A 55,982-nucleotide genomic window follows, 5' to 3' on the forward strand; every position below is an offset into this window, starting at 1 on the left:
GAAATACGTGCCTGTAGAAGCCGTCTCTATCAGTTTTCTCACTCGACACGAGAAGCAATCAAAAAAGACTGAAAGATACACGAAAACGAATGCGCACTCAACGTTATCTCTAGTAATTATCTTGACTGAAGCAATCAAAAAAGACTGAAAGTCATCCACTCCACGAGAGAGTACTTGATATCAGCGTGCGTGGTCTACGCGAAGCAATCAAAAAAGACTGAAAGAGTAGAGAAGTACGGATAGTTTCAGCGTCGAAGACGTACAGATCTGTCTTCGAAGCAATCAAAAAAGACTGAAAGTTCTACATTGCTGGCGTTGACTTCGACGTACTTGGCGTCAATGCACACCTCTGAAGCAATCAAAAAAGACTGAAAGCTGCTTGAGCGAACACAGCGGATAACACCTCTATCCAAGCCTCCTCTACGCGGTCTGAAGCAATCAAAAAAGACTGAAAGTTCGGTTTTACTAGAGAGGAGGAAAGGCATGAGGATTGTTTAAAAAATGTGAAGCAATCAAAAAAGACTGAAAGCCTGAACTATACAAATTCACCGACCTCTACCTCACTCCAAAGGGGTTCATGACCGTGAAGCAATCAAAAAAGACTGAAAGCTGATCCTGTGTGGCGATAGCTCTACTCCAGCATATGTTTTTGTGTACCGAAGCAATCAAAAAAGACTGAAAGGTGTCGTAACCGTCGAATACTCTTACTACAATGAGATCAAGGTGATTCGGTGAAGCAATCAAAAAAGACTGAAAGTGGAAAATATCATATATATCCACTATTAATCGTTAAATACAAGAACATGTGAAGCAATCAAAAAAGACTGAAAGGTTGTGAGAATAGTGATTGCTAGTGGTTCAATGTCTGCTGGCGCATTGACGGCGAAGCAATCAAAAAAGACTGAAAGTCCATGCTACTTTGCGCATCATCTTGGGTAAGAGCAGACCGTGTCTCTTGGCGTGAAGCAATCAAAAAAGACTGAAAGTCATACCTGCGACGGTCTCAGTAGCTCGAAGAAGCAATTAAAAAAGGCTGAAAGGTAAGATTACTATTTTATCACCGAGACGAGTATATTGGTCCCGTGGAGGATATCGTGAGCTTCACGCGATCTCGTTGAGGTGAGTTATCGGCATACACTTGGGTGTTTATGAGGGGTGGCGCCGGGGGCGGGATTTGAACCCGCGCGGGGAGTGATATCCCCACTGGCTCTCAAGGCCAGCCCCTTAGGCCGCTCGGGCACCCCGGCACGTTTTCCCGGATTATGGTTTTAAGTACAGGAGGATATAACCTTTTTTACTCATAGCCTCCACGTAGCTGTATACTTTCTTTGCCCTTTCCGCGAGATACTTGCCTCCTTTAGCAATTACGAATTGTGCGAAACCATCTTTAGTGAGGTGTTCTTTTGCGCCAAGTACTATGTCTTCTACCACTTTCATACCGGCTGATAGCGGGGGGTTTGAGTATATTCCGTTGAAAAGTATACCTTTTACGGGGTCGTATCTGTCACCTTCGAGCACTGTAACCCTCTCACCAACATTATTTATTTTAGCGTTAAGCTTGGAAACCCTAACCGCGAGGGGATTTATGTCGGTCATGTACACCCTTAGTTTCGAATTAAGCCTCGCAATCGTGATACCTATAATGCCGTAACCGCAACCAACATCCAGGACTACTCCTTCCTCAGGCATCTTTATGTTTTCGAGTAGAAGTAGTGTTCCCTCATCCACCGATGAGCCGGAGAATAGGCTTGTGTAAGATACGAACTGTAGTGAAACGCCGTGTATAACTAGTGGAATTAAAACTCGCTTACCCGGCGTCTTCTTGAAGTAGTGCATTATGTGCCACTAGTTAGCGTTTTTAGTCTTCCAGGTTTTAGGGTACACATTACGCGGCATTATCACCCTAGTGGTCTTAGCGACGAGCCCCTTATCCATCTTAGCTATCTCCTCGGCGCTTCTAAGCGCCTTTCCAAGCGCTACGAGCTCTCCTTTAAGTGTATACATGGCGACGGTATTGTCCACTTCAACGTTCTTCGTTAGCATTGCAACTCCGGGCGCTGCCAAGTCTGCTCCGTGCGCAACAGCACCCACGGCCGTGTCTAGTATTATTATCTTGGGTAAGTGCGCTGTCGACACCTCAACGGGTAATACTATTTTCCTGAGGTACTTCTCGTTTCCCGAGGTCTTCCATAGGTAAACGGCCTCGCTCACCTCCTGGAGAGTCGTCAGTGTGTCGTCCTCCCTAAAGGGGCCTGTCCTGGTCCTCCTGAGCTCTCTCATATGTGCACCTATGCCCAATACCAATCCAATATCGTGTGCGAGCTTCCTCATGTACGTTCCCGGATCGCAGACAACCCTCAATAGCAAGTACTTGTCCTGCACGTCGACAATTTCAATATCGTAAATGGTCTTGGTTCTTATTACCCTCTTAACGCTCGACCTCACGGGGGGCTTCTGGTATATACGGCCCTTGAATAGTTCCACCACCTCTTCGATCCTGCTTCTTGGAACGTTCTCGTGTAGTTGCGCAACCATTACATACTCTTTAACGCTGTGTATGACACTGCTAATTACCTTGGTACTGTGGACGAGACCTACCGGTAGCACGCCGGTTACTTTGGGGTTTCCCCGCCCTTAGGACCTGGGCTCTAGGGTACCCCCATGCCCGGCTCTGGGTACATTGAATATTCTTTTAACCCATGCAACAACCTCGTGACTTGTAGGTCCAGGTGGTTTATCCAAGTTAATAACTCCGTGATTTATATGGTCTTCTATTTTCCTCTCGTACGGCAAAGTACCGTAGTCGGGGCTTGTTTCGGCTTCCCTTACCTTGACCCACTCGTTCATGTAACCGGCTTTTTCCGCAATCCTGTTCAAAAAAGCAATACCCCTGTCCTCGAGGCCCATAGGAGAACACCTGAATGGTGACCGGTTTCAAGGAAAAACCCGTGCATTGTATGCTCTATCTTAACGGCGAGAGCTTCGGCTTCACGACCTCCTTCATGAAGTCCACTAAGCCCGCTTCTTCGATCGCTTTCACCACTTCCTCGTCACTCACGCCTCTCGGTATCCTTATAACCTTGTCCGTCGGTTCAATGTGCTTTATGTTTACTCGCCGTCTTTTCACACCACTTAGCGCTTTAGGCCCTGTTATCAGTACGAAGTTTTCATCTACTATGTCCACAATTACGCACTTCCTGCCCGCTTCTCTACCCGCCACCTTTACGCATATCCTACCGATCTCCACTGCAGGCATGACGCACCCCCTGCGTGCTCTTATAGTCTATTTTCTAGGGCTTTTTTAATAATTTCGAATGTTTCTTTAATACCAATGCGCTTCGTGTTGATTACGAGGTCGAAAATTGATAAGTCATTCACGTCTATCCCGTAAAACTCCATGAACCTCCTCCTCTGAGTGTTCTCCCTAGTTACTGTTTCTTTTAGCGCTTTTTCCAAGGGGACGCCATCTCTGGACGCTATTCTGAGAACTCGTAGAATTAATGGGGCTGTAACGTATATTCTGAAGTCCACGATATCGTCCACGATCCACGCCGCCAAGTGACCGTCTATAACGACGTTGTCCTCCCTAGCAGCCTCGTAGGTTCTCCTATCGACCTCTAAGTCTATTGAAGGGTCATTTAAAGCCACGACGCTTAGCTCCTCGATCGTTAAACCTCTTTGTTTAGCCACTTCTCGGAATATTCTCCCCGCAGAGAAGTGCTTTAGGTGGTAGTGCTCTGCGATGATGTTCGCTTGCGTGGTCTTACCGCTCCCCGGGGGACCACTAATGACTATTCTAACCAAGTCAAGACCCCCTAGCAGAGGTTGTCTACGAAAAGTCTATTTAGTGGTTGAATGCTAGTGTTTCAATGAGGCCCTAACCGCCTCTCTGATCCCCCTTGCGAGGCAATTAGGGCAGATTACCCCCCCGTAGGGTCTTTCAGGCCTTTTCTCGGTTTTCGCTAGCTTGCCCATCTGATACGGTCTTAAGGCAGGTACTCCATGTAGTTCAGTAGCGCAAATTGCGCACTTTGCCTTACCGGCCTTTCTCTTTTCGTAGTGTAGCGTTAAGCTAGCTCCCGGTGTACGCTTCTTTATACGCCTCCAAGTCCTTGCCCTATGCATGGGGCGCGGCATGGCGAACACGCCGAGCTCAGTATTCCCGGTCTTACTGCTCTAATGATGTAAAACCTTTAAATACCTCCAGCTATGAAGGCCTCCCCACCTTCATTTCCTTGGATATGGGGTAGCTCACCAGCGCGAGGGCCAGTAATAATAGCGCGTGTACGTAAACCTGCACTTTCCCCTGCTCCTTGTCGTAAGCGCTGAAAAGAGGAATAGAAACTGGTGAGTCTATAGAGTATGTGGAAAGCGAGTTGATGATCGCGATCACCACCACGAGCATGCAGGCGTACGTGGCCATGAATATTGCCATGTTCAGCAACATTAGGGAAAACATTCTCCTCTTGAACATTTTGAGGTGGGGCTGGTACTTTTTAAGCCTCCTAACATCACCCTTGGTCTTGACCTTACTAGGAACTTTGAGGGCTTGCTCGTGTAATACCTCTATGTCCCGGTAAAAGCGGGTCCTCTTGATCAGTCTAAAAGTCGCGATGTAGAGGAAGGCAAACGCCACGACTATACCGACTATTAAAAGCGTTACCATAGGCTACTCTCCGATAATCCTCCTTAGTAGCGGGTAGGATTCTAGCGTCCTCTCATATGCTATTAATGCGTAGTACTGTTGCAGGATTCCTACAGCTAGTAAGAGCCCCGTACCACTGCCATAGGCGCCGAGGATGTCGGAGATTATTGCTATTAGCGCCACTATGATCGATGAAAGGACCGTTAAGGGGTATATGTACTTGGCGAGTATCTGTTCAAGTATCTTGGGGTTCTTTCTAAAGCCCGGGACCTCGAAGCCGCTTTCTATTAATTGCTGTGCTTGATTGGCAGGGTTTAAACCGGCCACCTCTACCCATAGCAAGCCGAAGATTATGGCGAGTACCAACACTAACACGCTGTATATGATCAGGTGCCTTGGATCCGAGAGTGCGTTGAGTAAGCCGTGTGGAGACGCCAGATAGTACGCTAATCCTCCCACCAGCCTGCCGTTCTCATCGTACACTGCTAGCATGTCAACGAGGCTACCTGGTACTATGCCGCTCAAGTAAGTCCTTATCATTGTTGCGAACACTATCATGTTAGAGTAGAGTATTCCAATGAAAAGTACTGGTATATTGGTTACGTAGAGGAATTGTAATGGTATCTTGCTCTTAATCGTGTACAGCCTCGGAGAGGTTATCGGTATTTCTATTCTAATGCTACTCAAGTAAACTAGTATGAAGGCTACTGCAAACGTGGCTATTAAGCCCACTAAGTCCCTTCCACCAGGTCTGACAACAATGTTAGATACGCCGCCATTATTTGCAATAACGTTTACTGCATAGGGTACGAAGCCTATGTACACGCCGTTGCTTTGCAAGGGGCTGAATATGTTCCAGAATACCGTTGTCGCGACGCCAGCCAAAATGAACAACGAAACCCCAGACCCCAGACCCCAACCCTTCTGGATCATCTCATCCAGCATTATTATGAAAATAGACGCAACAAATAGTTGCAACGCCACGATGACCCTCAAGTGCCACCCGGCTGTGCAGTACGTTATCGGGTTGCCCCTGAACGGCCAGTACCTGCATGCTAGGACGTACATTGCTGCTTGCACAGCTGCGAGGACCAGTGCGAGGGTTTTCTGGGCTCCCGTGAAGATCTTCCTGTCCTCCGGGTCCGTCAAGTCTAGGTCTATGAGCTTAGCTCCGGCGAGGATCTGCATAACTAAGCCCGCCGTGACGATCGGCCCGATCCCAAGCTCCATTAACGTGCCGCTGTGCGCGGCAAATACTACTTGTAGAATCATGAATTGTTCAGGCGCGGTCTGGCTGATGCCATAGAGCGGGGTGTGCGCCATCAACAAGTATGCTATTAATGCTAGAAGAGTCCATAGAAGCCTTTCGTGTAGTGGTACTCGCCGTGTGGGCCTTGGCGCGCTCGGGACGTACTTCGCCGCATCCGCCATGATTTTCAATAGTCCCATGCAATCACACCTGTGCGCAGATTTTTAGGGGTTCCCGCAGTACTAGCGGCTGAATTATTAGAATGTTTAAGAGGTTAATTAAGTCGCAGAATAAGGCATCAGTACGAGAATGGATTAAGCCTATTTACTCGGTTCTCCAGATGAGACCACGACGCCGCCGGCAGCTTCAACCTTTCGCTTAGCCGTTTCTGAAATCTCTTTGACGATCAGTTTCAGCGGCACTGTCACCCTACCCCTGCCCAGAACCTTATCGTAACCTAGCTCAATGGTGTTCATCACTACGAATCCTCCCTCTCTAATGGCAACATTTTTCGCAAGCATGTCTAGTGCAAGCTCATTTAATTCCCCAACGTTCACAGCTCTCGTTTTCCGCTTTAATTGCTGCACGCTTCGGAATCCGTGCTTGCCGTACCAGTTCGGGGCGTACTTGATCACCCATATCCATTTATGTTTGTGAAAACCAACAGCGCCAAACCCCCCTCTTGAACCGCTCTTCCTATGTTGGCTTACCCTACCCCAGCCCATTGTACGCGTTCTACCCCGTAATTTACGTGATTTCTTCTCTCTGCGTATGACCATGTAAACCACCTTAGAGCATGCGCTTAATTAGGTCATTTATTGCGATCCCCCTATATCCTGTTTCCCCGTTCTGCTCGTAGAGCCTCCTAACGGATCCCTTGAACCCCCGTCTCGGGGGGTGTAATCTGAATACTGGTTTCACGATGTTATCTATCTTGTGTAGCATTACCTTGCCATATAAAATCGCATCTGCAAGCGCTGGTATGCCCCCCCTTATTCCCAGGTGTCCTAGTTTTTCATCTACATACTCATCAGTCAGTTTTCTATTCCTAGATGCACGCCCTCTAGCGTACAGTAGTTGTATTAAGGTATCCCTATTAACTTCACCCCACGTAACCCAGTCCTTTACCTTTTTTAACATACCTTCAAGCCCCGGCATGCTTGCCGGGTATAGGACGCAGTGGTATTTCCTGTGTAGCCTCAGTAACTTTAGCGTGTACTCTACATCGTATGGACAGTTAACCTGACCGCGTATTCTCACTATTGCATATATAGGCGCTGCACTCACGGCGGGTCACCGACTCCAGTCGGCCGGAGTTACGAACCTATAAGTGTTATGAAGGGCTTCTATGACTGCTTTTGCAAAGTTGAGCGTAGTTCTCGTCTCACCAAATGTTTCGGACCACACATCTCTTATACCAGCTAAGCGTAAAACTACTTTAGCGATGTCACCAACTACTAGGCCCGTACCACGAGGTGCCGGTTTTAGTAATATCTTCACGCTACCAGACTTACCCATGACCATGAATGGGAGGGAATGCAGTTCACTACACCTGCATTCCCAGCTCCCGCAACCACGCCTTACGGGTGCGATGTTCAGCTTTGCATCTCTTACTGCCTTAGCCAGCGCTTCTGTGTACTGTTTCGCCTTACCTATACCTATACCTACAAAACCGTTTTCGTCACCTACTACCACGACAACCTGAAACTTAGACCTCCTACCAGCATCAGTCATTTTCTGCACGATTTTCGCGTCTATTCGAACATACTTGAGGCTTGGTAATAAGTAGTCGACGATCTCGGGCTCTAGTAGTGGCAGGTTCTTTTCAAACACATCACGTAGACTAGTCACCTTACCCTCTAAGACAAGCCTGCCGGTTTTCGTGCGTGGAACCCACTTTTCAAGTGCTTGTTTATCGATCGCGGGCATGGGCGAATAAGACATAAACCTCACCCACCATAAGCCTTAAGAATCGCGTTTTTTACTTCTTCAAAGTGTTCAGGTAGTTTCTCGGGGTCAAGGCCGCGTTTAAGGTATTCCGAAAATCTAGTCTCCAAGGCGCCTTTCTCCTTGAGCATGTGCGCGTACTCAGCTACGTGTTTACCACATATCCTGTCAGGTGAAGGGGTAACGTTCCCGTTAACCGGGACTTTAAGCCCCGCGTCGTTAGCTGCTTTTATTGCTGCAAACACCACCGAGCCTTTAACGGGCTTATGTAAACCGACATCCGGGACGGCGTATTTAATGCCTTTTTGAAGGGCTCTAAGAGCTGCAAGAAGACCCGTTAAGTAGGCTGCAGAAGTATTCGACGTCCCTCCTTTCCATGCGAACTTCGTGACAAGCTCCCTCGAGTGCGCGGCAGCCACCGTATGGTCTCCTTCGGGCCTGAATACCATTACCTGCACCCATATGTACTTGTTAGTTTTCCTTACTACGAACCTGGGATGGCCAGATAAAACCATCACGTACCTCTTATGGTAATTTGTTTTGCCTTCTCGTCTACGTCTTTTTGGAACCCTGTATCTAGGGCCTTTCGCCATTCACGGTCACCGGCTTTACTTCAAGTCTTTAACTATTCCATGCTCTTTGAGGTATAACTTTAGCGAAGTAAAGGAGCTGAAGTGCCCTCCCTTGGTGAGCGCGTAAAGCCTCCTATAGGTCTTCCCGTCAATGATATTCTTGTCACGCAGGTACTTCAAGAAGGTCCTCATCTTTCTAATTCTATTAATCCATGATCTCTTCGAGGACGCTCTGGCATCCTTACTCCCTTCGCGCTTGCCTTGACCCCGTCTATGCCCTCTTTTCCTCTTGAGGTGCCTAATTTTGGAGCTATACCCGGTTAAGCCGTGCTCTGGTTCAACCCATATAGCACCTTCTTCTATCAACCTCTCCACATCCCTTCTCGTAATTGCTTGAGCTACGTCGTTAACTCTCTCCGGGTCTATCCTGATCCTCGAAATGCCGACTCCCAGCAACTTAGCCGCTAATTTTTTCTGTAACGATACATCGGTCACCGTTAAGCACCCTTGACTAGTGGCTTGAATGGGTTAGCCACCCGAAATCCTCTTTCAGTAGCCACTTTATAGATTTCAAGTGCTTTTTTAATACCAACACTCCTACCGATGTATATGATGTGCTTTGCCGGATCGTATTTTGAGAGGTCGCTAACAGAGTTCACGACTACCGGCATCGCTCCCTGGGGGTGTAAACCACGTACTATCCTTGGTCCCCGATAGCCCACTTTCACTATTGGCGGATAACCTTTGAGTTGCAACCTCATCTTGTTATCTATACCTTTCGGTTTACGCCACTTGGGCTCGTTCTTAAACTTTGGTTTTTTCCACCAGAGGTGCCTCAAGAACTCTGGTCTTCTTCGCTTCATTTCTTCTCTTAGTTTCAAGTACCACTCGAAGTACTTATCCACCTGGGTGCTCATTCCGTGACACCCCGCTCGTATATGTATATCCCATCGGCAAAGATCCTCCTATCGAGGTCCTTTATCTTAGTAGCACGTTCAATTGAGGCAGCCGTTAAGCCCACCTCTTCGATGTCTATGCCTTCGACGACTACGTCGTTCCCCTCTACTCGTACGCTTACGTTACCGTGTATTCTGGCGATCCGGTCTGCCCTTTCCCCGAGGAAGTTCCTAATCCGCACTACCCTGTTCTTCTCGTCGACGATGATGGTGATTGGAAAGTGCGAGTACACGATTTTCAGCTTATACCTGAAGCCCTTTGTTACGCCAACAATCATGTTTTCTATGTGCGCAGCCGTCGTTCCGACCAAGGCTTTGAGCTTTCTATCCGCTCTATGAGCCTCAACGACGATCTCGTTATCTTCTCTAACCATAATTAGAATTCCTCTCGCGTGGCTAAAGTCTTTTTCAAGTTCTCCTTTAGGTCCCTTTACCTTAACATGTAAACCGTTCACCTCAACGCTTACTCCCGGAGGTATTTTAACGGTTTTACTAACGTGCAGAGCCTTGACCATGAACTACACCTGCTTAGTAACAGTACGCTAAGAGAATACCACCTATTTTCCTCTGAATAGCCTCTCTGTGGGATAGGACGCCTTGAGGAGTCGATATTATTAGGATTCCAATGTTGTAGGCAGGCAGGTACTTTCTTAGCCAGTGCGGTGGGTTCACGAGGTCCTTGTACTTTACTGGGAACCTAGGCTTGATCACCCCTACCTTGTTTATTCGCCCTAGTAGCTGTATCCGTATCTTACCCCATCTACCGTCGTCGATGTACTCAAACTCTCCGATATAACCTTCTTTCTGTAGGACTTTGAGTACATTTAGTATTAGCTTGGATGCAGGCCATGTTATTACCTCCTTCTTGGCTCTTGACTCGGCATTGTATATTGCTGAGAGCAGGTTTGCAAGTGTATCCATGACCACCATGGTATCCCCTTAGTTATATTTTCTAAAGCCCATAGTGTGCGCGATTTCTCTAAAACACTGTCTACAGAGGTAAAGGTTGTATGCTTGTATTACGGCGTCCTTTGACCCGCACCTTTGGCATTCTTGTACTCCGCGTCCATGCCTATACACTTTAGGTGGCTTGAATTTAGCCATAAGCACGCACCCTACGATTCAACTATTTCAACTCCAAAAAGCTTTTTAAGCAAAACCATCGCTTCTGCCTTGTTTACCCTGTGCCTTCGAGGTATATGGGACCTTGCTCGGCGCCTTCTCATTACCCGGTAACCGGGCCTCTCGATGGTTATGCATACGTCCATTCCGAATATTCCAACCTCCGGATCGTACTTAACTCCCGGGATTCGAATGTGCTCCTCTACGCCAAAACACACGTTCCCCAACTCGTCAAAGCTACTCGCCTTTAACCTAAAGCCCACAGCGTCTAGGACCTTTTTCAGGAAGGCTTCAGCGGGCTCCTTCCTAAGCGTTACCTTAACAGCTATGTACTCTCCTTTCTTAATACCGAATTCCTTTATTGTCCTCTTGGCTCTTCGAAAAGACGGCTTCTGTCCCGTTAATTCTTCGAGAGTGCTTGCTATTTTCTTTAACCTCTCGATGTCCGAGCCCACGCTCACGTTAACGGTTACCTTGGCGAGTCTAGGCGCTAGCATGGGGTTTTCTTCCCACTTCTTGAGGATCTCGTTCTCGGTTTCGAGTTGGAGGGCGAGCATTTCACCATGCCCCTTCAGGTAATGTTATTACAGGCTTTTCTCTGCCTATGGGGAAAACGTATTCTAGGCTTGTCTGGAAGAGGTTGCCAAACCTGTCTTCGAGTGTTACAATATACTTTCTTTTCTTCAAAGCACCCGGGATAATCTCCACGACTCTACCAACTCTACCAACGTTCCTACCGCCCGATACTATGGCGATCACGCCCTTTTCCAGCGGAATGTACTCGAGTATTCTATTATCCTCTAGTGAGAGGACCACCACGCCGAGCGGCTCATAGATGTCCTCCACGGGGTTTTTAGGATCCGATACTTTAACTAGGACATTTCTACCGTCGTGGAGATTTAACTGAATGTGCCCCCCTTTCACCGTGACTTTGTTCTCTATTCTGCAAGGCTTAGTCTTAGCTTCCTCAGGGGTTATTCTGACTAGTCCTAAAACCTTGGTGGGAACCGGTACTAACCGGAATGACTCCCCCGTTTTCGGGATCTCCACTACGTCCATTAGTCCAACTGGAAACTTGTAGTTTCTTCGAACCTTCCCATCAACTTTAAAATGGCCCTCGGCAACCAGCTTCCGTACTTCGCGCCCCGTTTTAGCGTACTTCAACACATCACGTACGAGGATTAATAGTGGAATGCACCTCTCAATGGGGTGTGGTCCTGGCGACGGTTTAACTGCCCATTTATATTCCTTTCTGAGAATGGGCCAGAACGCCGGCGCTACCAGCGCCTTTAAGTGCCTACTACTGCCCATCCTAGCCACGGTCACTCACCGCCCTCCTTTGTGCCTTCTTCGAGAGCGCTCACCACTTGAGACTTCTTCCGCCTTTCAATGATTTTTAATCTATGCTTATCGGAGGTGTCGAGCTTGACGATCATGACCTTGCTTGGGTGTACCGGGTAGTACACCGGTGTTCCATCAGCTTTCTTCATCTGTACGCCTTCTACGAATATCCTCACGCGTTTTAAGTTTACTTTCACGACTTTACCTTCATGTCCCGTAAAATCACCTCTTGTAATTCTCACAACATCGCCAACTCTCACTGGAAGCCGCTTAATACCGTACTTTTCCTCCAGCTCCTTTGAAAGCCTTGCATTGAATAACTTATGTCTAAGATGTAAAGGCATGCTGTAAAGCTGTTTTCTCTGAAGGGAAGGTTTAGTGGAAACCCTTAAAGGCATGACATCTCGCCCGATAAGCTATATTATTATCGATGCCAGGTTCGCGACTGGAGGCCACCGTTCAGCCGCTTCTCTAGCCACGGGACCTCGTATTTCCGTGCCCTTAGGCGTGCCTTCAGGCGTCAGTATTACCACGGCATTGTCCTCAAATGCTACCCACGTACCATCAGGCCTCCTGTACGGTCTTCTCTGCCTAATGATAATTGCCTTGAACACCTTCTTCCTCATCTCAGGAGTGCCTTTCTTTACGCTTACAACAACTAGGTCTCCGACGCCAGCGCACGGCACTCTCCTCAGCTTACCTTTGTACCCCGGAACGCCAACGATCATTACTTCTTTCGCGCCGCTATTATCGGCTACTTTTACTGTAGAAGATACCTGTAGCCCCGTGTTTATGTGTCTCCTCGAGTAAGCAGGCTTACCCGCTACGGCGCGCTTTGCACCCATTACCCACCACCCCCACCGCTCCTTTTAACGACACCGAGCACCACAAAAGATATTGTCTTAGCTAAGGGTCTGGTCTCCCCGATTATTACCTCGTCACCTTCTTTGATGTCAATGCACGGGGGTAGCCTTGCGCGTATGTTTCTTCTTCTACGTTCATACCTCATGTACTTTGGAATGTAGTGTAGGTACTCGTGCCTTACAACAACGGCCCTTTGCATTCTCCTTTTCACGACTACGCCTCTTAGTATGGTACCTCTTATTTTCAAATGCCCGTGCCACGGACACTTCGGGTCATTACACTCCCTCTCCGGCGGGTTGATTCCCGGTATACCTATGTTTTTGACCCTTCCAGGTACACTCACGAAGCTCACCTTCTTCTAGCTGAAAGCACCTTCTTGAGCCTATCCCATGGTCTCCCAATAATGTCAATACCCTTAATAACTACTTTTCCGCCACTGGGAAGCGTGACCTCGAATACGGCGTTGGCCTTAAAGACCCTCACCCTTTCACGGTTACGTTTCTCTATTACAAGCGTTTTAAGGGTTTCATCCACTATCAGTCCCTCTAAACCTATCAATGCAGTATCGCTGTACTGTAAAATCTTAACTCTAAGCCCTATCAATTCATGGAAGTATATGTTGTGTTCGTTGATCCCGATGTTCAACGCGGTGCTCTCCTTCTCTCTTCATTCATTACTGTGAATATTCTCGCGATGTCTTTCCGGGTGTTTCTTATTTTAGAGGTGTCTTTGAGTAATCCCATTTTAGCTTGTAATCTCAACTTAACAAGTTCTAGTCTCAGCTCTTCGAGTTTTTTCAACCTGTCTTCCACGCTCATTCTACGTATTTCATCTGCCTTCAACCGGCTACACCCACCTCCTGCTTTATTCTCTCCACTTCGGCTGGTGAAAGCTCCTTTGTCTCGACCTGATCGGGTAGCCTAACACCCGGCTTAACGATCACGACCTCCACGCCGTACACGCCCGGCTTTAATAAGGCCCTTGCGACTGCCCTATCAACAATATAGTCTACTGGGTCGCCCGCCTTGTACACTTTACCGGCTTTTAGCTTCTCGTAGGTTGCCCTCTCGCCGCGTAGCTTCCCGCTAATAATGATCTCGCAACCCAGGGCGCCGGCCTCCATCACTCTACGGATCATGAACATTATGACCCTTCTAAACGGTATGCCCTTTTCAAGCGCTCTAACGATCCTAAACGCCACAACCCTCGCGTTTAGGTCGGGATCGGTGACGGGCGAGACTGTTATGTTGACGTTCTCAAGCCTGAACCTAGTCTGCAAGATCGTCGCTATCTTCTTGAGGATGGTGCCGCCTCTACCAATGAGCCTGCCGGGATACTCGGCATATATTACGACTCTGTGACCTAGTGGGGTTTTGTAGAGTTCTACGTCAGCGTAGCCGGAGTCTTTAAAGTAGTTGGCTAAGAACTCGTCAATGACTACCTTCTTTAAGCCGTATGAGAGGAAATACTGCTTTATACGGGGACCCACGCCTACCACGTTTAAGTCACCTCCTTTACAATTACTTCTACGTGGCTGGTTCTCCTGTACTTGGGAGTTGCACGTCCAAACGCCCTTGGCATATACCTCTTAATGGTTATGCCTCGATGCGCAGCCACGTGCACTATCACCAGCTTACTCGCATCAAGGCCCTTGTTTTCAGCATTTGCTTTCACGTTTTTCAGCAGTTCTAGTACATACTTCGCGCCTTTCACGGGGTATCTGCCAGCAGGCCACTTGAACCTGTCAGCTAATCCCCGTTTATGACTAACTTTACCATGATACCTCCTAAATGGCACGGGTTGCTTAAGCTTGCTTACGTCCTCTAGAAACCTGATCGCCTCGAGAAGCTTCATGCCCTTAATGGTACTTGCTATCTCGCGCATGTACTTTATTGATACGGGGACGTCAAATGTCACCGCCTTCGCGATCTTAGATTCATCGGCGTACTTGACGGAGTAGTGCCAGGTCGGCATGATCGCACCTACTTTACCGCCACGAATCTACTGCTCTTAGTAGCCTTTAAGCCCGGCTCGCCGTGAGTAACCCGCTTCACCGTAGGGCTGAACTCTCCGAGACGGCGTCCAATCATTTCTGGCGTTACTTTAAACTGCACGTACTCTTTACCATTGTAAACAGCAAATGTTAAGCCGATCATTTCCGGCAAAATAATCATGTCGCGCACGTGAGTTTTAATTACAGCCTTCTTGGCTAGTTCCGGGTTCTTAATTGTTTCTCTCACCCTCGCTAAGAGCTTTATTTGCGCTTTAGTAAAGCCCCTTAACAAGCTACGTCTTTGTCTAGCGGGTAGTAGTTGCGCAAATTCATCAAGAGACATGTTAAGTATTTCTTCGAGGGCCTTACCCTTGTATTTAAACTTTCTCCACTCCGGTGGCATATCTTGTAAGTGCGGGGGTAAGCCGTACTGCCTAGATTGCTGTTGAGACGCCTGTGACACCTTCCCACCCAAAAGCACATTACTGGAAGATATCTAGCATTATACGCCTAAAAAGCATGCTGGGAGACACGGCTACTTACCCTTCCTTCTACCGGTTCTTTTAGCGGCAATGTGCCCGACCTTACGACCAGGTGGAGTCGTTTTAGCGACTGTTGTCGGCCTTCCTACATGCCTACCTCCGCCATGCGGGTGCGATACAGGGTTCATAGCCACTCCTCTAACTCTAGGCCACCAGTAGCTCTTCGCTCTCCACTTGTAGAACGCGGCGCCGGCCTTTAGTAAAGGTTTTTCGAGCCTGCCACCACCAGCTACTACGCCTATGGTTGCTCTGGCATTACTCGAAACTTCTACAACCTTCCCACTAGGTAGTTGTACCTTCACCTTATCACCTGTTTTACTTAGTACGATAGCATACGTTCCACTAGACCTGGCATACCTGCCTCCATCTCCAGGAACCCTCTCCACGTTCGCCACTTGGGTACCCTCGGGTACAAGCCCTAGAGGCAGTATATTTCCATTGGCGATCGTGGCATTTGGACCAACGTGTACTACTTGCCCCTTGTACAAGCCCTCTACAGCAGGAATATAGAATACCTGTCCAGATTCCAGCTCAACTTCGGCAATTGGAACCCATCTACCTGGATCGTGAATGAGGTTTCTGACAACTCCTCTATAGGTTTTACCGGGATCTAGTGCGGGGTATCTTGCCGGTGCGGTGTGCAGGTGATCTGGCGTCCTCCAGGTGGGCGACCCCCTTCCGCGTCTTTGAGTTATAATCCTCTTACCCATAATGACACCTCTTCATACCTACATTATACCAAGTCTTGTTGCAACTTCTGTGGCCTTGTACTCGGGGTGCAATTTCACATACGCCTTCTTCTCGCCTTTAGGGGTTATCAGCGTTTTGACTTCGGCTACCTTGACATTAAGCAAGTACTCCACGGCACGCTTTATATCATGCTTTGTAGCATTAATGTCGGTAATGAATGTCAAGGTGTTCTGCTTATCTATAAGTGATAGGGCCTTTTCACTTTGTACCGGTCGTTTTATTAGCTTTGCTAAGTATTCCAGCTCATCGCCGCTCATATGTACATCACCTTATACTTGTTTAGGAGCTCTTCGAGGGCCCTCTTCGTGATCACCGTTAACCTACCCGGAATACCTCCCGGAGCTAGGTGTAGAATGCTCAGGTTACCTGGTGTCGCTATATCCACTCCAGGGAAGTTCCTCACGGACTTGGCGAAGGGGCAGCGATAGCTAGTTAGTATAAAGAGCACGCTTCGAGGCTCTACATATCTCCTACCCCGCATTTTGCCCTTTCCAGCCCTAATCCTTACCTTCTCATAGCTTCTCTTGATATCGTCCCATACGCCGACTTTCTCGAGGAAGATCTTCGAGTCTTTTGCCTTAGAGTACGCATCCTCGACCTCGTTAACCACCACTACAGGGAGCTTTTCAGTATTAAATACGTGCCCTCTAGCCTTGACTAGTTCGATCCTGGAGGTTGCAGCGAGCGCCGATACTATCGCCATGTACCGTTCATTCTTATTCACCTCTTCGTGTATTCTACGGTCAGTTCTCGGCGGAAACGCGGCATGGCCTTTCCTAGCTGATACTACAAACCTAGCTACACCACTAGGCAGTCTCGGGACCCTCGCCAACCCGTAGCCCACGCCCCAGTACCTCGCAGTTGTCCTCTTGCCGGCTAAGGGGTCTCTGCCTTTGGGCTGTATCATAGCTGTGAATGCCGATAAGAACGCTCTATTAATAATGTCCTTTCTTATGGGGTAGTAGAAAAGCTCTGGTAGTTCCATCTCACCGACTACATCCCCTAAAACTCCGTATACTGGTACCGTTAACCTCGCCCCCTCTAAGTGTGGATCCCTGGTACCTGTAAGAACGCGCGTCACGGCTTCATGCACCTTGTTTACTCTCAAGACTAATGTACGTTATCCTAGGGGCGGAGAGCGGTATCCACTCGAGTCTGGGTCTTATAGGGTGCCTGAGTACGAGTAACCTTTTTGTAGGTCCTATAACTGATCCTCTAAGTAAAATGCACGGCCCATATACAAGTCCGTAGTGCAAGAATCCGCCTTTAACCACGACTTCGAGGCCGCTCGTATTCATTTTGAGTATTCTCTTGTTAAACTCGGTTCTTCTGTGGAAACCCGTTTGTCCTGCTTGAGGAGTCTCGCTCATGGAGTACGTGAATGCGGGGCCGCGAGTACCTATTTTTCTACTGCCTTTTCTATGCTTATGCCACCTTGGTAATTCCTTAACACCGAACCTCTTTACTACGCCTTGAAAGCCGTGTCCCTTAGTGACGCCTATAACGTCGACGAGCTGGCCCTCTACGAACACGTCAAAGGGTGTTAAGTACGATCCAAGTATTCTCTTAGCGTATTCTAGTTTCTCGTTGATGTCCTTCCCGTGAATCTTTATTTCAAGCACCTCTACCTTCTTCTTGCCGATTCCCGATAACACGGGTATGGTCGTCACGATCGCGTGGACGTCAACCACATTGCCGCTGAACACTCTCTTGAAGTCATCCTCCTTGAATTCGGGTACAAATTTGAACCCGTATTCGCCGTTGGGATCGGGCTTAACGAGTCCATGGTTAGCCTTTCGGAGTCCAAGGAGGTACTTCTTAACGACTTCTTTCGGTTCCATGCCCCACAGGGGGTTCCGGGCATAGAACTGTTCCGTTGCCTTAAGCACGGAGTCTACGGGGCTTGTCCAAACTTCGCCTACGGCTTTTAAGTAGCCATCGTAATTTGTGGTGTAGGCCCTAACCCCGATCACCACTATTGGCGGCGCGTCTAGTATGGTCACGGGCGTAATTACCTCTTTGCCCGTAAACGGCGTGTTAGGCCTGTCCTCTACTATGAGTGCGTGCGTCATTCCGGCTTTATAAGCCGGGTAAGCGAGTAGTACTGGTTTCGACGCTATTCCTTTTTTAGAAGCATCCACGCCGTACTTCTCCAACAATATGTCGAACCAGCTTTTCTCGGGCCAAGACTTTATTCTAGGGGTCAGCTCTTCGGCTCTTTTTCTAGGCCTTACACCGAGACTTCCATGTCTTGGCGCGCTCAGCTTCCTGTGACCCAATTCCCTTCACCCACTTCAACTAGGTAAGCACTCCCATGCGCTCTATTTACTCTTAATTTATAACCTTTTATACTTCAATCAGTACGCGAGTTAAATACCTCTTAAAAAGGCATTTACTATGCCTAGGGTTATGATGAGAGCTTCTTCCGTCCTAACGGTAACGACTTTCTGGCGTGGCACGGTGTTCCACACGTAGTCCACATAGCGGCGCAGGGCAAACCCTTCTTGGCTAGCTATCTCGAAGAGGTCGTGTTGAGGGCTACCAAATAATAGCATAATGTCACAGCCACGCATGCTTTCCACGAGCTCTGTGCTGGGGTATTCACCCTTCCTATCAGTTGCTATTAGGTGCTTTGATACCTTTCTATACCTTTCTAACAGCTCTTTAAGGCAATTAGCGAATGCTAGCCGCGGGCCCACATACACCGGTTCACTAGAGCACTCTACGATGCGTTCTTTTTCGCTTCTCACAATGACTGGTAGTATCCCGGCGTCTTGTTTACAATTACCCAATACTACGTAGGGCTCGTTATCCCCAACTAGCGCTTTAACTTCACCGTCTACATCCCTGAACACGTAGCCTAGTCGCAGCTCTCCAGCTCTGGGTCTTTGACTTACACTGAATATCTCAAGCCTTATTGGGGGCAAGATACCAACGTGCTTTAATGTAGGCTTAAAGGGTACTAGCTGCTTCCTTAAATAAGGCGGTGTGAAGAAGTATTTCCAGTGGTCCTCTATTATAGCCTTGTGCTCTTTAAACTCCCTGCTAGTTGTTGAAGGCTCCTTGTAGAAGACTACTTCATAGACCCCGAAAATGGATGACCAGCGTGCAACTTGGTGTATTCTTATGGATTTTAACGCGAGGGCGTGTTCAACCGAGAGAATGCTTGTAGGTAGGGCGACGCGCAGAACTGTTGTGATTTCACCCACCATTAATTACGCACTTTACCCTCACTTTTAATACTTAGTTTTCATTTTACTTCTTTTTCGTTTCCTTAGCTTCCTTGGTTTTACTCTCTCCCTTTTCCTTTTTCACCGTTTCCTTGATCAAAAATATAGTCGTCCTCTGCCTACCACCCATATGTACGTTCACCTTAAGCTCTATTCCGTGTAACCTAAAAGGCCGTTAAAAGCTTTAAGCGGGCACCCGCTTACGTGCTTACCGTAATTCGAAGCGTATATTCGCATACTAGCTACTGCTACGACTTGCTTGGTATGTATTTCGTAGCGTTGTTGGGGGGTAGGTCTTTATTACCTTGACCTCCTTCTTCAGGGCGTTAACGTAGAGCGCTTCCCCAATACTGAGTTTTGTCAGCAGGGTAGCAAGATCTCCCTTTACACCAATAAGCTTTTCGGCCTTTTCAAGGTATTCCTTGCTTCTTGAACCAAATAGCACCACGTTATACGTGTTCTCTGCGATCTCGTCGGGGAGGTCGCCAGGACTCTGAGTCGAAATTATAACACCCAGTTCTTTGCTCCTACCTTCTCTGACTATTTCCGTGAGCGTCTTTAACTGCAAGATACGCCATGCGTCATCTATGGCGAGTATCATTTGTAATTTCTCCTTTTTGTTAAGCAGTAAATACCTGATTAAACCAATGCACATAGACACGTATGCGTTTTGAAAAACAGTACCGTAACCACCCACATCTACTAAAGTGCTTTTACCGAGCTGGCTAATCAGCAGGCTGTGATCGGCCCTATTCCTCAAGAACTCGATGAAAGGTAGTAAAACGGAAACATGGTAGTGGTTGATAAAGCCACGCTTACCTTCACTTTCAATCGTCAGTAGCGCCTTCAATACCGCTTCCCTGGAAGCCCCACTCGCGTACGCCAAGGCCTCCACCACTAACGCCCTCCAATCGGCGTTTTCCATCTCGGCGGGCTTCTCGAGGATGTTTATTGGAGCCTTATCCGGTGTCAGCGAGTCCAACACCTTACCGGGAAGGTACTTCTTTAAGTCCCCTTTGAAGTCCATCACAACGACATTAACTAAGTTCTCGGCGACGATCTGCTCGATGATGCTAGATAGTAGTGTCGTCTTGCCCCGTCCCGTCGGCCCTATAATGGCAACGTGCCTGTACAGGTCTTCGATCTTCACCCCTACCGGGTGGGAGCTCGTCTTTTCGAAGCCAAGTATGATAAGCCTGTCTAGTGATGGTGCTTCGTCCACGTTCATAGGTTGCATGTACGCTATTCTTTCCACTTCCACTTCGACCTTGCTGATAGAGGGCTTATCCATGAGACCAATAGTGCTTAAAAGGATCTGCACGATATCGTTTCGCGCGGCTCTACTCAACCGGAGCCCATAATGTTTGCTAAAGCTACTCACTATTAGGGACTCGTAGTAATCAGCAACGCTTTTAGCGGAATCTTTATTTCGTGATTTAACGCGGTAAGACACCACGAGCGATATCCTGGTAAACGGCTTACCATCCAGTAGAGCAGTGTAAAGAGCTTTTAGCCTGTCAAGTTTTATGTTGAGCCTTACCTTAGTGGACTCCTCTAGGACATTGTGGAGGTCCGCTTGGACGTTCAAGATCTCGTTAGCGATCCTGTGGAGGAGGCCGCTCGTATCCAGCTCTTCTTTCACTAAGTGTAAGTGTACTCCTTGGGGTAGGGAATTTAATAGTGCTATGTAGGATTCTACGAGTTCTTTCAAAGCGCCTTCAGAGAACTCGTGTACCGAGTAGTCGACTTCTCTGCACACGAGGAATCTCGCTAATAAGACATCGTTAGATTTGTAGATGACGAGGTCGGGAGGCTCTATTTCTACTTTTTTAACGCCACTTAGCATTACACTAGGCTCAATCGTGCTGAGTAGAGATACTACTTTACTCAGAACTTTCATTATGTTTATACACCTTGGTAACCAACGTAACGACGCAGATTAAGGCCAGTGACAAGAATACATGAGCGAGCTCTCCCGTGAAGGCGTACTGGAGTATGCAGTTTAAAGCAAGAATTATTAGGACCAGTCCACTGACCCGGGGCCTCATCTAGTAGTTCACCACGATCCTCGCTATGGAGGTGGACGCTCCACCCAGAAGCCTGGCTACGTTGAGGGTAATCGCACCAAGCATGGTTATATACACGAGTGGAAGGACAGTCAATTCGATGAACATCCGAGTTACGTAAAACAATAAGTTTTCCGGTGCAAGGGGGTCTAACCCAAGCGCGGCGATCGTGTAAGGGTATAAATCCACGTTGATGGGTGTCGTGGAGTAATAGCTTAAGTACACCTCCACACGGTGATTACCAGGCTTAAGGATGTAGGTGTACACCGTGTAACGTATACCATACCAATCCAGCGACTCTACGCCTAGGGGCGTCACGGTCTCGCTGTCAATGTATACTTGTAACACGTCATTGGATTCCGTGTAGAGCTTGAAACCCGATGACTCCGTGGACGCGTTTAAAATGAGTACCACTCCATCGCTGCTTCTAAGCACCTCTTTAACTTCGATAGACCCGTTGAATAGCATGAAGCGATTAGCGGCTATTGCTAGTATGTTGGGAATGCTTATAGCTAAGTTCCAGTTTCTACCGGTAACGCCACTTAGCGTCACTAAATACCCATTACCAGCAATATCGAATCTCGCCACGTGATCGGTACACGGGAATCCGTGCACCTCGTCAACTACGAGAACACCCTTACCATCAACTTTGTACCGGTAAACTAGTGCATCCTCAATATAGCCTTCGATAACGGCTTGCCCAAAGGGAGTGCCCGACGCATCCACGAGCATTATTGTCGCCGTGCAGAGGTTCTTTGATGTAATGAGGGACCCTGACATGTTGGAAAACGTGCTCACAAACAGGGGCATTAAGGGCATTCCCACGGAGAATACAAGCGTGATGGCGATTATAGTCGCCCCGATGTTCCTGGTTAGTTTAAAGGGCACGGCGTGTAGTACTATTCCGAGTGCTATGAGAAACGGGGAAGCGGAGTATATGATCGTGTAGACAATAGACGTCGCTATGAGGGTTGTCAGAGAAGTCGTCATGAGGCCCGTTACTTGGCTAATGAAGCCTTGGGCAAAGAAACCAAGCCCTAGCTTACTTAGGAGCACTCCAACGGCCTTTAAAACCGCGATAAGGGCTAGGAGCACGCCTACCCTCTCGGTAAGCCATGTGGTGTAAAGAGCTAGGTCTGATCCCAGGAGACGGCTGAAGAAGTCTATTGAGTACAAGAGGGTCCTGTACGAAAAGGTGAGTATGCAGGAAAACACGCCTTCTGTAACTAGAGACCTGCCAAGCCTCTTAATAGCAAGGAAGGGTACCGGTAACGCCCTTATAGCTAGACCAGTACAGTACGATAACACGGACAGGTAAAACGAGAGTGCCAGCAAGTCCATGTTGCCCACATTCACGGCATTTGAGGGGGCTGAGGCATAGGTGCTTGAAATGATGATGTGATGTAGGCTATTATTGCGAAAACGGTGGTTCCCATTGCAAGCCAGAATGCAGCCCATACAGCATCTTCAATGAACCTTCCACCCAGCTTCTTAATTCTTAGAAACGGTATAGGAAGCCCCTTGATCAGCCAGCCCACAGCCCATGCTAATAGGAAAATGAACCAGGCTACTATGACGGTGATCGTAATAAGGCCCTTCACAAACTCCACGAGGTCCATTTAAAACACCCTAAGAATACATATGCTCGATAAGTAAGGGGGATTAGCGAAACTGTTTCATAGGGTTTTAAAATGAGGTGGGCATGGCCGCGGACAGTTAAGATATACTGGGATCCATGGAATAACGTCCCGGTAATTAAACCTAGACAGGAGGAAATAGATCTCCTATATCAACTTAGACTAGGTGAGCCGGGAGATGCCCGTCCCGCATTTCGTGGTGACTTAGAAAAGTTAAAGGCAGCGGTAAAATACGAGTTCGGGGACGAGAAACTGTACTTTAGGCTTATTGAAGGGAAATTTGTGCTGTTGAATAAGATACCCCACTGGGACGTAATGTATGAAGTTGTGAGTTCGGGCAATGTGGTGGGCCAGCTATACTACGATCCTTACTCATCCATGTGGAGGTTTAGGCTAACTTATCAAGGAGCGTGCATAGCTGTTCAAGAAAACATCATAGATACAATTAAATGTAAGCCCCCCATCTATACGGGTAAGGTACTGGCACCTCGAATAAGTACGAGTAGTAGGCAGGTCGTGGTAGTTGATGAGAAGTATGATATACGGGGAATCGGAGAAGTAAGTAGTGATGGAGTTGTACTTGTGAAGGCGTTTCACGACCGGTCCTTACCCGTCGAAACAAGCAATAAGCCCGCTACTATACATGATGTACTTAACCGCAATAGTGAAGGGCTAGAGCTTATGGAGGAAAAGGCAATAAGGTATTTAAAGAGGCTTCAGAGCAGATTTGGTGGGGCATCGAAACCCGTAGTCTCATATTCAGGCGGTAAAGACAGCCTGGTAGCACTAGACCTAGCACACAGGGCTTACGGCGACCTTGACATGGTTTTCAATGATACGGGGTTGGAGTTACCGGAGACTTTGAAAAACGTAAAGGAAGTGGCTGAATTTTACGGCTACAAATTACACATTGCATCAGCGGGCGATATATTCTGGAAGGCAGTTGAAGTTTTCGGGCCTCCGGGCAAGGACTATCGTTGGTGTTGTAAAGTAGCTAAGCTTGTACCCATAGCTAAGCTGACTAAAACCCTGTGGCCTGGTGGCGCGTTCAATATCGTGGGGCAACGTGCCTACGAGTCCTTGGATAGAGCGAAGAGCCCCCTGATTTGGCGCAATAGGTGGATACCCCACATGGTGAGTACCTCACCGGTTCAGTACTGGAGCCAGCTTGCGTGCTGGCTATACGTGTTCAAGTACAAGTTACCCTATAACAAGCTTTACGAGGAGGGTTTTAATAGGCTTGGATGCTACCTTTGCCCCTCGTGCGCTCTGGCCGAGTTCGAAGACACCAAGAGGATTTACCCAGACCTGTGGAGTACTTGGGAAGCCGTGCTCGAAAGGTGGAGGGAGAAACTAAACATGCCGCCAGAATGGATTAGACTGGGTCTTTGGAGATGGCTTAGCCCGGCAACGGCTAAGACGAGGGTGGCCCATCGCCTGCCCGGCTACATCATTAACTGGAAAGAGGAGTATTCGAAGAGGCTAGAAGAAAACAGCATAGGGTTAAAGCCCGTGGAAGCCGTTGTTACTGGCAATTCACTGCTGGTTAAATTTAGCCGTGACCTCTTCTCGGAGAAGTTAGGTGACATGCTCATCGAGAACTTAATTAGCATGGGCTTTAAACGAGTGTGCGAAAATCCACTTACATTCGAGAAAAATAACGCCGTGTTCGAGATCCAGGGCAACTACATTAAGGTATTGCCCTACAACGAGCACTCCTTTGAAGATCTCGTAGATGTGATTAAAATTGTGTATAGAATGAAGGGTTGCGTGTTCTGTGGTAGTTGCGTATTATGGACTGGAAGGGGGTTAGTAAAGTTAACTTTGAAAGGCCCTATAGCACTTAGTACACTCGATGATAAAAACGCAAGAGTCTACATAGAGGTCTGTCCTATAAGTGACCAACTAGTGGAGAAGGTCGTTGCCCCCTTGATCACTAACGATCACAAGTCGTTTAAAAGAAAGACACGTAGAAAACCACTTCTTTAATCACTCACCGTCCCCCCTTTCTCCTTCAGATACTTCTTTACCCTAAGAAACCTCTTCTCGCACTCGTAAAGTTCAGTCACGAGGTCTGCACCGCTTAAAACCCTATTGATGATCCTGATTGCTTCCTGCGTTCCTACACCCAGAGCGGATAATGCTAAGACAGCCTTGTCACCGTACCTGTAGAGTAGAATTGCCCTTTCTACGAGGTCTTTACGTAGTTTCTGCTCTTCGGGAGTGAGCTTCTCTCCACGTCTGAGCTTCTTAACGAGTTCAAGTTCCCTACTGGCATCTCCTTTAACCAATGTCAAAGTCGCAAGACCGCATTTAGGGCACGAGAACTCGTTTAGTTCAACGATCTCCCTGGCCCGGGCTTCTCTGTGATAACCACACCTTAGGCATATTACTGATACGCGCCTATTAAGTAATCGCTCTAGAAAGCTATTAGTATCGAGCGATGGCCACTCTTTAATGAGCGGGGTTTCAATGTAGCGCAGTAGGGTTATATGGTGCTCTTGTAGTTTACTATAACGTCTTAGCACTACGTTTACTTTTCCCTCAGCAACACGCTCTGCCAGCTCTATGAACGAATCTATATCATAATCTCGAAAGAACACCTCTTTAAGGGCCTCTTTACCTATGATGGTGTCACTAAATGCTTCGAGGAGTTTTCTACTTACATAGGTTGAATCGGGTGATATCGCCCCGAACCTCTGAGCTACCTGGTATATCCTCCACAAGTATGCAGAGCTGTCCTTAGCAATTCTTTCTAGGAGTGACCTATTCGCATAGGTCTTCAGGTTCTTAATGACCTCATACACCGCGTGTACTGGGCCTTTAACCGGGCCGGGTACGTGTATGCCCGCCAGCTGTATGTAGACAGCATAAGGCGTTGAATAGGCCTGGACCTTTATATAGGGGTAGGACGTCTTCAAGGTGTACTTTACAAGATCCTTTATAAGGGCGTTAACCTTACTTCCGCCATATACGTTAACTACAACTAATCCGTACTCCTCCAGGTGATCGATGTATATGTTCTCGCTATCCCCGAGCTCTCTAACATGCCTTAAGCAGTCGATGGGCTCTTCTAGTATTAGGAGTTCTCTTAGGTCCTCGGGAAGGTCTCCGTGCTCCTTTATGTACTTCACGACTTCGCCAACTTCTTGCGCAACCGAGAACTCTACGGGGATATTTTCCCCTTCCCAATGGGGTATGATTACTTCTTCCGCAGACGTCTTTGCTGGTTCTACGTAGAGCTTGCGCTCCCTCTCGTCGTAACTAACGACTCTCCACGGCCTCCCGGCAAGTACTATCACACTATCTGGGTCTAAGTTTGTTACAACGTATTCTTCGTCGAGGACGCCCACTTTACCCCCCGAACCAGCATCTACTACGTGCACGTCCCTCGTGGCCGGTATCATAGACGTCTTGTAAACGTATAGTTTAGTCTTCCTAGTTGGAATTATGACATTGTTTTCCCCCTTCACTCTTACTATTCTCGTATACAATAGGTAATCTACGATTTCGTTGAACTCCTCAAACGACAGGTCAGAGTATAGGGGGTGCCTCTTAACTTCATTGTACAGCTTATCGAGAGGTACGCCGTCGGAATGCAAGAGCGTGTACAATGCGATGGCGTACGCCAGAACATCAAGGGGTTTGGGTATTATAACCTCCCGTTCGAGGAGGCCGTTACGGGCTCTTCGAGCTATTACGAGCGCTTCCAGTAGGTGTAAAATATTACTGGAAGTTATGATCAGCCCCCTACTTACATCGCCGAGTCTATGCCTGCTCCTACCTACTCGTTGAATAAGCCTAGCTGCTTGGCGTGGAGACATGTACTGCATTACGTATTCGACATGCCCAATATCGATTCCAAGTTCCAGGCTTGAAGTTGAAACGAGCATGTTAAGCTTTTTTTCACGGAAACACGTTTCCACCTTTTCTCTGTGCGACCTGGAGAGGCTTCCGTGGTGCACATCGAGCTTCAATTCCAATCCAAGCTCCTCTATTTGTTTTCTAAGTAGTGTACTCAGGCTCTCAGCTAGGGATCGCGTGTTTGTGAACACTATTACGGACTTTTCCTCTAATGCTTTTTCGACAATCTTCTCCAGCCTGGCCGCAAGCGCTTCATCGTCAACGTGCGTAAGTATTTTCTTACATACTTCCGTCCTGCAAGCCGGAACCATAACCCTTAGTTCGAGATCTCTGGTAGAAGGGTCTTTGAGCATCACTACAGGTAGCGCACTTCCTGGTGAAATCAGTTTTAACGCCTTATCCTCTTCTTGAAGAGTTGCAGTAAGCGCTACCTTCACGAGACTTTTGTTTAAGTAAGATTCTAAAAGGTACAGCACGGTTAGAAGTAGCAGTCCCCGCTTACTTTCAAGCATGTCACGGTACTCGTCAATTATAACATATTCAAGGTTCCCTAGGTAGGGGCGTATTTCCTCGTTTATAATAATGTAGTTGAACGTTTCCGGCGTAGTTATCAGAATGTGTGGCGGCGACTTCGCTATGCTTCTCCTTATGGAAGAGGGGGTGTCGCCGTGCCTGACCGCGACATCGAGTTCAAAGCAAGTGCCTATTCTTTTAAGCCTTCTTTCAATGTCCCGATTTAGTGCTCTAAGAGGAGTTACGTATATAGCGGTTATAGCTCGTTTACTCTGAGACGCTGTCTTGAGCATTATTGGGAAAACAGCTGCTTCCGTCTTCCCGCTTCCCGTGGGTGCTACAACTACAAGCGACCTGTCTCCTTTGCTTAACTCAATTAAGCTCTTTCTCTGAATTTCCGTTAACTTCTGGTAACCAAGTTCTTTGAGGCAGGTCGCGATCTTGTTAAGATCCATGGGCCTCCTGAACCGAAGTTATAAGTAGAGCTAGTTTACTATAAATTTTCAGGAATGCGTGGTTTTGCGTGTAGTACTAGATGGTGGAAATGGGGATTAGTGCGTTAAACTTGATTAAAGTGCTGGCGTCGAGTTTATGCAATCTTTTACTAGTTCTCCTGCTCACGGTGCAGGGCCCAGCTGAGGCAGCCTTCTCCGCGTCACTGGGTATTATAACGCCGTGGTTGGACATAATTGTTTCCGCGGTGCACATAGCGGTATCGTTCATATTACTAAACAATGCTCTCTCAGCCTTGCTCAACAGGACGTTCTTCATAGTGTACCTCGTCTCCATGGGTTATGAGCATGTGAACAACGCGTTGCTCTTCAGGGAAATGGCGGGGTTAATGTTATCCCTGCCTCTAATTGTCATCGTAAAACACGTGACCGGTTTACCGAGCACTGCACTAGAGTTCAAGAGGCTCGTGAAGAGTCGTGTAGGGTTTAAAGTAGGTGCCAACGAGCTGTTCGTTCTCCTGATCCCCCACATTGGGGGGGTGATATCCGTACTCGCCACCTCGTTCTCGGCGTACTCAACGGATATTTACGTGATCGTGGTGAACAATGCACTGGTACCGGTAATCCTCCTCTTTATGGTAATGCTCGTGAGTGAGGAGTTATCGGGTACCGCCGACCGCGCTATAATGGGCTTTACTTCGGGGCTTGGAGTTCTTGGATTAGCGCCACTGATTTCGCTAATGGCCATGGAAAGAACCAGTGGCGCCTTATACCCATCAAGGGCGCTCTATGCCAGTAAACGCGGGTTATACTTGGGGAAGGCTGTTGCCACTCTAACCTATGGGTATCCTAGCAACGCGTACAGAAAACTCAGAAAAAGTGCCAGGTTCTCAGGAGAGGGCAGGAGAGCCTGGTACTGGCGGGCAGTACAACACTCTCTGTATGTTGACCTCAACGAGCTGAACACTCCACATATAATCGTTATAGGCTCGTCGGGCTCTGGAAAGACAACACTTGTCAAGCATATAGTGCTGGAATCCAGTAGAGTTTACGGGCACAACGTGCTGATCATAGACCAGCACGGGGAGTATAAAGACCTCGCTAGTTTTATTAAGTGCAAAATAATAGATGCTTCCAGGTGCTCGTTAAACCCATTGGTTTTAGCGAACACATCTCCTCGTGAAAGAGCGCTCCAACTCGCACACGCGGTATCAGTAACATTTAGGCTAGGCTTATTGCAGAGGAAAATGCTCGAAGAGGTGATAATGAAGACCTATGAGCTGAAAGGCATTACCTCGGGGGATCCGGCTACGTGGAGGAGGGATCCACCCACGTTACAAGACCTCGTAGGGGTTTGTAAGGAACTCGGTAAGGAGATCCCGGAGTACAACAGGCTACTTCCATACATAGTTCTACTGAGTGAACATATAAGCGGGGGCGAGTGGCTTAGCGTAGAGGAGTTGCTCTTAGAAAGCGCCATTATAGACATGACTGGTCTATCGAGCGACTTCGCACGAGCGCTATTCCTGGATACGTTAATGTACACATTAATAAATAAGATGTACACTACTAGGTTAACTAAGAAAGTGATGCTCGTAATTGAGGAGGCGAGAGGTCTATTACCGAGATCTCTCGCGAGGGAGCTTCTATCGAGACTTTTTGCAGAGAGTAGGAAGTTCGGTTTTTCAATAGTCGTCGTTTCTCAAGAGATAAGGAGAATTCCTAAAGTGCTGGTGGATAACGCGGGGCTTAGGGTATTCTTTGTACTAAATGAACCTAGAAGCGTCGAAGAAGCCTCAAAGATCATTGCTGGCTTAGATGTGAAAGAGAAATCGCTAGTTGTGGCAGAGGCCATCCGAACGCTCGCACCCCACACATTTATGATACACGCGACAGGCGTAGATGCGATCTTCGTCGTTAAATCGCCCTTCTTAACGAGGAGCAAGTCCGCCTAGCGGTCGGCTCGGTATTTAAGTCTCAAAGAGCCTAATGTTGCGTAGGTGCATGTTTTATGCCAGGTGGAGAAGAGGAAGAAGTGGAAACAGAAGTGGGAAGGGGGAAAGAGGCGGAGGAAGAAACGGGAGAGATACTAATAGATCAGCTAAGGCTACTTCTCGACATTACGAAGCTATGGCATAGAATTCTTCATGGTGAGGCATCAATAGAGGACCTTAAATCAATGGTCACGGTGAAGCCCTCAAGAAAACCAGAAGAGGCGGAAGGGAAGAAGACAACTAAACGTAGGGCGAAGACGGCCAAAGTCAAGGAGAAGAAGGCACGAAAATCGCGTAGAAAAGTGGGTAGTAAGTAGAAGAGCAACTGCCTATATACTGGTGAACTCCACCTCGGTAAATCCTAGTTCCTCCAGAGACGATATGATCAGTTCTCTCGGGGCCCTCCTGTCTAGTATGAGCTCTACGATCTTTTTACCGTGCTCAGTTAATAACTTAACCTTATGTACGATAACCCTTCCGCGCAGGGAATCAGCGGGGTCTTTTATTACTACTAGATACCCATTAGACTTCTTGTGTGCTATGCTGTAGTACTCATCAAAGCCTAGTATTATTCTTTTAGCCTCTTCAAGATCCCTCGTACTACCGTGCTTTCTCATTATAACTTCAATGAACCTTAATGCGTAATCACGCTCTAAGCTGATGTGCGGGTACCTTGCCAGGTCTAACACTATGGTGATCTTCATGTGTTAAAACCCGGTTTTTTTATATCTGACTCTCGTCTCATAGATAACTCTGGGGATACGATGTTTAAAGTTCTTTATCCAAACGCGAGTAAGCTTAAAAAAGCAGTGCAGGCGCTCTCAAAACTCAGTGACGAATTCCCGTTGTACGTAACGGGCAACGGTATGGACATAAAGGTACTTAGTCCCGACAAGACGATGTTAGCAGTACTAACGCTTCCAAGCCTCGTATTCGAAGAATTTTCCGTTGACGAGGAGACGACTATCATTACCTCGGCAACGGAGCTGAGAAAGATCATCCGTAGAGCGAGTAGAAATGACGCCCTCCTTCTAACTATTAGCAAAGAGACAGACGAGCTAGTCCTCGTGTTGAAGGACAGAAAAACGGGCATTGAGCGCGAATTCGGAGTCCCCTTGATACCAAGGCCGCCCGAACCTGTCCCAGAACTACAGCTTGACCTCCCAATCTCGTTCACTATGCTATCAAAAGACTTCAAGGACCTCGTAGGAGACCTAAAACTCGTGGGAGAAGAAGCGCTATTTAGTTACGAGGATGGAAAAGTGATAATACGGTCGGTTGAGCAGCAGAAAGAATACGTTTGTGAACTGAGAGAAGGAAACCCCCTCATACTCCTGGCGTCGACTGTTGAGAAGGCCAGGGTCTCGTATAGTATTGAAATGCTAATGGTGGCTGCCGGAGCCGCGGAGGCATCCAAGCACGTTATCATATCCTTCGATACCGGTAAGCCGTTGAAAATAGAGTATGAACTAGCTGGTGGAGGGAAACTGACGTATTGGATCGTGCCAAGAATGTAGGGCTTAAACATACCCACTGTTAGCCCTCTTTGAGTAGCGAGGTCAGCTCCTTGAGTAGCCTCTCTTTCTCTTCACTACTTAATGCCCTCCTCCTGGTGGCAGAGGCCATTAATGGCGCTTCGACTTTCCATGCTGGCGTCTTGCATCTATCCATCCACAGGGGGCAAGAAACACAGCAATGTATGTCAACTGAAATATCTGGTACAATACTACATTTTTTAACGGGCCTGTGTTGCCCGCAGAAATCGCATCTCTCCCAGTAAATTGTCATAGTCCCGCCTAGTGAGATATATATTTCATGCTTAGATTATTAATGTCAAGGCTTTGAAAAATGCGAGAACTAGCGCGGTAGTTGGGATGCTAGACTGTATATATAAACTCTCTATTCTTACATATGATACATAGGTGTAATTATTGCTTCATGAAATAATATTCTTAGGTAGAGGTGGGCAGGGAGCAGTAACAGCTTCAAATATACTAGTCCAGGCGGCAATATACGAAAATAAGTATGGACAGGGTTTTCCTTTCTTCGGTGCAGAGCGTAGAGGAGCGCCAGTAACAGCGTACGCCAGAATAAGTGATAAGCCAGTATTGAAACATGGAATGTTTAATGAGGCGGACGTTTTAGTGGTTTTCGACGACAGCTTGCTAAAACTAGGAATAACTAAGCGATTTAGGCTTAGAAACAACGCTGTTCTTATTGTGAACACTGCGCTTAGACATATAGATAAAGAACAGTTAACGGTTGCGGGCGCCGTCAAGGTGTATACCGTTAATGCTACTAGAATTGCACGCGATCTCGGCCTAGTGATCGCGGGATGGCCCCTGGTGAACACTGCGATCTTGGGATCGCTGGCGGCGGCGACAAGGATCGTTTCCGTGCAGAGCATCGAGAAAGCTATATTAGACTACCTCGGGTCAAGACTGGGTGAAAAGAATGTTAAAGCAGCGCGTTCCGCGTACGAGGAAACAGCGTTTCTAGGCGAGGTGTAAGCCCTGTGAGGGTTATAAAACCTCTTGGTAATCATAAGCTACCGCTCACGAAGCCCATGATCGGCGTAGCGGGGAAAACCGGGCTGTGGAGGAACTTAAGGCCTGTAGTTAGCGTAGAAAAATGCACTAGGTGTTACCAGTGCGAAATATTCTGCCCAGTTAGCACCATAGAGGTTGAACCCGAAACAGGCGCGGTAGTTGACTATGAATACTGCAAGGGGTGTGGAGTATGCGCGGATATCTGTCCTGCAAGATCCATAACAATGGTACCCGAAACGGGTGAATAGCCGTGGGCTTGAAAGTAGCTTTAACAGGGAATTACGCTGTCGCGTACGCGGTTAAGTTGGCGAAGCCTGGGGTCATAGCCGCGTATCCCATAACACCACAAACACCCGTAGTTGAGAAACTAGCGGAAATGGTAGAACAGGGAGAATTGAACGCACGCATGATAAGAGTAGAGTCGGAGCACTCGGCCCTTGCAGCGTGCTTCGGTGCGGCCGTAGCCGGTGTAAGGACCTTTACAGCCACCAGTAGTCAGGGATTGCTATATATGCACGAGTTCGTTCACTGGGTATCACGCGCCAGGATACCGGTTGTCATGGTCATAGTATCCAGAACCATCAATACCCCGTGGAACATCTGGCCTGATCACAGCGATTTCGTGGATCAGAGAGATGCGGGCTGGATCATGGCATACGCCATGGATAACCAAGAGGCATTTGACTTAACGCTCCAGGCATTCAAGATAGGAGAGGACCCCGCTGTTTACTTACCAGTAATGATCGGCATAGAGGGCTTCATCATAGGCCACACCACCATGCCCGTGGAAATACCTGATGAGCAGTTGGTAGATCAGTGGCTGGGGGAGCGAAAACAGCCCTACGTGATCGACGGATCAGAGCCGCTGGGGCTAGGCGGCCTAACTTTCCCGGAAGACACCGAGGACATGTTTTACGGTATACAAGAGGCCATGGAAAACGCCAAGGAAGTCATAAAGAGAGTTGATGATGAGTATGGCAAACTATTCGGTAGAAAGTACGGAGGCCTTATATCCTGTTACGAGTGTAACGATGCTAAATACATAGCAGTAATCATGGGTGCCTGGAGCGGTGATTTGATAGAGGCGATATACAAGCTAAGGGATGACGGCTACCCCGTTGGAGCCCTGAGAATAAGATTCTATAGGCCCTTCCCCGTGGAAGACGTGTGGGAGATCGTGAGGGGCGTTAAAGGAGTAGTGGTGTTTGACAGGGCTATCAGCTTTGGTGCTTGGGGCCAGATCTACACTGACATGGTTACAGGGCTATCCCTGTATACTAGAAACCTACCACACATGGCGAACATTGTCGCGGGGATAGCTGGCGTCAACGTCGTATCCGAAGACTTCTACAACATGATTAAGTCCTACGTAGACATGGTTGAAGCCGGTAAGATGGAAAGAAACTTCTTCAGGTGGGAGCGTATTAGAAGGTGAAGTCTATGAGTAGCGTGGAGCCTAAAAGAAGGCCGCCGCTACCTTACGATGCGAGAGGGGGTGTACTACCGGGAGATGCCGCGTGTCCGGGGTGCCCGATACCAATAGCTTTAAAGGTAGTATCAGCCGTATTCGGCGAGAAAGCAATACTATCGATACCAGCTTGTTGCACATCGGTAATTCTAGGTACGTATCCCGGACACTCTATTAGAATGAGCGTTGTTCACGTGCCTTTCGCGTCCGCAGCCGCTGTTGCATCCGGCATCGCCCAGGCCCTCAAGGCGAGGAATATAAATGACGTATACGTCATAGCGTGGGCAGGTGACGGAGGTACAGCAGATATCGGCATGGCGACCTTAAGCGGTGCAGCTGAAAGAAACGAAGACATTATCTACATAATGTACGATAACGAGGCCTACATGAATACCGGAATACAGAGGAGTTCTTCTACCCCTAGGGGCGCCTGGACTACTACCACGCCTACTGGTAAGGTGGAAAACAAGAAAGATATTGCAAGGATAATGATGGCGCACGGAGTGCCTTATGTCGCCACGGCGAGTATTGGATACCCTCATGACCTATACAGTAAACTTCAAAGAGCTAAAAGCATAGAGGGCTTTAGGTTCATACACATACACGCCCCCTGTCCCACGGGCTGGAGGTTCGAGCCGCAGTACACGGTTAGAATAGCAAAGCTAGCCGTTGAGACGGGCCTGTGGATCCTCTACGAATACCACAACGGCAAGTTAGTTATATCTGGTCCTAGCAAGCCATATATTGATCCTGCCAAAAGAAAGCCCGTTGAAGATTACATTAGGCTACAAGGTAGGTTTAGGGCGATTACCAGCGAGCTAATTAGTGAAATAAGGAAGTACGTTGAAGATAACTGGAACTGGATTAAGAAACTCTCAGGGTAATTTTGGGGGCTATGAAGCTGAACATCTTAGTAGATTTTACGAGTGAGCTTGGTAAGACCTCAAGACTGGTTAAAGTGCTAAGAGAAAATGGGTTTTCACCTCAGTTACTATCGTACGACGTAGTTAGGCTAAAAACAGAGTTTCACCTTGCCGAAAACAACGTAATAAGAAATATTTTGAACGGCGTGCACAACCTCGGTGAACTAGTGGCTAGCTGGAAAGGCTTTTGGGAAGCAGTTTGTCTAGAGGCATGGATAGAGGAAAAGGGTGGAAAGGTCCAGAACACCCTACTAGAAGTGGATGATATATGCGTGTACGTAAGACGTGGAAAGGGGGTTATCCTTACCAAAAAACTAGTATGGACAAAGCCGTGCAAGTGGATGGGCGGAGGCCCCATACCCGAAAGTATAACTAGGAAGTGTCTCGACTCCGTAGAGGGCTTAAACGCGGCATTCAACCAGATAGCCAGGTTCATTACTATACTATTAGCAACGGTTCAAAAGTAACCGACACTCGCCGGCTCGGCGCGTAGACATCGTGGTGGTGGAATTCCGCAACAGACTTACTAGGTTCGGCTTCGATCACCTTGCACGGTTCTTCGAGTCACATGGTGTTAGAGTAGAGGTTGTAGAGGAGAGTGAGAAGGGATACATGGATGAACTAGTGGAGGACTTCGTAGCAATAGTAACATCGTTCGCCGCCAGAATATACGGTAAGCGATCCTAGAAGTTCAGGAAGATAAAAACAATAAAAGGGGTGGTAGAGAACGGTTACCGTGCCTCTCGATAACTTTTCTAACGCCGTGGCGGTAATACCCATGCTATTCAAAAACACCTAAGCAAACCTAAATAAACAACACAGGCAACCACTTAATTAAGCAATATATTTTACTCCTCATTTTCTATTAAATAAGTAGGGCCCGTCGTCTAGCCTGGTTAGGATGCGGGGTTCGGGTCCACGGCGCGAAAATCCCCGTGACCCGGGGTTCAAATCCCCGCGGGCCCATTCATACATGGTGCTATCTATTGTCTGTTAGAGAAACGAAAAATGCATTAGCTAGGCTCCTTGAACGAGAAAGTGAGTCCATAATGCCTGCTGTTTACGAACTGAGATTCATTAAGCTCGCTATACGAGTAGGTAGTTACACGCAAAGCCTCTGGGTGTACCTTGGCAGAGAATCGGACTACTTGATTATCCCTGGTGTATTTTGTAGTTGCAAGGACTTCATAATGAGAACCGTAATAAACAAAACATCAAGCTACTGTAAACACCAAGCAGGAGTCTATATGGCATCTAAGAGGAATAAGTACTTGACTCTCAGCGTGACGCCCGAAGAGGCATATGATATCGTGTTCGAGATTTTAAATGAAGGCATGTCACTGAAGCTCAGAAGAAGGGCGAGGTGAACTGTAGCTACTCTAACAATGCCGTGCAGGCTAGTTAGATATTTTTGCTAAATATTATTTCACATTGCATAATATATTACTATGTGGTGTATGCACGGGGGTAAGCTTGGGGCGTAGGAGGAAGAAGAGGGGAAAGGTCGTTAAAAGAGTTGTTAGAATTCCGGCGGTATTTGAATGTCCACGGTGCGCTGCGCGCACGTTGAGTATAATTGTGAAGAAAAAAAGCGAAGACAGGGCCTATGCAGTTATATCGTGTGGCACATGTGGCTTGCTTGACGAAGAAGACTTCGCCGATATACCAGCTATCTACCAGACAGTAGACGTTTACGCGAAGTTCATTGACTTATATAATAGTGGAAGGGCTAAAATAAAGCTCTAGCTGACCGGTGCGCAAATTGGGTAGAGTACACGACTACATAGTGTCTAAAATACTAAGCGGGGAAAAGCTTCACTTCACGCTAGTCGATCCAGAGCGCGTGGAAGACCTTGACAGGCTGATAGATGTAACAGACAAGGTAGTCAGTGCAGGCACGGACGGATTTCTCATCGGTGGTAGCCTCGCAGTAACGCCCGAAGAAGCGGATGCTACCGTGAAAACCCTTAAAAAGTACGGACTGCCCGTAGTGATCTTCCCCGGAAACGTTAATTGCCTGACGCCGAACGCCGATGCCGTGCTTTTCATGGTCCTAATGAACACTCTCGAACCTTACTACTTAATGCAGGTGCAGGTCCTCGCGGCGCCTATAATAGTTAAATACGGCCTTGAAGCCCTTCCCACGGGATACGTTGTAGTTGATCAAGACTCCGCGGTCGCGCACGTAGGAAGGGCATACCCAGTTCCGAGGAATAAGCCGGAAATAATTGCTGCATATGCTATGGCAGCTCAGATGCTCGGATTCAAGTACATGTACATTGAGGCTGGAAGCGGTGCACAACAACCAGTACCTTCAGAATTCCCATATTTCGCTAAGAAGTATGCAGCAAGCCTCGTGATAATGGTAGGGGGCGGTATAAGGTCCCCTGAAGTAGCCAAGAAGCTCGCAGAGTCAGGTGCAGATATAATCGTAACAGGAACGGTAGTCGAAAAAGACCCCCAGCTGGCGGCGAGAATAGTTAAATCTATTAAAGGGATCCAAGGAAGCCCTTCCCGGTCAGATATTTCTTCTTAAACGCTTCCTCCAAATCTACTCCAACTAGGTTTGCAACGCTCAATAACCACGCAAAAACGTCGGCGATTTCCTCTTCTAGCGCTTCCTTGTCCATTTTTATCAACGCTTCTGCAAGCTCGCCGACCTCTTCCACGAACCACGTGAAAGTGGAATAAACGCCTCTTGAGGAGTCCCTTTCGTAGTAGGTTTGCTTGATGAACTTCTGTGCAGTCTTGATGTCCACGCATGTTCACCAAAGGAATAGTATTAAATAGGCTTAGCAATATATGTGACTCGGTGGCATGGCTACATGAGTAGCAAAAAAAGCAAGAAGAGGAGAGAAACACCATCTATAACGTCAGCAGCAGGGCTCATAAGGTTCTTCGAAGAGAGTGAATTAAAGGTAGCTTTAAAACCCCAACTAATCATACTGGTGTCGCTGATCTTCGTTGCGCTGGTAATAATACTCTCCAAGCTCCTTCCCCCAAGTATATAAGAGCTCGGTTGGGGATAACCTCTTCACCCTTTAATCCGACTCCCATCGGTCTTCATCGCCTAGCGTAACTGTTTTGGTTTTTATATGGGTGGTTTATATTGCTTGTTGTTATTCTTCAGCTATGATCAGCGCGTAGACTTCTTTTCCGTGTAGGGGCTTTATCTTCTCCTTGTCTTTGCCAAGTGGGTAGAGGACGTAGTCCCCTCTCCTGTACTTTATAACGCTACACTTGATGATTTCAACTCTAGCCATATATATCCACCTATACGGATACTGGAGAGAAGGGATTATAAGCTCTACTCTATAGTTCTAGATGGGGTGAGCTACTCGGTGAGGGAGGGGGAGCTTGTTGAAATCCTCAAGATAAGGGCTCTCCCCGAGGGTAGCAATGACCACGGTGCATTAATTGAGTTCCTGAAGCTCTACCGTGATGCAGTTCAACTAGTAGTGAACAGGCTGTGGAACCTGGATGGGTTTCCTTCGATTAGCACTTTGCACAGAATGTTCTACTCAAAACTTAGGGAGTTAAAGAAGCCATTGAGAAGCACGGTGAGAGAATAAATAGCATAGCTTGGGATCACGCTCACAAGCTGGGTGATAGAGTAGCAGAGATAGCTAGTAGGTATGGAGCTGTTGTAGTGCTGGAAGACTTGAACCATCTAAGGGATAGAGTCAACGGCGGTAGCTCACTCAGCAAGAAGCTATCCCTATGGTTCTACAGAAAGATGCAGTTCACTATAGAATACGAAGCACTGGAGAGAGGGCTTGAGACCAGGTATGTGAACCAGATGAGAACTTCATCTGCTTGTCCGAGTTGTGGAAGCAGATTAAAGGATAACGGTGGTAGAGTACTGAGATGCGGTAGGTGTGGATTCAGAGGTGATAGAGACGTGATCGCATGCATCAACTTGTTCTACAGGTACTCAAGATGTGGGGGTCCAGGGGCACCTCCGAACGCCCCTAAGGGTGATGCAAACCCAAGACCGATGCAGGGGAACAGAGATGAAGCGATGACATCAACTGATAGAAACCTATATCAGAGCTGAACCCCGTTTAAGCGCACTAGGCATCCTTGACGATCTCAGAAACACGGACCCTCGTCACGGATCTGTAAAGTGGCGATTCATCACCTAGTATAGATTAGGCTTACAGCGCTTATATAGGCGTATTCTAGGAGAGGGGTAAAATAGCAGATTTAATACTTTTAGTGACACTCTCACTTAGTGGGGTAGAACTGATGAATAGCAACAGGAAATTAACGCCGGTGGTTATTCAAGTTGCAACTGTAATAATGTTTGCACTCGTATCTGCAGCAATACCGGAATATACGTGGATATTCTTCATACTATACTTCGTTGTGCTAACGGTAATTATGATGAGAACAGCTGGAAAGGGCATGAGAAAAGTAGCAGAGGTTAAAGGCTCCCCGCTATTTAAGGAGGAAAATGCAGCATCGATCATGGCTAGTGACGCAGCCTTGTTTAAGGAGATAAGAGAACAATTTAAGCTGGCGTTCTTACCGATGGTTTCGCTAGTAGTTGTCATATTTATTTACCCGGTATACTGGCAGTACCTAGATCCGTTGGTGAGGGACGCCTTGCACAGTATCACAGATAATGCATTCATTACGAGGTTTGTAGAGTTCCTAGCGTTCTACGCGTTTTTAATAGCCGTTATGTCATTACCGCGAATGCTCATTACGCGTAGATCACAGCAGAAGAAGCAACTATACATCCCGCGGACATTTTCCGTGTATAGAGATGGTATTTACCTGGAAGGAAGAATGATCGAGTACTCGAAAGACGCATGCTACAAGGTGGACTCTAAGCGGAGATTTGTTGAAATTCATAGCCCTAAAGTGCCCTTTGTGATACGGCTATACACGCTTGAGGTCTCTAAACTAGCTGACCGGTTAAAGGAGGTGGGGCTGTACGAGTGTAGAGTCTAGTGGGAAACGTAAGTGCATCGTATGTGGTAGGGTGTTTCCGCAAGGTCAGGGTGTTGTAATAAGACTCGGGGATGAGGTGTTGGAATTTCACAGTTCAAGGTGTTTTTCGAAATTCGCAAAAACGCTCCTGGAGAGAATACCGTTTGATAGTATTAAGGGTTATGTGAAAAAAGTCCGCAGTGAATATGAAGAGCTAGTCACCGAGAAGCAGAAACTCAGAGCCAAGCGAATAGCTTAAAACCTAATTAGGCATGTAAACAATAGTGATTTTGGGAGATGATGATACTTGTCCCCATTAGACTGCGAAGGATGAAGACATTACCGCGGCCTGATGATCAGCACTTCGCCTTGTCTCCCACGATCTTTCTGAGCTTTTCGAGGGATTCATCGTCTAATCCAGCTTGAACCAGGATGCCTATTGCTTTTTCAAACGCGTCCTCCTCGCTCGCCGCGTTTACGTTCACTAGTATGTTAGTGCCTTTAACGCATATGCGGTACCTCACTTCACCTAGTAATTCGTAAACTTCGACTACCTTTAAGTCGCTCTTAGAGACCATTAAGGATCCACCTCGTGCCACAACATCTTAACCGTTTCATACACTTCGCGCAGTCCTATAGGCAGGGGCTTCGTCCCTGCGATGATCGCCATGAAGTTGGCATCGCCTACCCATCTGGGCACTACGTGTACGTGAAAGTGATCGGGTACCCCCGCTCCAGCTGCCCGCCCAATATTAGCACCTATATTGAATCCATCCGGGTTGAAAGCCCTTCTCAGCACTTTAACGGACTTCCTGATTAGTAGTACCATTTCCGTAGATGTACTATCATCTAGTTTAGTTAAGTCGGCTACGTGCGCGTACGGGGCGATCATCAGGTGACCGCTATTATATGGGTACGCGTTAAGGACCACGAAAGCGTGATTTCCCTTATAAACTACAAGTGCTTCGTCCTCTTTCATTCTTTGTAGTGCGCAAAACAGGCAGTCCTTCCCCCCTTCATCCTGCTTTATACTGAACTGCTTTATGTAGTCATATCTCCACGGATTCCACAGTATTCTCATGTAACGACCCCGAGTAACAGCGATGCCATGGTTTTAAGCACCTTCACGGATCGATCGTCAAGAGAACCTACTCCTCGGCATCGCGTATGCCTTCTTCGGTGATCGCGAACACCGCTTCCCCTTCAGGTAAGTGAGGAGCATCAACTACGCGGGCTATTCTCTTGCTTCCCCTAGCCTTCTTCAAGTATACTCTCACACCTGGCACATGTGCCAGTACGTGGCCCCCCACGGCAACTGTGGGGTCGCCGTAGAATACATCAGGACGCGCCATTACCTGGTTTGTGACAACGACCGCTATATTGTACGCTTCAGCGAGTCTAAGTAATTGGTGTAGGTGAGCGTTTAGTTTCTGCTGTCTTTCAGCCAGGTGCTCTCGACCGGGATACTCTGCTCTAAAGTGGCTCGTCACGCTGTCTATAACGACTAGTTTAACCTCGTTTTTAGGTACGAATGAGAATAGTTCATCTATGGTGGACATCTGATGATCACTGTTATACGCCCTCACATAATAGATGTTTTCCATCGTCGCATCGGGGTCCAAGCCCACTGCCCTGGCCATGGCCTCTACTCTCTCCCACCTGAAAGTTCCCTCAGTATCTATGTACACAGCTCTGCCTGAGAGGCCTCCTTTCTCGTAAGGTAGTTGTACGTTTACGCTTAGTTGATGGCATAACTGTGTCTTACCGCTACCATACTCGCCGTAGAATTCTGTTATAGTCTTCGTTTCTATACCCCCTCCTAGGAGCTCGTCTAGGGCCCTACTACCTGTCGTTACCTTCCTTACGTTTAACCTCTCTTGCTTAACCTCCCTCGCAGTCTTAAACTTTATACCAAGTAACCGTCTGGCGTTTTCAATGATTTTCTGCATGGTGACGGCCGGTATGCCCGTCTTTTCGGCAACTTCCTCTGCCTTGGCGACCGCGATCGTCCACGCTGACACGTAACCAGCGGCTTCTAGCTTCTCGGCTATTGCTGGGTTTACTCCGGGAATTTCCCTAATCGATATGAAACCTGGTTCGCCGGGGTGCTTCTGTTCCTTGGACACGACAGGTCCCCCTAGTTATAGGATAATTTTTAAAACGTTTATTATACCAGAGTGTTTTAAGTGTACTAAAACGGGTACGATGGGAGAGCGCGGAATGAGGATTCTAGCTATCCACGCCAAGCACTTCTCCTATGAGGTAATTGAGCCGGCTATAGATGAACCCGAACGCGTAACGGGGGAATTGAAGAAGACGTTTGAGAACGTCTTGGTGCTGTTCACGAGTGTAGAGGTCGTCGATGACCTGGACATCGTTGATGACGTTGTATTAGAAGCAGGTAGGCTGGTCGAGCAAATTAAGCCGTCCGAGGTGCTGATCTACCCGTATGCACACTTATCACAGAACCTCGCACCCCCCGGCAAAGCAGTGGAGATCCTGAATAAACTACTTGCAGAGGCATCCCGCCAGCTTAAAGTACCAGTTTACAAGGCCCCCTTCGGGTGGTACAAGGCATTTAGGTTGGAGTGTTACGGGCACCCGTTAAGCGAGCTCTCACGAACGATCACTAAAAAGGGGGCTACACAGCAGAAAGTCGTTATCGAGAAGAAATACTACGTAATGACCCCCGAGGGGTCAATATTCAGGCCCGAGGAGTTTGACTACTCAAGGTACCCTGAATTGAGAATCCTGGTTGACAAAGAAGTTTATGGAAAGGAACTTGAAGGAGGGGAGAACAGGGTAAATAGCTACTGTAAGAAGTTTGGCTTCGAGTGGGAGACCATGAGCGATCACGGGCACATGAGGTACAGCCCGCCGGCAGCAGTCATCATGGAGGCTGTGTCGAAGTATTCGTGGCAGGTTGCAAAGAGCCTGGGCATACCTGTGTTCAGGGTTATGGGAACCAACATGTTCAGTCTAAGGGAAAGGCCAGTATACGAGCATGCTCTTCTCTTTGGAGATCGACTGTACGAAGTCGAAGTGGACAACGAAAGGTACGTTTTACGCTACGCGGCGTGCCATCAGCAGTTTGCGATGCTAAAAGACTGGATTATAAGTTACAGGGACTTACCTTTCGGCGTGTTCGAAGTCGCAGATAGTTATAGGCTTGAGCAGAGAGGTGAAGTAAGCTTATGCTTCAGGCTTAGAAAGTTCTACATGCCGGACCTCCACATTCTCACTAGAGATCTAAAAGAAGCGGTGGAAGTCGCTAAAAAAGTTCAGGTGAGGATCCACGAAGAGGCGAAAGCGCTTGGAAGAAGATACATCGCACTATACAACGTTACGGAGGACTTCTTAATGAACCACAAAGAAGACTTGTTAGAATTCGTAAAGAACGAGAATATGCCAGTACTGCTGGCTGTAATTCCGCCCGGAATATATTACTGGGTTATAAACGTAGAGTACCACATAATTGACAACATCGGTAGACCGAGGGAAATAGCAACGTTTCAAATAGACGTAGGGAATAGTAAAAGGTTTGGTATAACTTACGTAGATGAGAAAGGCGAGAAAAAGCACCCTATAATAATACACACGGCAATAATCGGTAGCATTGAGAGATACATATACATGGTCCTCGATACGGCGGCAATAATGGAGAAAGAGGGTAGGACCCCCCATTTACCGACGTGGCTAGCACCGGTACAGGTAAGAGTTATACCGGTGTCAAGGGAATTCTTAGATTACGCGGTGGAAGTCGCGGAAGAAGTTTCAAGACAGGGTTTTAGAGTGGACCTCGATGACAGAGACCTTTCACTAGGTAAGAAGGTAAGAGAGGCTGCAATGAGCTGGGTTCCATACATAGTCGTCATAGGACGGCGCGAAGTGGAGACGCACACTATTAACGTTAAAATCAGGAGAACGAACGAGCAGAGATCAATGGGGGTGAAGGAACTAATAAAGCTACTAATAGACGAGGTGAAAGCATACCCTCAAGTGGATGCAGCCATGCCCACTAGACTAAGCATGAGGCCCGTATTCTAGTTGTCGGCCTTCTCGGCCTAGACGAGTCCATTGGTTTAAACTCCTTAATGGTGCGATGAAAGCATGGTGAAGCCGAAAATAAGGTTTCTCGGAAGGCACCTGATGATGAAGGGTACATATGTCGAGAAGCTTCTCCGTAGTGAAAAGAAAGCCACGATCAGGAAAGGCATCTTCAAGCCAAAGTACGATGAAGTGATCATACACGCAGGCGGTAAGCCCGTTGCAAAGGCCAAAATTAAGAGAGTTTACTACAAGAAGCTAAAAGAGCTGGGCGAATATGAGGCGCAGATAGAGGGGTATACAGACGTAGACGGCTTAATAAGTGAGTTAAAGCGCGTTTATGGACACGTGCACGATGACGACTACTTCACGATAATAGAGCTTGAAGTAACGCAACGGCTCGACGAACTGGTAGCTGGGGATCCGTACTGCGGGCTCAAACCGGCTGATATAGCGAGAATAGCCTTAAGGTACCTAGATACCGAGCTAACGGAGCTGGAGAAGCGGGTTTTACTGAGTCTGACCAGGACAAACAGTATTAGAAAAACAGCAGTAGTTGTGTTCAAAGACATTAATAAACGGGGCACGGTTAGAAGGATACTGAAAAAAGCGCTTCAAACCCTAGTTGAAAGGCGGCTTTTACGCATAAGGGCGACTCCAAGTACAGGTGCACTAGGAGAAGGTGAGCGGAGTACATGGGGCACTGGGTACTCAAGTGTAGAGAATGCGGAAGAGAGTGGATACTCTTAGTTAGCTTTCCTCTAAAACGGGAATTCGGCCAACTCTACCATTACTGTGAGAATTGCGGTAGAAACACCTTTCACGATATCATTGAATACAGCGAAGATGAACCTGGCTCGCAGCCACGGTCGCGCGAACCACACAACCTTAATTAGGAGGTAGTCATTTATTCGTAATAGGTGATGAGTCCCCATAAATTGAGTTGAGTAGTGAAGAAACCTGTCTCAGCTGATCGGGACCGTGAGTGCTTCAGATCTACGATTACGTGGTATAGTTTAAGAGTGCCTTAAACACTCGTAATACCCACATGGCGTCAGTATATCGTAGCTATAGAGGGAGCGGCGGTAAAGCGCTTAATGGATAGGTTACTAAGTACTTACTTTCAAATCGAGTCTTGAATGGACTTGGTTAAATGCTGAATCGATGTGATGTTTCGACTCGAAATTAATCTATCCAGTCACCAGTAGAGATCTTCTCGGGGATGTACCTGTCAGCCAGGAACTTTAGGCCCTTGCTCGCTAGGGCCTCTATTTCCAGCTTACTTAAGGTGTTAAAGAATATGCAGAGCTCCCTGATCCACTCAGGAGCCGAGAACCACGGATAACCCGTTAGACCTTCTTTTTTCTTAATTTTACTCTTAGCTTCCCTATCCTCGATGCAGATCTCCGCCACTTTGTAGCCTACGAGCTCGACGGCGCGCTCTAAATCCCTGGTCTTGGTCTTAATGATGAAGTTAGTCCTTTCCGAGTCGCTTAGGTAAGGAGCTTTCGGCTTTAAGCCACTTATACCTGGGGTTATCTCCTCGAGCACTCTCCTAGCCTCCTTGTTTTTGAGTATTTTTCTAAATGCTTCATCGCCGAAGATATCAGTCATCATGACTCCAATGAACTTCGCGGAAGGGGTCGCTAGGCGCTCGCTCTCGTAAGACAGCGTAATACTTCCAGCCTTGAAGACGCTGTAGATGTAGAACCCGTAGGGGTCGCTATTATGGTATACAATGCCGAACCCCCCAATGAAGGAGTTACCGGTGGGCACGGCGAAGTCGTAAACATAGCCTTCGTACTCTTCCTCCTCAACGGATTCCACCTCGGCTAGTAGTGCCTCACCGTATACTACAGGAGCGTGGTCCCCCAGATCCTTTAATAGCTCACCTTCTGCGATATCGCGTAACTTTACCTTGAATACGGCTCCATCTACTACGGGACAGGCCACCCCTTCCCCGTCCGCGGGCTTTGTCAATTGTTTTTCAATGCTTCTCGTCAGCGAGAGACCATAAACTGCATCGGTGGAGGGGCGCCCCTGTTCACGTAGCCCGGCATCCTCGCTGGTCAGGTACTCGTATACTTCGGGTGGGGTCCGGCGAATATCACGGGTGATTTTCACGTGGACAGCGTTGCCGTCCTCCACGACGGCAGGGGTTACACCAAGCATTTGTAGTAGTAGAAATACCTGTCGCGCTAGTACAGGGTTGCTGGTTGAATACACCACGTCTTCGTGCTCGTTGACTCGACCCGCACTATCTATTAAGCCCTTCAGATAGGCCAAGATCACGTTTTTCGCCGAGTTGATTATGATGGCCGGAACACGCTTGTCTCCCTGCTCGCCAACTAATCCCAGCTCTTTGAAGAACGTAAATAGCGTCCGCGATGCCACTATAACCCTCGCTCCGTCTCTGCGCGTTGTGAACATTAATAACGGCTTTACGTTAAACCTTTCCCCGATTACCCTAATCACTTTTAGTACTCTATCGTAGTTCTTCGAGTCCAGGTGAAAGGCCAGGAACCCTGACCCGATCTCACATCCTCCCGCGGTGTAAAGCCCCATTAGCCAAGCCAGGTCCTCGTCAAGTTCTACCCCGCCCGGTATAACGCGCTTTGATCTAGATAGCGCGAATTCTACGGTCTCGTGAACCCCTCCACCGGACGGGTGTCCCCACCCGATCGTTTCACTGTTTGCAAGCAATTTAACGGAGTCTTTTAGCTTAACTTTTTCTCTAACAATGAGAAGACTCGTTGTACTCTCTTTCGATGCTTCTTCGATGGATGGTGATGGCGCGTGGGAGCTTTGAGGTAAAGGCAGCTTCTTGGCCACTACGATGTAGTCCCCAGGCCTAATGTACTTCGCGGGCACAACCTTTACCTCCCCATCATGGAAAACGAAGAGGGAATGCCCTTTAGTGACTTTCACGGTCCCTCGTTCCTTGGTTCTAATTTTCAGGATCCGGTCTTTGATTTTATGCCTATAGATGTACGATATGGGGGACCAGGTTATTTTGCCTGTTGCCGGGTCCCAAGAGAGGACTTCTAGTGGTGCTTTTACATACTCCCTATCAGCGCCGGAGAAGTACTTTCCCACGAGCTCTTCCACAGGCCCGATCGCAACCTCTCCACTACGCGAGTCTCTGACGGCAACGACTTCCTCTGCTGGAATGCTATCAGCTAATATGTAAACGGGTAATTTGTATTCGTCACTAAGTCTTCTAACAAACCTCCTCGTTGCGCGATCAGGTTGTCCCGCACTTGTGATCAGTACTGCTTTGTGTTTTTTCCAGAAACCATACCTGTGAAGCTGCTGAAAAACAGCGTCCTTTTCCACTACGAGAATGTATTCTGCGTCTAGGTCGAGAAACTCTATAAGGTCAGGGGTGGGTTCTATTGCATATGCTCCGTGACCCATTTTACCTAGATCTATGGTATCGTCACCGCTTCGAATAACCATGTTACCAACGACTTTACCCTTCTCTTTGCTTAGTATTAGGAGGTCTTCGCGGAGAATAGATAAGTACACTTCCAGGTCCCTTATAACGCTATCAGACTCCCGTTGCTCATCCCAAGTATTTTCACTAACCTTCTTCCCTGTAATAGACCTAAAGCTAATTGTGTGCTTGCCTCTATAGTACAGGTCACGTATAGTTGGGTACTCGTTGTTTTTAAGTGCTTCAAATATAATTGAAGCCATCAATATTGTCTGCATAAATTTCTTCGACTCGTTGACATCGGTAAAGGATCTTTGTTGAACCTCGGGGCCTAGAAGGAGGATCTTGTTATTTAGATCATATATGGTGTTAGAAAGCGTTCTTTTAGGGATGACAAGTACGGGTTTCTCACCCCTATGAATCTGATCTAGGAGGCTTTTCACGGAGCTTTTGATTATCTCTAAGGCCCTGCTCCTTGCTAGTAAGTCTGCTTGTGAGGGCATTGAAAGCACCTCTAAGCCTCCGCTTCAACGGACTTTACAACGGTCTCAACCAAGCTGATCGGCATGCCGGTTTTCTTTGAAACTATTGATACGAGCTTCTCCCTAATACTGTTTTTCAAAGCAGTGAACTGCATCTCTTTCTCGGCTAGTATCAGTGCCAGGCTCCTAGCCACCTCTGGCACGTACTTAGCTACGGATTCCGCCCTCCTCATAGCCTCTTCCTCCTTAGCTTTCTTTGACAAGTACTGCTTAAGGCCTCTAGCAACCTCCATCACCGCAAGTTTTATCTCTTTTCTAAGTTCAGGCACATCTGCAATGCTTTCCTTACCAACGCCCTTAAATGGTACCTTCGTGCTACACACGTGGACAAGGATAACCAAGGGAGCTGGGAAACTTATCGCGTAGTGCTCCCAGCTAATGTCCTCCCGTACTACATCGGTCACGACGTCTGTTCCCTCATCATACAGGAGGGGTATCTTATTGGCGTACCTAAGAATAACCGGCTTATCCTCGCCTATCGGGGCTTTACCTCCATAGGCTATTCCGGCTTCAACTATGAATGGATGGCCGTTGTACGCTCCCGGCCTCCTGACGACTGCGTTTACGTATTCGGGGTTAAATGCCCGCTTCAAGCCAGCGGTGATGATCTCCTCGCCCAGAGGTGATAAAGCTCGTGGTGAAGGAGGCCGATACCTATCATAGGATTTCATGGTGTTTACCAATGCCAAGAGCTCTTCCTCGGTTAACTCGTTGGGGCTTTTAGCAGGATCTATATTCGCCTTCGTGAGGATGAGCTTGGCTGTCGCCTCGCCGATACCTTGAAAACTCTCCACGAGCAACTGCTCTACTGTCTTGGAATTTCCGTTCTTCACCATGTTGTTTATTAGCTCTAGATCCGCGCCTTGGGGGTGCGGCTTTGTTTCAACTGGTGGTCTTGGTAATGTGTTGATTATGCGATGGTAGTACACAACCTCGTTCTCGGGCGTTATGAGCACGATGTTCGCGTAAGGTAACACGATCGCCGTCCTGTATAAGTACTCTAGCACCCTGTGCCTGGCCCGATTCCAGTCGCCTTCAATAGTTACCGACACCACCGTACCATGCCAGTCTCTGCTCTTTCTCCAACTACCGGCTTCTATCACTACTGGTTCGTTCTTATCCACGTCTATCCTAAGCTTGAAGAAGTATATTCTCCTGTACCCCGCCTTGCTGGTGATCACCTCTACGGGCCTGCCAGTTGTCATTTGAGCGTAGAGCACGACCATTTTCACTCCTAAACCGTACATGCCCCGTGATTGCCTCAAGATGTACTTACTGCTGAAAAGCACCTTCCCGAAAGCGCTAGGTACGATATTAGGCGGTATTCCAATACCATTGTCTTCCACGGTTATTTTGTAAAAGTCCTGCGTTTCATCAGCTTTCTTGATGGAAACCTTTACATCCGGCAAAATACCATGGACATCTGCAGCGTCAAGGGCGTTTTCCACGAGCTCCCTTACAGTCTGATACACTGCCTTAGCGGGGTTTGAAAAGCCCGTTACCTCTCTATACTTATAGAAGAACTCCGCGGGGCTTAACGATCTGTATACTTCCTCAACACCGCTCATCGCGACACCGTTCTGCAGTGTTAATATCATCATGTATTGCGTTATAAGCGCTTAGGAATACTTTCGCTTAACCCTATCCAAGTACGTTTTTATACTTTTACAGAGTGACCGCTAAAATCCCTCTGCTATAATCTGGGTGCCCGTGCATGAAGGGCATATCCGGAATAGTCGCAACAGCGATATTACTAGCGCTGACCATAGCAGGGGGCGTTCTGATGTACACTTATGTGACAAGCTACCTGAACACGGCCGTGGATACGGGGAAAATAGTGGTTGAAAACGCCTACTACATAACACCGCTTAAGAGGCTCACTATAGAGGTTAGAAATGTAGGAACGCGCGAAGTAAAAGTCAACGGCGTTGACATGATCCTCTCGGGTACTGCGCGCAGTGACACTAGAAACATTACCCCTCCTCTATCAATTTCGCCTGGGGAAGCGAGGCAAATTGTGTTATACGATGTTAACGAAGCTCCTCAATACGTAATCATAGTGTACGGTAACGGCTCGATGACAGAGCCCGTTCCCGTGAGGGTGCACTAAACACGCTGGGTTAGAAATACATGTTAAAATCACTTATCAAGGCTTTTTTCACTCTCCCCCATGTACTAGGTCGTACTTTACCCGGAGATGACCTATATCGGAGGGATCGGTTTTTAAAAGACATTGTAGAAACGCTCGTAAACTCCTACGTTAAGAGATATAGGCTAGAGGATGTGCAATTAGATAATACGTTGTTGACGTACAGTTTGAGGGGTTTACTCAGCATACATGTTGGGCTTCTCGGAGAGGAACTGTACTACGTCATCCAGGAACCCCCAACCACGGAAACAGAATTGGGTGGCGTCATAGACAGATTCATAGTTAACATCACGAGTAACAGGGATCAGGGTGAAGACTATAGATTTAAGGGAGAAGACGTAGCGGGGGACATGGACAAGATCACGTATAATTTCATCAAAATAACCAGTGGATGGGGGCCGTTAACGCCGTTCATTCTCGATCCCTACGTAGAGGACATTTCCCTTAGCAAAAGCACTGGCAGAGTGTACGTTGTTCATAACAAGTTTTCGTGGATGGGGTGGCTAAAATCAAACATGGTGCTAGAACCCGAGCTCGTAGACAGATTAGTCGTATCGCTATCACGTAGAATTAAAAAGCACATCTCGTTTGTAAATCCTCTCGCCGAGGGTGCTTGTGGAGACGGCTTCAGAGTAAGCTTACTTTATGGAGATGCTGTGTCTCCCCACGGCAGTAGCCTAGTTGTAAGAAAGCGTAGCGGCATTACTTGGACTATTACAAAGCTCATAAATGAGGGCTTTTTAACATCGATCATAACATCCTACTTGTGGCTCGTCCTCGAGAACAAGGGCTGGATCATAATAGCCGGGCACGTGGGATCGGGTAAAACAACGCTACTTCAAGCACTCCTATCGTTAATACCACCATACAAAAAAGTAATTACAATTGAGGATACGCCCGAGATATCGGGTACTACTGGTCTGTGGGAGCCCTTAGTTGAGAAGAGCGAGGTTTTCACACAGACTTCACAAATAGACTCTTTCACTCTATTGAAATTCGCTCTAAGAAGAAGACCTGACTACATCGTTATCGGGGAAGTACGAGGAGTCGAAGCTAGATTGCTCGTTCAAGCATCGCGGTTAGGGCACGGCGTGCTGAACACAATACATGCCGATAGTCCTGAGTCCGTACTAAAGAGGCTAATAGCGCCGCCTATTTCGATTCCAAGGAACTTGCTTAACAACATATGGACCATAGTACTCACAGGCGTGCAAGGCAGTAAGAGAAAGGTCGTTTCGCTCTCCGAGATAGGTGACGACACTTCGCCGGCGGAGGTGTGCTCTAATACGGATGAGAGTTGCGCCATAGAAAGGGTCGTGAGCTCCTCCACGAGGTTGGGGCGGCTCTACTCCTCTAAGGACGAGCTGTACGGAGAAATAATTAGGAGAGCGGTTTTTCTCGAAAGGCTAGTTTCCAAAGGGATATTTACGATCAGCGATCTAGCGGTCAAGTTGCTCGAGTTCTACGGCAAGGTAGAGGAGGCTGTAAGGGAGTATCGGTGACCCAAGCCGGTAGCCGGGTGTAAAAAGGTGAAGCTGAGTAGATGTCTAGATGAGAGCTACTTGGACTTCTTAATGCACCTGCACGGGCTCGAGATCAACGGCTTAAAGGCTTACGATTTATTTAGCGCTATTCGCAAAGAAGAGGTGGAAATAGCAGATTGCTACAAGGTCTTAGCGAGACTGTATGGTTTGTTGGAAACCGCACTTGGTGATCCGCAGTTAGCTCTATATAAACTAAGCGATATTGCTTCAGGCTCTAAGCTCACGAGTTTTTTAAGAGGGTATGGAAGTGTGCTCTTGACGAGTGGTGATACACGGACATACGTATCAGCGGCGCTCAGAACGGAGTTCGCAGCGCTTAGAGCTAAAATTGGTGAAAAGCTCAAGTTCATTGAGGTTCTCTATGAAGCGATATTAGTGGCGGTACTAAGTATTTCTATCCTCTCGGTACTGCCGTTATGGCCTTTACCGCTCGTTGTAGGCATTTTCATTCTACAACTCGTAGGGTTAACGAGTTACATCACGGCTGTTTACGTGACCAAGTGGATGTACTATAACACGAGTGCCCTTTCAGCTGCGTTGGAGGTGTTTTTCATTTTAGCGTCGAACCTACTATTAGTATCGGTACTATACGGTCTCGTAGTGCACTTACTAGTATTTGGTGTGCTATGCGTAATTGTAATGAAGCCCGTGAAACGCAGAGTAGCGATTGAAGGTGAGTCGTTAAAAATACTGAACGATACGTACTCTCAAATAATGCTTGGAGAGCCGGCGGATATAGCCCTACTGAACTCTTTGAAGAGGTCTCCGCTACTAGAGTTTAGACTACTTCTGCATAGCTTATTAAGCGGCTTTAGGGCAGCGGAGATCATTCGTAAACTGAAATTTCCCGTACTGGCCTTCAAGGTGATGTCGGGGCTAGTGACCTTAATGCATTACAGCCCCCCGAACAGTACCCACGTGACTTCGATAATTCAGTTTGTAGATGAGGTCAGTAACCTTAGGAAATACGTTGAGGAGAAGGCAAAACATTACTTACTCTACTCCGGGATCGTCGTTTTACTAATCGTTGCGTCTTACGTGATGATCGCGAGGATGCCAGCAGTCGTGAACGCCAATGCAAGAGTTCTCGGGGTTTATGCATATGTTAGTGCAATTCTAACGGCCATGCCCGCGTGTCTCTTAAAAGACCGTACTTTCATAGGCTCGAAACTGGCCGTACCGGCAACAATCCTAGCATCCATGACATTAGTACTCCTATACACTGGCATATTTTAGGTAAGTCAAGAATACGATGCGATAACTCGTTGAAACGATAGATCCTCGAGGTGCTCACGGCTTACTACAGTACATGGCATTTACATTTCTTTAATGGTATTAGTGCGTGTTAATGGAAATAGCTTCGTGGAAATCTTAATGTGAAGCTATTTTAGGGGGGTCCTCGGATATTACGGATCGTGGGGAACGCCATGTCTACGGGGTCTCTTGCAGAGCACTACATTGCAGAGATGAGGAGAATTTCAAGGGAGGCGGCAGAAACGGACTATGTAATGCCGATCTGGCTACCCTTCATACCCATGATACTCATTCTCATAGGACTCCTCGCATCTATCCCAGCACTATTAGGGGGTGAAGGGGCCCTCGCAGGCCTGGGAGCCTTCACTGTGCTAATATTTATAGGTGCTATAATCAACATATACGTGCTGTACAAGTGGATTTCTAGGAGGAACAATCACTTCCGTAGAACGGCAAGCCTTTACGGAAACCTAGTATCTGCCCTGGAATCGCTGAAATTAACCGATGCCGAGGTCGCGCAAATTAGGAGTAGTGTACAGGAAATGCAGTACGAAGAGCGGGAGAAAAGCGCGGCGTTGTGGATCATACTATCACTCATCGTAGGAATAGTCATACTCTATGTGTATCACTTCTTAAACAAGGACTTCCACAAGCACGAGCGGCGAGAGGTGGCGATCTACGAAAACCTGGCAAGAATCTTAGAGAGGAGAGGTATAGCCGTTTCAAGGCTCGAACCACGCATACCTAGTAGAAGTACGATACTGTACATTGTGTTGTCAATAATAACGCTCGGCATATTTGGGTTATACTGGATCTACACCCTCACAAGGGATCCGAACGAGCACTTCAGGGCCCACCACTTAGTTGAGGAAAATGCTATAAGGGCGCTAGAACAGCTCGCTCGCACTCCGGCGAGACCTTAGATCCAGTCCCAAATACATTTTTAATTAAACCACCTACTCCTCGTTTACGTGGCCCCGCGTGAACACGCGCTTTTCACGCCTAATCAGGTAGAGGATCGCGGGCCCGCCGGGATTTGAACCCGGGTCCTCCGGCTTAGAAGGCCGGCGCCCTATCCTGGCTAGGCGACGGGCCCTCGCGTACTAATAATGAGTTTAATGGGGGTTATTTTTATACATTTTCCTACACCGCTCTTACTGTAGCACGCACATTGTGCTTTTGAGCGCCTCTAAAATTAAATTGATGTTGACGTTCTGGCCTCTTAGAACCACATGATCCTCTTTACCCCCTCCTTTAAAGCCTTGTTTTGACAAGTACTGTACTGCCTTTCTCAAATCAATCCGCTGTTCACGCGCTTTTAGGGGGTCTATGGAGATCTCCACTACGTTTTCGAACGCTATGGCGGTGAGAACTTTACGTTTAAATGCCAGTTCCTCCACTAATGATCTGATCAGCTTCTCGTCCGTAACGGGTAACTCTATATAAGTGAAGGGAACGTTACATATAGTAGTAACTTCTTTGAGGGCTTTCTCGAGAAGCGCGCTTTTAACCAGTTCCCTGTACTTGCTGGTTACTTGCAACTGTTTCTGGTACTCTTCGTAAAGCTTCTTCACCGCCACTACGACATCCTGATCCTTAGCACCAATTGCAGCGAGCACGGCACCTCTCTGCTCTTCGAGGCTCCTACTGTAATCTACGAGCCTGGTTCCGGCGATGAATTCAAATCGAACTACGCCGTCCTGTATTCTCTCGAAGTTTATCACCTTAATTCCACCTACTTCTGACGTATTGTATACGTGTGTACCATAGCATGCCTGGGCGTCCCAGCCAGGTATTTCAACTATTCTGAGAACAGGAGCATATATAGCTCCTCCCTGGTGTATTCCGAGACCATACTTTTCCTCTGCTTTGAACCTATCAATGAGGTGAAACTTCAGGTCTAATCTACTGTTCACAACGCTGTTAGCTAGATCTTCTATTTTCCTCACCTCATCGGGCGTTACCGGCTTGTGATGCGTAATATCTAAACGTGCTTTTTCAAGCGTTTTTTCAGCACCAGCCTGCCACACGTGCTCTCCGAGAACCCTTCTCGCTGCCGCTAGCATTATGTGTGTGGCGGTGTGATGCTTCATCAACTTGTACCGTCTATCCCAATCTATCTCTACGATTACCTTATCGCCCGGCTTGAACGGTGGGGCTCTGTCGAGTACGTGTACAATAGTATCTCCTACCTTGCCCACGTAAACTAACCTGAACGCATCGCCGCCGAACCGTATGACGCCCTCGTCGTGATCCTGCCCTCCGGCCCACGGATACGCTATGGTAGCGTCAAGTACGACGTAGTTGCCCTTGACCCCGATAACGGTGGCCTCTAAACTCGTAATGTAAGGGTCTTCGTGGAAGATCTTCCGGGTTTCTCCGAACCGGGAAGCCCACTCGGTAACATCTACTGGAAGCTCGCGCTCCTTTGCCTTAACCAGGGTGCTCGGCGTAGCGTGCCTTTGCGCTATTTTCGAGTAGAAGTCTTGAGGTACTTCCACGAGTACCCCACTTGCAGATGCCCGCTCAGCAATAAACTCCGGGGGTATTCCATGCGAATCGTATAATTCGACTAGGTCCTCTACCGTTATAGCTTTCTTTCTCTTAATTAGCTTGTCTACTATTTCCACCCCCTTTAAAACGGTACTGATGAACTTGTTTGCCTCGACTTCGAGGACCTCTAAGATGTAATCTCGGTGTTTACTGAACTTCCCATAAATGTAATCGCCATTCCAGAACACTATTTGCCGGTCCGCGAGCTCCACGAGAACCTCCGGTAGCTTGTGGTACTCTACCCCGAGCTTTACGAGGCTTCTCAGTAGCCTCCTAATTATGAGCCTGGCTAAGTAGCCTTCACCAGCGTTCGAAGGTACGATGCCATCGGATAGCATTAGAGAGGCTGTCCGTATATGATCAAGAGTGCTGTGCAGGTATACGGCGTTTACAACGTCTCGGACGTATTCCGCGTACCTGCTTTGCCCCACTTGCTTTACGAGGTCGTCAATCCCCGCTATCTCCCTATCACTCAGTAGGTAAACGATCTCCTTGAACACGTGGTGAGGCGGCTCCTCGACTCCCAAGATATTCCTGTAATCTTCAATAAGCCTGCCGTATACGGCATGAAAGCCTGTAGGCGTTCTCTGGGTGAACCACGCGATTCTTTCGATCCCATACCCGCAGTCTACGACCAAAACGGGGTTAGGCTCGTACTTGCCGTTAACAACTTTGTAAGCCATGTGTACTAGAGTTGCGAGCTCCATGCCGTCTACCAGGACCTCGGGTGCTGGTCCTGCATTGCCTCCACCCTCCCACCAGCCCTCTTTAAACACCAAGTCATCGGCATCAACACCTATCTCCTTCACGAAGAAATCCATAGTATTGTCTATTATGCCTTC

The 55,982-nt window shown here is 47.7% G+C and carries 68 protein-coding genes, 3 tRNA genes, 4 pseudogenes and 1 CRISPR repeat array (1 of these 76 cut by a window edge); of the genes and pseudogenes, 25 read left to right on the forward strand and 50 right to left on the reverse strand.

Annotated elements, in window-relative coordinates:
* The first annotated feature begins 51 nt into the window (after positions 1-51).
* Positions 52-1,040: direct repeats of the CRISPR family, unit length 24 nt; unit sequence GAAGCAATCAAAAAAGACTGAAAG.
* 116 nt (positions 1,041-1,156) lie between these two features.
* The 36 genes and pseudogenes from QXU03_06830 to cedA1 all read right to left on the reverse strand — a co-directional run bounded on the left by QXU03_06830 (position 1,157) and on the right by cedA1 (position 22,896).
* Positions 1,157-1,247, reverse strand: a tRNA-Ser gene (locus QXU03_06830).
* Between the two features lie 13 nt (positions 1,248-1,260).
* Entirely contained in the window at positions 1,261-1,836 is a 576-nt protein-coding gene (locus QXU03_06835; GenBank protein ID MEM2171449.1) for a methyltransferase, read from the reverse strand.
* Positions 1,837-1,845: 9 nt separating this feature from the next.
* Positions 1,846-2,613: pseudogene (locus QXU03_06840) on the reverse strand (RNA-guided pseudouridylation complex pseudouridine synthase subunit Cbf5).
* Positions 2,614-2,634: 21 nt separating this feature from the next.
* Complete coding sequence (locus tag QXU03_06845) at positions 2,635-2,907, reverse strand: tRNA pseudouridine synthase A (GenBank protein MEM2171450.1); 273 nt, start codon at positions 2,905-2,907, stop codon at positions 2,635-2,637.
* A 55-nt stretch (positions 2,908-2,962) separates the two neighbouring features.
* Positions 2,963-3,256: a 50S ribosomal protein L14e gene (locus tag QXU03_06850; GenBank protein ID MEM2171451.1), complete on the reverse strand. Its 294-nt coding sequence runs from the start codon at positions 3,254-3,256 to the stop codon at positions 2,963-2,965.
* Between the two features lie 20 nt (positions 3,257-3,276).
* Positions 3,277-3,804, reverse strand: coding sequence for an AAA family ATPase (locus tag QXU03_06855; protein MEM2171452.1), 528 nt, complete (start codon positions 3,802-3,804; stop codon positions 3,277-3,279).
* A gap of 54 nt (positions 3,805-3,858) precedes the next feature.
* Positions 3,859-4,137: a 50S ribosomal protein L34e gene (locus QXU03_06860; GenBank protein MEM2171453.1), complete on the reverse strand. Its 279-nt coding sequence runs from the start codon at positions 4,135-4,137 to the stop codon at positions 3,859-3,861.
* Positions 4,138-4,207: 70 nt separating this feature from the next.
* Positions 4,208-4,666: a hypothetical protein gene (locus tag QXU03_06865; protein ID MEM2171454.1), complete on the reverse strand. Its 459-nt coding sequence runs from the start codon at positions 4,664-4,666 to the stop codon at positions 4,208-4,210.
* Between the two features lie 3 nt (positions 4,667-4,669).
* Entirely contained in the window at positions 4,670-6,094 is a 1,425-nt protein-coding gene (secY, locus tag QXU03_06870; protein MEM2171455.1) for a preprotein translocase subunit SecY, read from the reverse strand.
* A gap of 120 nt (positions 6,095-6,214) precedes the next feature.
* Positions 6,215-6,673, reverse strand: a complete 459-nt coding sequence (locus tag QXU03_06875; protein MEM2171456.1) for an uL15 family ribosomal protein — start codon at positions 6,671-6,673, stop codon at positions 6,215-6,217.
* Positions 6,674-6,683: 10 nt separating this feature from the next.
* On the reverse strand, positions 6,684-7,181 hold the full coding sequence (locus QXU03_06880) for a 50S ribosomal protein L30 (protein MEM2171457.1): 498 nt from the start codon (positions 7,179-7,181) through the stop codon (positions 6,684-6,686).
* Positions 7,182-7,187: 6 nt separating this feature from the next.
* A complete protein-coding gene (locus QXU03_06885) occupies positions 7,188-7,838 on the reverse strand; it encodes a 30S ribosomal protein S5 (protein MEM2171458.1) in 651 nt (216 codons plus the stop codon).
* Between the two features lie 5 nt (positions 7,839-7,843).
* Positions 7,844-8,434 (reverse strand): 50S ribosomal protein L18, encoded by a 591-nt coding sequence (locus QXU03_06890; protein MEM2171459.1) that lies wholly within the window; start codon positions 8,432-8,434, stop codon positions 7,844-7,846.
* 15 nt (positions 8,435-8,449) lie between these two features.
* Positions 8,450-8,908: a 50S ribosomal protein L19e gene (locus QXU03_06895; GenBank protein ID MEM2171460.1), complete on the reverse strand. Its 459-nt coding sequence runs from the start codon at positions 8,906-8,908 to the stop codon at positions 8,450-8,452.
* Positions 8,909-8,910: 2 nt separating this feature from the next.
* Complete coding sequence (locus QXU03_06900; protein MEM2171461.1) at positions 8,911-9,330, reverse strand: 50S ribosomal protein L32e; 420 nt, start codon at positions 9,328-9,330, stop codon at positions 8,911-8,913.
* Positions 9,327-9,884 (reverse strand): 50S ribosomal protein L6, encoded by a 558-nt coding sequence (locus QXU03_06905; GenBank protein MEM2171462.1) that lies wholly within the window; start codon positions 9,882-9,884, stop codon positions 9,327-9,329. The genes QXU03_06900 and QXU03_06905 overlap by 4 nt, the downstream gene beginning before the upstream one ends.
* Before the next feature lie 13 nt (positions 9,885-9,897).
* A complete protein-coding gene (locus QXU03_06910) occupies positions 9,898-10,299 on the reverse strand; it encodes a 30S ribosomal protein S8 (GenBank protein ID MEM2171463.1) in 402 nt (133 codons plus the stop codon).
* A 9-nt stretch (positions 10,300-10,308) separates the two neighbouring features.
* Positions 10,309-10,473 (reverse strand): 30S ribosomal protein S14, encoded by a 165-nt coding sequence (locus QXU03_06915; GenBank protein ID MEM2171464.1) that lies wholly within the window; start codon positions 10,471-10,473, stop codon positions 10,309-10,311.
* An 11-nt stretch (positions 10,474-10,484) separates the two neighbouring features.
* Positions 10,485-11,048: a 50S ribosomal protein L5 gene (locus QXU03_06920; protein MEM2171465.1), complete on the reverse strand. Its 564-nt coding sequence runs from the start codon at positions 11,046-11,048 to the stop codon at positions 10,485-10,487.
* Position 11,049: 1 nt separating this feature from the next.
* Positions 11,050-11,811 carry a 30S ribosomal protein S4e gene (locus QXU03_06925; protein ID MEM2171466.1) on the reverse strand — a complete coding sequence of 254 codons (762 nt, stop codon included), beginning with the start codon at positions 11,809-11,811 and terminating at the stop codon, positions 11,050-11,052.
* Positions 11,812-11,813: 2 nt separating this feature from the next.
* A complete protein-coding gene (gene rplX / locus QXU03_06930; GenBank protein ID MEM2171467.1) occupies positions 11,814-12,230 on the reverse strand; it encodes a 50S ribosomal protein L24 in 417 nt (138 codons plus the stop codon).
* 18 nt (positions 12,231-12,248) lie between these two features.
* Positions 12,249-12,677 (reverse strand): 50S ribosomal protein L14, encoded by a 429-nt coding sequence (locus tag QXU03_06935; GenBank protein ID MEM2171468.1) that lies wholly within the window; start codon positions 12,675-12,677, stop codon positions 12,249-12,251.
* Entirely contained in the window at positions 12,677-13,039 is a 363-nt protein-coding gene (locus tag QXU03_06940; protein MEM2171469.1) for a 30S ribosomal protein S17, read from the reverse strand. Before QXU03_06940 ends, QXU03_06935 begins: the two co-directional genes overlap by 1 nt.
* Before the next feature lie 5 nt (positions 13,040-13,044).
* Positions 13,045-13,341, reverse strand: a complete 297-nt coding sequence (locus QXU03_06945) for a ribonuclease P protein subunit (GenBank protein ID MEM2171470.1) — start codon at positions 13,339-13,341, stop codon at positions 13,045-13,047.
* Positions 13,338-13,538, reverse strand: coding sequence for a 50S ribosomal protein L29 (gene rpmC / locus QXU03_06950; protein MEM2171471.1), 201 nt, complete (start codon positions 13,536-13,538; stop codon positions 13,338-13,340). Before rpmC ends, QXU03_06945 begins: the two co-directional genes overlap by 4 nt.
* A complete protein-coding gene (locus tag QXU03_06955; protein ID MEM2171472.1) occupies positions 13,535-14,194 on the reverse strand; it encodes a 30S ribosomal protein S3 in 660 nt (219 codons plus the stop codon). The genes rpmC and QXU03_06955 overlap by 4 nt, the downstream gene beginning before the upstream one ends.
* Positions 14,195-14,196: 2 nt before the next feature.
* Positions 14,197-14,670, reverse strand: a complete 474-nt coding sequence (locus tag QXU03_06960; GenBank protein MEM2171473.1) for a 50S ribosomal protein L22 — start codon at positions 14,668-14,670, stop codon at positions 14,197-14,199.
* An 8-nt stretch (positions 14,671-14,678) separates the two neighbouring features.
* Positions 14,679-15,092 carry a 30S ribosomal protein S19 gene (locus QXU03_06965; protein ID MEM2171474.1) on the reverse strand — a complete coding sequence of 138 codons (414 nt, stop codon included), beginning with the start codon at positions 15,090-15,092 and terminating at the stop codon, positions 14,679-14,681.
* Positions 15,093-15,224: 132 nt separating this feature from the next.
* Positions 15,225-15,941 (reverse strand): 50S ribosomal protein L2, encoded by a 717-nt coding sequence (locus QXU03_06970; protein MEM2171475.1) that lies wholly within the window; start codon positions 15,939-15,941, stop codon positions 15,225-15,227.
* Positions 15,942-15,959: 18 nt separating this feature from the next.
* Positions 15,960-16,238 carry a 50S ribosomal protein L23 gene (locus QXU03_06975; GenBank protein MEM2171476.1) on the reverse strand — a complete coding sequence of 93 codons (279 nt, stop codon included), beginning with the start codon at positions 16,236-16,238 and terminating at the stop codon, positions 15,960-15,962.
* On the reverse strand, positions 16,235-17,062 hold the full coding sequence (rpl4p, locus tag QXU03_06980) for a 50S ribosomal protein L4 (protein MEM2171477.1): 828 nt from the start codon (positions 17,060-17,062) through the stop codon (positions 16,235-16,237). The genes QXU03_06975 and rpl4p overlap by 4 nt, the downstream gene beginning before the upstream one ends.
* A gap of 4 nt (positions 17,063-17,066) precedes the next feature.
* A complete protein-coding gene (locus QXU03_06985) occupies positions 17,067-18,260 on the reverse strand; it encodes a 50S ribosomal protein L3 (protein MEM2171478.1) in 1,194 nt (397 codons plus the stop codon).
* A gap of 90 nt (positions 18,261-18,350) precedes the next feature.
* Positions 18,351-19,193, reverse strand: coding sequence for a putative RNA uridine N3 methyltransferase (locus QXU03_06990; protein MEM2171479.1), 843 nt, complete (start codon positions 19,191-19,193; stop codon positions 18,351-18,353).
* Between the two features lie 256 nt (positions 19,194-19,449).
* Positions 19,450-21,111 carry a DUF87 domain-containing protein gene (locus QXU03_06995; GenBank protein MEM2171480.1) on the reverse strand — a complete coding sequence of 554 codons (1,662 nt, stop codon included), beginning with the start codon at positions 21,109-21,111 and terminating at the stop codon, positions 19,450-19,452.
* A 148-nt stretch (positions 21,112-21,259) separates the two neighbouring features.
* The gene (locus QXU03_07000) at positions 21,260-22,633 is read right to left on the reverse strand and encodes a hypothetical protein (GenBank protein ID MEM2171481.1); all 1,374 of its coding nucleotides are present in this window, start codon (positions 22,631-22,633) and stop codon (positions 21,260-21,262) included.
* Positions 22,630-22,896, reverse strand: coding sequence for a DNA import protein CedA1 (gene cedA1 / locus QXU03_07005; GenBank protein MEM2171482.1), 267 nt, complete (start codon positions 22,894-22,896; stop codon positions 22,630-22,632). The genes QXU03_07000 and cedA1 overlap by 4 nt, the downstream gene beginning before the upstream one ends.
* Positions 22,897-22,968: 72 nt before the next feature.
* Here cedA1 and QXU03_07010 point away from each other — a divergent pair, with 72 nt between their 5' ends.
* Positions 22,969-24,903: a phosphoadenosine phosphosulfate reductase family protein gene (locus tag QXU03_07010; protein ID MEM2171483.1), complete on the forward strand. Its 1,935-nt coding sequence runs from the start codon at positions 22,969-22,971 to the stop codon at positions 24,901-24,903.
* Here the strand turns inward: QXU03_07010 and QXU03_07015 are convergent.
* Positions 24,900-27,746, reverse strand: coding sequence for a DEAD/DEAH box helicase (locus QXU03_07015; GenBank protein ID MEM2171484.1), 2,847 nt, complete (start codon positions 27,744-27,746; stop codon positions 24,900-24,902). The two genes, QXU03_07010 and QXU03_07015, sit on opposite strands and share 4 nt — an antisense overlap.
* An 89-nt stretch (positions 27,747-27,835) precedes the next feature.
* On the opposite strand from QXU03_07015, the gene QXU03_07020 reads away from it, so the two are divergent.
* Both QXU03_07020 and QXU03_07025 read left to right on the forward strand, forming a co-directional pair.
* The gene (locus QXU03_07020; protein MEM2171485.1) at positions 27,836-29,698 is read left to right on the forward strand and encodes a DUF87 domain-containing protein; all 1,863 of its coding nucleotides are present in this window, start codon (positions 27,836-27,838) and stop codon (positions 29,696-29,698) included.
* Between the two features lie 56 nt (positions 29,699-29,754).
* Positions 29,755-30,054 (forward strand): hypothetical protein, encoded by a 300-nt coding sequence (locus tag QXU03_07025; GenBank protein ID MEM2171486.1) that lies wholly within the window; start codon positions 29,755-29,757, stop codon positions 30,052-30,054.
* A gap of 12 nt (positions 30,055-30,066) precedes the next feature.
* On the opposite strand, the gene QXU03_07030 is transcribed toward QXU03_07025, so the two are convergent.
* The gene (locus tag QXU03_07030) at positions 30,067-30,441 is read right to left on the reverse strand and encodes a hypothetical protein (protein ID MEM2171487.1); all 375 of its coding nucleotides are present in this window, start codon (positions 30,439-30,441) and stop codon (positions 30,067-30,069) included.
* A gap of 60 nt (positions 30,442-30,501) precedes the next feature.
* Between QXU03_07030 and QXU03_07035 the strand changes: the two genes are divergently transcribed.
* Positions 30,502-31,254, forward strand: a complete 753-nt coding sequence (locus QXU03_07035) for a DNA polymerase sliding clamp (GenBank protein MEM2171488.1) — start codon at positions 30,502-30,504, stop codon at positions 31,252-31,254.
* Between the two features lie 19 nt (positions 31,255-31,273).
* On the opposite strand, the gene QXU03_07040 is transcribed toward QXU03_07035, so the two are convergent.
* Positions 31,274-31,525: a hypothetical protein gene (locus QXU03_07040; protein ID MEM2171489.1), complete on the reverse strand. Its 252-nt coding sequence runs from the start codon at positions 31,523-31,525 to the stop codon at positions 31,274-31,276.
* Positions 31,526-31,668: 143 nt separating this feature from the next.
* On the opposite strand from QXU03_07040, the gene QXU03_07045 reads away from it, so the two are divergent.
* The 10 genes from QXU03_07045 to QXU03_07090 all read left to right on the forward strand — a co-directional run bounded on the left by QXU03_07045 (position 31,669) and on the right by QXU03_07090 (position 37,213).
* The gene (locus QXU03_07045; GenBank protein MEM2171490.1) at positions 31,669-32,247 is read left to right on the forward strand and encodes a 2-oxoacid:acceptor oxidoreductase family protein; all 579 of its coding nucleotides are present in this window, start codon (positions 31,669-31,671) and stop codon (positions 32,245-32,247) included.
* A 5-nt stretch (positions 32,248-32,252) separates the two neighbouring features.
* The gene (locus QXU03_07050) at positions 32,253-32,534 is read left to right on the forward strand and encodes a 4Fe-4S binding protein (protein ID MEM2171491.1); all 282 of its coding nucleotides are present in this window, start codon (positions 32,253-32,255) and stop codon (positions 32,532-32,534) included.
* Between the two features lie 2 nt (positions 32,535-32,536).
* Positions 32,537-33,721 carry a pyruvate ferredoxin oxidoreductase gene (locus tag QXU03_07055; protein MEM2171492.1) on the forward strand — a complete coding sequence of 395 codons (1,185 nt, stop codon included), beginning with the start codon at positions 32,537-32,539 and terminating at the stop codon, positions 33,719-33,721.
* Positions 33,722-33,726: 5 nt separating this feature from the next.
* A complete protein-coding gene (locus tag QXU03_07060; GenBank protein MEM2171493.1) occupies positions 33,727-34,638 on the forward strand; it encodes a 3-methyl-2-oxobutanoate dehydrogenase subunit beta in 912 nt (303 codons plus the stop codon).
* A gap of 11 nt (positions 34,639-34,649) precedes the next feature.
* Positions 34,650-35,144 (forward strand): hypothetical protein, encoded by a 495-nt coding sequence (locus QXU03_07065; protein MEM2171494.1) that lies wholly within the window; start codon positions 34,650-34,652, stop codon positions 35,142-35,144.
* Between the two features lie 28 nt (positions 35,145-35,172).
* Positions 35,173-35,364 carry a hypothetical protein gene (locus QXU03_07070; GenBank protein ID MEM2171495.1) on the forward strand — a complete coding sequence of 64 codons (192 nt, stop codon included), beginning with the start codon at positions 35,173-35,175 and terminating at the stop codon, positions 35,362-35,364.
* 189 nt (positions 35,365-35,553) lie between these two features.
* Positions 35,554-35,643 (forward strand) — tRNA-Pro (locus QXU03_07075).
* Between the two features lie 20 nt (positions 35,644-35,663).
* Entirely contained in the window at positions 35,664-36,044 is a 381-nt protein-coding gene (locus QXU03_07080) for a hypothetical protein (protein MEM2171496.1), read from the forward strand.
* A 106-nt stretch (positions 36,045-36,150) separates the two neighbouring features.
* Positions 36,151-36,423 (forward strand): hypothetical protein, encoded by a 273-nt coding sequence (locus QXU03_07085; GenBank protein MEM2171497.1) that lies wholly within the window; start codon positions 36,151-36,153, stop codon positions 36,421-36,423.
* A 16-nt stretch (positions 36,424-36,439) separates the two neighbouring features.
* Entirely contained in the window at positions 36,440-37,213 is a 774-nt protein-coding gene (locus QXU03_07090; protein ID MEM2171498.1) for a geranylgeranylglyceryl/heptaprenylglyceryl phosphate synthase, read from the forward strand.
* On the opposite strand, the gene QXU03_07095 is transcribed toward QXU03_07090, so the two are convergent.
* Positions 37,167-37,436, reverse strand: coding sequence for a MazG nucleotide pyrophosphohydrolase domain-containing protein (locus QXU03_07095; protein ID MEM2171499.1), 270 nt, complete (start codon positions 37,434-37,436; stop codon positions 37,167-37,169). The genes QXU03_07090 and QXU03_07095 overlap by 47 nt on opposite strands.
* A 66-nt stretch (positions 37,437-37,502) precedes the next feature.
* On the opposite strand from QXU03_07095, the gene QXU03_07100 reads away from it, so the two are divergent.
* Positions 37,503-37,688 (forward strand): preprotein translocase subunit Sec61beta, encoded by a 186-nt coding sequence (locus QXU03_07100; protein ID MEM2171500.1) that lies wholly within the window; start codon positions 37,503-37,505, stop codon positions 37,686-37,688.
* Positions 37,689-37,796: 108 nt separating this feature from the next.
* Here the strand turns inward: QXU03_07100 and QXU03_07105 are convergent, their stop codons facing one another.
* Positions 37,797-37,940, reverse strand: coding sequence for a hypothetical protein (locus QXU03_07105; protein MEM2171501.1), 144 nt, complete (start codon positions 37,938-37,940; stop codon positions 37,797-37,799).
* Positions 37,941-38,018: 78 nt separating this feature from the next.
* Here QXU03_07105 and QXU03_07110 point away from each other — a divergent pair, with 78 nt between their 5' ends.
* The 4 genes from QXU03_07110 to QXU03_07125 all read left to right on the forward strand — a co-directional run bounded on the left by QXU03_07110 (position 38,019) and on the right by QXU03_07125 (position 39,874).
* Positions 38,019-38,249 (forward strand): hypothetical protein, encoded by a 231-nt coding sequence (locus tag QXU03_07110; protein ID MEM2171502.1) that lies wholly within the window; start codon positions 38,019-38,021, stop codon positions 38,247-38,249.
* A 5-nt stretch (positions 38,250-38,254) separates the two neighbouring features.
* The gene (locus QXU03_07115; protein MEM2171503.1) at positions 38,255-38,734 is read left to right on the forward strand and encodes a zinc ribbon domain-containing protein; all 480 of its coding nucleotides are present in this window, start codon (positions 38,255-38,257) and stop codon (positions 38,732-38,734) included.
* Positions 38,735-38,925: 191 nt separating this feature from the next.
* Positions 38,926-39,636 carry a DUF2208 family protein gene (locus tag QXU03_07120; protein MEM2171504.1) on the forward strand — a complete coding sequence of 237 codons (711 nt, stop codon included), beginning with the start codon at positions 38,926-38,928 and terminating at the stop codon, positions 39,634-39,636.
* 79 nt (positions 39,637-39,715) lie between these two features.
* Complete coding sequence (locus QXU03_07125; protein MEM2171505.1) at positions 39,716-39,874, forward strand: hypothetical protein; 159 nt, start codon at positions 39,716-39,718, stop codon at positions 39,872-39,874.
* Between the two features lie 97 nt (positions 39,875-39,971).
* Here the strand turns inward: QXU03_07125 and QXU03_07130 are convergent, their stop codons facing one another.
* The 3 genes from QXU03_07130 to radA all read right to left on the reverse strand — a co-directional run bounded on the left by QXU03_07130 (position 39,972) and on the right by radA (position 41,741).
* Positions 39,972-40,193 carry a hypothetical protein gene (locus QXU03_07130; protein MEM2171506.1) on the reverse strand — a complete coding sequence of 74 codons (222 nt, stop codon included), beginning with the start codon at positions 40,191-40,193 and terminating at the stop codon, positions 39,972-39,974.
* Entirely contained in the window at positions 40,193-40,696 is a 504-nt protein-coding gene (locus QXU03_07135; GenBank protein ID MEM2171507.1) for an HIT domain-containing protein, read from the reverse strand. Before QXU03_07135 ends, QXU03_07130 begins: the two co-directional genes overlap by 1 nt.
* Before the next feature lie 67 nt (positions 40,697-40,763).
* A complete protein-coding gene (radA, locus tag QXU03_07140; GenBank protein ID MEM2171508.1) occupies positions 40,764-41,741 on the reverse strand; it encodes a DNA repair and recombination protein RadA in 978 nt (325 codons plus the stop codon).
* Between the two features lie 94 nt (positions 41,742-41,835).
* On the opposite strand from radA, the gene QXU03_07145 reads away from it, so the two are divergent.
* Positions 41,836-43,662 (forward strand): threonine--tRNA ligase, encoded by a 1,827-nt coding sequence (locus QXU03_07145; protein ID MEM2171509.1) that lies wholly within the window; start codon positions 41,836-41,838, stop codon positions 43,660-43,662.
* Positions 43,663-43,725: 63 nt separating this feature from the next.
* Positions 43,726-44,412 carry an ASCH domain-containing protein gene (locus tag QXU03_07150; GenBank protein MEM2171510.1) on the forward strand — a complete coding sequence of 229 codons (687 nt, stop codon included), beginning with the start codon at positions 43,726-43,728 and terminating at the stop codon, positions 44,410-44,412.
* A 435-nt stretch (positions 44,413-44,847) separates the two neighbouring features.
* Here the strand turns inward: QXU03_07150 and QXU03_07155 are convergent.
* The 4 genes and pseudogenes from QXU03_07155 to QXU03_07170 all read right to left on the reverse strand — a co-directional run bounded on the left by QXU03_07155 (position 44,848) and on the right by QXU03_07170 (position 49,241).
* Positions 44,848-45,390, reverse strand: a pseudogene (locus tag QXU03_07155) (DNA topoisomerase VI).
* Between the two features lie 3 nt (positions 45,391-45,393).
* A pseudogene (locus tag QXU03_07160) lies at positions 45,394-46,848 on the reverse strand (LAGLIDADG family homing endonuclease).
* A pseudogene (locus QXU03_07165) lies at positions 46,834-47,601 on the reverse strand (DNA topoisomerase VI). Before QXU03_07165 ends, QXU03_07160 begins: the two co-directional pseudogenes overlap by 15 nt.
* A gap of 11 nt (positions 47,602-47,612) precedes the next feature.
* The gene (locus tag QXU03_07170; protein MEM2171511.1) at positions 47,613-49,241 is read right to left on the reverse strand and encodes a DNA topoisomerase VI subunit B; all 1,629 of its coding nucleotides are present in this window, start codon (positions 49,239-49,241) and stop codon (positions 47,613-47,615) included.
* A gap of 113 nt (positions 49,242-49,354) precedes the next feature.
* On the opposite strand from QXU03_07170, the gene QXU03_07175 reads away from it, so the two are divergent.
* The 4 genes from QXU03_07175 (at position 49,355) to QXU03_07190 (ending at position 53,510) form a co-directional block, all read left to right on the forward strand.
* Complete coding sequence (locus QXU03_07175) at positions 49,355-49,750, forward strand: archaellin/type IV pilin N-terminal domain-containing protein (protein ID MEM2171512.1); 396 nt, start codon at positions 49,355-49,357, stop codon at positions 49,748-49,750.
* A gap of 20 nt (positions 49,751-49,770) precedes the next feature.
* Positions 49,771-51,291, forward strand: a complete 1,521-nt coding sequence (locus QXU03_07180; GenBank protein ID MEM2171513.1) for a type II/IV secretion system ATPase subunit — start codon at positions 49,771-49,773, stop codon at positions 51,289-51,291.
* Between the two features lie 27 nt (positions 51,292-51,318).
* Positions 51,319-52,569: a hypothetical protein gene (locus QXU03_07185; GenBank protein ID MEM2171514.1), complete on the forward strand. Its 1,251-nt coding sequence runs from the start codon at positions 51,319-51,321 to the stop codon at positions 52,567-52,569.
* Positions 52,570-52,760: 191 nt separating this feature from the next.
* Complete coding sequence (locus tag QXU03_07190; GenBank protein ID MEM2171515.1) at positions 52,761-53,510, forward strand: DUF4234 domain-containing protein; 750 nt, start codon at positions 52,761-52,763, stop codon at positions 53,508-53,510.
* 98 nt (positions 53,511-53,608) lie between these two features.
* Here QXU03_07190 and QXU03_07195 read toward each other — a convergent pair.
* Positions 53,609-53,683 (reverse strand) — tRNA-Arg (locus QXU03_07195).
* Positions 53,684-53,741: 58 nt separating this feature from the next.
* Positions 53,742-55,982: the 3' portion of an alanine--tRNA ligase gene (gene alaS / locus QXU03_07200; GenBank protein ID MEM2171516.1), read on the reverse strand. Its footprint extends 480 nt past the window's final position; only the last 2,241 of its 2,721 coding nucleotides appear in the window; the start codon falls outside the window, past its right edge; its stop codon occupies positions 53,742-53,744.

This window comes from Desulfurococcaceae archaeon, from assembly GCA_038845865.1.
GTDB lineage: Archaea > Thermoproteota > Thermoprotei_A > Sulfolobales > Desulfurococcaceae > UBA285.

Bases quoted from the DNA above. Each gene is read 5' to 3' on its own strand.
- QXU03_06835 (MEM2171449.1), bottom strand. From the start codon at position 1,836: ATGCACTACTTCAAGAAGACGCCGGGTAAGCGAGTTTTAATTCCACTA.
- QXU03_06845 (MEM2171450.1), bottom strand. From the start codon at position 2,907: ATGGGCCTCGAGGACAGGGGTATTGCTTTTTTGAACAGGATTGCGGAA.
- QXU03_06850 (MEM2171451.1), bottom strand. From the start codon at position 3,256: ATGCCTGCAGTGGAGATCGGTAGGATATGCGTAAAGGTGGCGGGTAGA.
- QXU03_06860 (MEM2171453.1), bottom strand. From the start codon at position 4,137: ATGCCGCGCCCCATGCATAGGGCAAGGACTTGGAGGCGTATAAAGAAG.
- QXU03_06865 (MEM2171454.1), bottom strand. From the start codon at position 4,666: ATGGTAACGCTTTTAATAGTCGGTATAGTCGTGGCGTTTGCCTTCCTC.
- secY (MEM2171455.1), bottom strand. From the start codon at position 6,094: ATGGGACTATTGAAAATCATGGCGGATGCGGCGAAGTACGTCCCGAGC.
- QXU03_06875 (MEM2171456.1), bottom strand. From the start codon at position 6,673: ATGGTCATACGCAGAGAGAAGAAATCACGTAAATTACGGGGTAGAACG.
- QXU03_06885 (MEM2171458.1), bottom strand. From the start codon at position 7,838: ATGTCTTATTCGCCCATGCCCGCGATCGATAAACAAGCACTTGAAAAG.
- QXU03_06890 (MEM2171459.1), bottom strand. From the start codon at position 8,434: ATGGCGAAAGGCCCTAGATACAGGGTTCCAAAAAGACGTAGACGAGAA.
- QXU03_06900 (MEM2171461.1), bottom strand. From the start codon at position 9,330: ATGAGCACCCAGGTGGATAAGTACTTCGAGTGGTACTTGAAACTAAGA.
- QXU03_06905 (MEM2171462.1), bottom strand. From the start codon at position 9,884: ATGGTCAAGGCTCTGCACGTTAGTAAAACCGTTAAAATACCTCCGGGA.
- QXU03_06910 (MEM2171463.1), bottom strand. From the start codon at position 10,299: ATGGTGGTCATGGATACACTTGCAAACCTGCTCTCAGCAATATACAAT.
- QXU03_06915 (MEM2171464.1), bottom strand. From the start codon at position 10,473: ATGGCTAAATTCAAGCCACCTAAAGTGTATAGGCATGGACGCGGAGTA.
- QXU03_06920 (MEM2171465.1), bottom strand. From the start codon at position 11,048: ATGCTCGCCCTCCAACTCGAAACCGAGAACGAGATCCTCAAGAAGTGG.
- rplX (MEM2171467.1), bottom strand. From the start codon at position 12,230: ATGCCTTTAAGGGTTTCCACTAAACCTTCCCTTCAGAGAAAACAGCTT.
- QXU03_06935 (MEM2171468.1), bottom strand. From the start codon at position 12,677: ATGGGTGCAAAGCGCGCCGTAGCGGGTAAGCCTGCTTACTCGAGGAGA.
- QXU03_06960 (MEM2171473.1), bottom strand. From the start codon at position 14,670: ATGCCGACCTGGCACTACTCCGTCAAGTACGCCGATGAATCTAAGATC.
- QXU03_06965 (MEM2171474.1), bottom strand. From the start codon at position 15,092: ATGCCACCGGAGTGGAGAAAGTTTAAATACAAGGGTAAGGCCCTCGAA.
- QXU03_06970 (MEM2171475.1), bottom strand. From the start codon at position 15,941: ATGGGTAAGAGGATTATAACTCAAAGACGCGGAAGGGGGTCGCCCACC.
- QXU03_06975 (MEM2171476.1), bottom strand. From the start codon at position 16,238: ATGAGCGGCGATGAGCTGGAATACTTAGCAAAGCTAATAAAACGACCG.
- QXU03_06990 (MEM2171479.1), bottom strand. From the start codon at position 19,193: ATGGTGGGTGAAATCACAACAGTTCTGCGCGTCGCCCTACCTACAAGC.
- QXU03_06995 (MEM2171480.1), bottom strand. From the start codon at position 21,111: ATGAAAGTTCTGAGTAAAGTAGTATCTCTACTCAGCACGATTGAGCCT.
- cedA1 (MEM2171482.1), bottom strand. From the start codon at position 22,896: ATGGACCTCGTGGAGTTTGTGAAGGGCCTTATTACGATCACCGTCATA.
- QXU03_07010 (MEM2171483.1), top strand. From the start codon at position 22,969: ATGAGGTGGGCATGGCCGCGGACAGTTAAGATATACTGGGATCCATGG.
- QXU03_07015 (MEM2171484.1), bottom strand. From the start codon at position 27,746: ATGGATCTTAACAAGATCGCGACCTGCCTCAAAGAACTTGGTTACCAG.
- QXU03_07020 (MEM2171485.1), top strand. From the start codon at position 27,836: ATGGGGATTAGTGCGTTAAACTTGATTAAAGTGCTGGCGTCGAGTTTA.
- QXU03_07025 (MEM2171486.1), top strand. From the start codon at position 29,755: ATGCCAGGTGGAGAAGAGGAAGAAGTGGAAACAGAAGTGGGAAGGGGG.
- QXU03_07030 (MEM2171487.1), bottom strand. From the start codon at position 30,441: ATGAAGATCACCATAGTGTTAGACCTGGCAAGGTACCCGCACATCAGC.
- QXU03_07035 (MEM2171488.1), top strand. From the start codon at position 30,502: ATGTTTAAAGTTCTTTATCCAAACGCGAGTAAGCTTAAAAAAGCAGTG.
- QXU03_07040 (MEM2171489.1), bottom strand. From the start codon at position 31,525: ATGACAATTTACTGGGAGAGATGCGATTTCTGCGGGCAACACAGGCCC.
- QXU03_07060 (MEM2171493.1), top strand. From the start codon at position 33,727: ATGAGTAGCGTGGAGCCTAAAAGAAGGCCGCCGCTACCTTACGATGCG.
- QXU03_07065 (MEM2171494.1), top strand. From the start codon at position 34,650: ATGAAGCTGAACATCTTAGTAGATTTTACGAGTGAGCTTGGTAAGACC.
- QXU03_07100 (MEM2171500.1), top strand. From the start codon at position 37,503: ATGAGTAGCAAAAAAAGCAAGAAGAGGAGAGAAACACCATCTATAACG.
- QXU03_07105 (MEM2171501.1), bottom strand. From the start codon at position 37,940: ATGGCTAGAGTTGAAATCATCAAGTGTAGCGTTATAAAGTACAGGAGA.
- QXU03_07120 (MEM2171504.1), top strand. From the start codon at position 38,926: ATGAATAGCAACAGGAAATTAACGCCGGTGGTTATTCAAGTTGCAACT.
- QXU03_07130 (MEM2171506.1), bottom strand. From the start codon at position 40,193: ATGGTCTCTAAGAGCGACTTAAAGGTAGTCGAAGTTTACGAATTACTA.
- QXU03_07135 (MEM2171507.1), bottom strand. From the start codon at position 40,696: ATGAGAATACTGTGGAATCCGTGGAGATATGACTACATAAAGCAGTTC.
- QXU03_07145 (MEM2171509.1), top strand. From the start codon at position 41,836: ATGAGGATTCTAGCTATCCACGCCAAGCACTTCTCCTATGAGGTAATT.
- QXU03_07150 (MEM2171510.1), top strand. From the start codon at position 43,726: ATGGTGAAGCCGAAAATAAGGTTTCTCGGAAGGCACCTGATGATGAAG.
- QXU03_07170 (MEM2171511.1), bottom strand. From the start codon at position 49,241: ATGATGATATTAACACTGCAGAACGGTGTCGCGATGAGCGGTGTTGAG.
- QXU03_07175 (MEM2171512.1), top strand. From the start codon at position 49,355: ATGAAGGGCATATCCGGAATAGTCGCAACAGCGATATTACTAGCGCTG.
- QXU03_07180 (MEM2171513.1), top strand. From the start codon at position 49,771: ATGTTAAAATCACTTATCAAGGCTTTTTTCACTCTCCCCCATGTACTA.
- QXU03_07190 (MEM2171515.1), top strand. From the start codon at position 52,761: ATGTCTACGGGGTCTCTTGCAGAGCACTACATTGCAGAGATGAGGAGA.